The organism is Flavobacterium sp. B114r, assembly GCF_056824125.1.
In genome coordinates, this window is record NZ_CP124858.1 from 865,070 (window position 1) to 922,740 (window position 57,671).

Annotated in this window: 42 protein-coding genes (2 of these 42 running past the window's edge); 12 read left to right on the top strand and 30 right to left on the bottom strand. The window is 35.1% G+C overall.

The window, feature by feature from the left end; all coding sequences use genetic code 11:
• The 9 genes from QLQ94_RS03935 to QLQ94_RS03975 form a co-directional block, all read right to left on the bottom strand.
• On the bottom strand, window positions 1-1,549 hold the 5' portion of the coding sequence (locus QLQ94_RS03935) for a glycoside hydrolase family 3 C-terminal domain-containing protein (RefSeq protein ID WP_271334087.1). Its footprint begins 611 nt before the window's first position; the window shows 1,549 of its 2,160 coding nt (coding positions 1-1,549); the start codon lies at window positions 1,547-1,549; the stop codon falls past the left edge of the window.
• A gap of 359 nt (window positions 1,550-1,908) precedes the next feature.
• Window positions 1,909-3,915, bottom strand: a complete 2,007-nt coding sequence (locus QLQ94_RS03940) for a glycoside hydrolase family 97 protein (RefSeq protein ID WP_482499227.1) — start codon at window positions 3,913-3,915, stop codon at window positions 1,909-1,911.
• A gap of 608 nt (window positions 3,916-4,523) precedes the next feature.
• Window positions 4,524-6,923, bottom strand: coding sequence for a glycoside hydrolase family 31 protein (locus QLQ94_RS03945; protein WP_482499228.1), 2,400 nt, complete (start codon window positions 6,921-6,923; stop codon window positions 4,524-4,526).
• Between the two features lie 130 nt (window positions 6,924-7,053).
• Window positions 7,054-9,543 (bottom strand): glycoside hydrolase family 2 TIM barrel-domain containing protein, encoded by a 2,490-nt coding sequence (locus QLQ94_RS03950; protein ID WP_482499229.1) that lies wholly within the window; start codon window positions 9,541-9,543, stop codon window positions 7,054-7,056.
• Between the two features lie 124 nt (window positions 9,544-9,667).
• Window positions 9,668-11,047 (bottom strand): hypothetical protein, encoded by a 1,380-nt coding sequence (locus QLQ94_RS03955; protein WP_427401224.1) that lies wholly within the window; start codon window positions 11,045-11,047, stop codon window positions 9,668-9,670.
• Between the two features lie 22 nt (window positions 11,048-11,069).
• Window positions 11,070-12,644 carry a RagB/SusD family nutrient uptake outer membrane protein gene (locus tag QLQ94_RS03960; protein WP_271334082.1) on the bottom strand — a complete coding sequence of 525 codons (1,575 nt, stop codon included), beginning with the start codon at window positions 12,642-12,644 and terminating at the stop codon, window positions 11,070-11,072.
• A gap of 11 nt (window positions 12,645-12,655) precedes the next feature.
• Window positions 12,656-15,787, bottom strand: coding sequence for a SusC/RagA family TonB-linked outer membrane protein (locus QLQ94_RS03965; protein ID WP_482499230.1), 3,132 nt, complete (start codon window positions 15,785-15,787; stop codon window positions 12,656-12,658).
• A gap of 46 nt (window positions 15,788-15,833) precedes the next feature.
• The gene (gene xylA, locus QLQ94_RS03970) at window positions 15,834-17,156 is read right to left on the bottom strand and encodes a xylose isomerase (protein WP_271334080.1); all 1,323 of its coding nucleotides are present in this window, start codon (window positions 17,154-17,156) and stop codon (window positions 15,834-15,836) included.
• Between the two features lie 2 nt (window positions 17,157-17,158).
• On the bottom strand, window positions 17,159-18,652 hold the full coding sequence (locus tag QLQ94_RS03975; protein ID WP_271334079.1) for a xylulokinase: 1,494 nt from the start codon (window positions 18,650-18,652) through the stop codon (window positions 17,159-17,161).
• Window positions 18,653-19,043: 391 nt separating this feature from the next.
• On the opposite strand from QLQ94_RS03975, the gene QLQ94_RS03980 reads away from it, so the two are divergent.
• The 5 genes from QLQ94_RS03980 (at window position 19,044) to QLQ94_RS04000 (ending at window position 24,615) form a co-directional block, all read left to right on the top strand.
• Window positions 19,044-19,760: an NUDIX hydrolase gene (locus QLQ94_RS03980; protein ID WP_271334078.1), complete on the top strand. Its 717-nt coding sequence runs from the start codon at window positions 19,044-19,046 to the stop codon at window positions 19,758-19,760.
• Between the two features lie 21 nt (window positions 19,761-19,781).
• Window positions 19,782-20,507, top strand: a complete 726-nt coding sequence (locus QLQ94_RS03985; RefSeq protein WP_271334077.1) for an NUDIX hydrolase — start codon at window positions 19,782-19,784, stop codon at window positions 20,505-20,507.
• Between the two features lie 165 nt (window positions 20,508-20,672).
• Window positions 20,673-22,469: a translation elongation factor 4 gene (lepA, locus tag QLQ94_RS03990; RefSeq protein ID WP_271334076.1), complete on the top strand. Its 1,797-nt coding sequence runs from the start codon at window positions 20,673-20,675 to the stop codon at window positions 22,467-22,469.
• A 281-nt stretch (window positions 22,470-22,750) separates the two neighbouring features.
• Complete coding sequence (locus QLQ94_RS03995; protein ID WP_271334075.1) at window positions 22,751-23,365, top strand: outer membrane beta-barrel protein; 615 nt, start codon at window positions 22,751-22,753, stop codon at window positions 23,363-23,365.
• Between the two features lie 293 nt (window positions 23,366-23,658).
• Complete coding sequence (locus tag QLQ94_RS04000; RefSeq protein ID WP_427401223.1) at window positions 23,659-24,615, top strand: helix-turn-helix transcriptional regulator; 957 nt, start codon at window positions 23,659-23,661, stop codon at window positions 24,613-24,615.
• Window positions 24,616-24,686: 71 nt separating this feature from the next.
• Here the strand turns inward: QLQ94_RS04000 and QLQ94_RS04005 are convergent, their stop codons facing one another.
• The gene (locus tag QLQ94_RS04005; protein WP_271334073.1) at window positions 24,687-25,166 is read right to left on the bottom strand and encodes a DinB family protein; all 480 of its coding nucleotides are present in this window, start codon (window positions 25,164-25,166) and stop codon (window positions 24,687-24,689) included.
• Between the two features lie 493 nt (window positions 25,167-25,659).
• Here QLQ94_RS04005 and thiL point away from each other — a divergent pair, with 493 nt between their 5' ends.
• Window positions 25,660-26,706, top strand: coding sequence for a thiamine-phosphate kinase (gene thiL / locus QLQ94_RS04010; RefSeq protein ID WP_271334072.1), 1,047 nt, complete (start codon window positions 25,660-25,662; stop codon window positions 26,704-26,706).
• An 88-nt stretch (window positions 26,707-26,794) separates the two neighbouring features.
• Here thiL and QLQ94_RS04015 read toward each other — a convergent pair whose 3' ends face one another.
• From QLQ94_RS04015 to QLQ94_RS04035, 5 genes are all read right to left on the bottom strand, one after another.
• Entirely contained in the window at window positions 26,795-27,493 is a 699-nt protein-coding gene (locus QLQ94_RS04015; RefSeq protein ID WP_271334071.1) for a response regulator, read from the bottom strand.
• On the bottom strand, window positions 27,490-29,541 hold the full coding sequence (locus QLQ94_RS04020; RefSeq protein WP_271334070.1) for a tetratricopeptide repeat-containing sensor histidine kinase: 2,052 nt from the start codon (window positions 29,539-29,541) through the stop codon (window positions 27,490-27,492). The genes QLQ94_RS04015 and QLQ94_RS04020 overlap by 4 nt, the downstream gene beginning before the upstream one ends.
• 95 nt (window positions 29,542-29,636) lie before the next feature.
• On the bottom strand, window positions 29,637-29,882 hold the full coding sequence (locus QLQ94_RS04025) for a hypothetical protein (protein WP_271334069.1): 246 nt from the start codon (window positions 29,880-29,882) through the stop codon (window positions 29,637-29,639).
• Between the two features lie 174 nt (window positions 29,883-30,056).
• A complete protein-coding gene (locus tag QLQ94_RS04030) occupies window positions 30,057-30,866 on the bottom strand; it encodes a LytR/AlgR family response regulator transcription factor (RefSeq protein ID WP_271334068.1) in 810 nt (269 codons plus the stop codon).
• Between the two features lie 267 nt (window positions 30,867-31,133).
• Window positions 31,134-32,672 (bottom strand): glycine--tRNA ligase, encoded by a 1,539-nt coding sequence (locus tag QLQ94_RS04035; RefSeq protein ID WP_271334067.1) that lies wholly within the window; start codon window positions 32,670-32,672, stop codon window positions 31,134-31,136.
• 98 nt (window positions 32,673-32,770) lie between these two features.
• On the opposite strand from QLQ94_RS04035, the gene QLQ94_RS04040 reads away from it, so the two are divergent.
• On the top strand, window positions 32,771-33,454 hold the full coding sequence (locus QLQ94_RS04040; RefSeq protein WP_271334066.1) for a ComF family protein: 684 nt from the start codon (window positions 32,771-32,773) through the stop codon (window positions 33,452-33,454).
• Between the two features lie 63 nt (window positions 33,455-33,517).
• Here QLQ94_RS04040 and QLQ94_RS04045 read toward each other — a convergent pair whose 3' ends face one another.
• Complete coding sequence (locus QLQ94_RS04045; protein WP_482499231.1) at window positions 33,518-36,217, bottom strand: zinc-dependent metalloprotease; 2,700 nt, start codon at window positions 36,215-36,217, stop codon at window positions 33,518-33,520.
• A 195-nt stretch (window positions 36,218-36,412) separates the two neighbouring features.
• Here QLQ94_RS04045 and QLQ94_RS04050 point away from each other — a divergent pair, with 195 nt between their 5' ends.
• The 5 genes from QLQ94_RS04050 to QLQ94_RS04070 all read left to right on the top strand — a co-directional run bounded on the left by QLQ94_RS04050 (window position 36,413) and on the right by QLQ94_RS04070 (window position 40,820).
• Window positions 36,413-37,342, top strand: a complete 930-nt coding sequence (locus QLQ94_RS04050) for a bifunctional riboflavin kinase/FAD synthetase (protein ID WP_271334064.1) — start codon at window positions 36,413-36,415, stop codon at window positions 37,340-37,342.
• A 117-nt stretch (window positions 37,343-37,459) separates the two neighbouring features.
• Window positions 37,460-37,897 (top strand): hypothetical protein, encoded by a 438-nt coding sequence (locus QLQ94_RS04055; protein ID WP_230033726.1) that lies wholly within the window; start codon window positions 37,460-37,462, stop codon window positions 37,895-37,897.
• Window positions 37,898-38,068: 171 nt separating this feature from the next.
• Window positions 38,069-39,157, top strand: coding sequence for a biotin synthase BioB (gene bioB, locus QLQ94_RS04060; RefSeq protein ID WP_271334063.1), 1,089 nt, complete (start codon window positions 38,069-38,071; stop codon window positions 39,155-39,157).
• Window positions 39,158-39,237: 80 nt separating this feature from the next.
• Entirely contained in the window at window positions 39,238-40,104 is an 867-nt protein-coding gene (locus tag QLQ94_RS04065) for a cupin-like domain-containing protein (protein WP_271334062.1), read from the top strand.
• A 236-nt stretch (window positions 40,105-40,340) separates the two neighbouring features.
• Window positions 40,341-40,820, top strand: coding sequence for a regulatory protein RecX (locus QLQ94_RS04070; RefSeq protein ID WP_271334061.1), 480 nt, complete (start codon window positions 40,341-40,343; stop codon window positions 40,818-40,820).
• A 54-nt stretch (window positions 40,821-40,874) separates the two neighbouring features.
• Here QLQ94_RS04070 and QLQ94_RS04075 read toward each other — a convergent pair whose 3' ends face one another.
• From QLQ94_RS04075 to bamH, 14 genes are all read right to left on the bottom strand, one after another.
• Window positions 40,875-42,041 carry a beta-ketoacyl synthase N-terminal-like domain-containing protein gene (locus QLQ94_RS04075; protein ID WP_482499232.1) on the bottom strand — a complete coding sequence of 389 codons (1,167 nt, stop codon included), beginning with the start codon at window positions 42,039-42,041 and terminating at the stop codon, window positions 40,875-40,877.
• 142 nt (window positions 42,042-42,183) lie between these two features.
• The gene (gene bioA / locus QLQ94_RS04080; RefSeq protein WP_271334059.1) at window positions 42,184-43,455 is read right to left on the bottom strand and encodes an adenosylmethionine--8-amino-7-oxononanoate transaminase; all 1,272 of its coding nucleotides are present in this window, start codon (window positions 43,453-43,455) and stop codon (window positions 42,184-42,186) included.
• 102 nt (window positions 43,456-43,557) lie between these two features.
• Window positions 43,558-44,196 carry a dethiobiotin synthase gene (bioD, locus tag QLQ94_RS04085; RefSeq protein ID WP_271334058.1) on the bottom strand — a complete coding sequence of 213 codons (639 nt, stop codon included), beginning with the start codon at window positions 44,194-44,196 and terminating at the stop codon, window positions 43,558-43,560.
• Window positions 44,197-44,364: 168 nt separating this feature from the next.
• Window positions 44,365-44,979 (bottom strand): hypothetical protein, encoded by a 615-nt coding sequence (locus QLQ94_RS04090; RefSeq protein ID WP_271334057.1) that lies wholly within the window; start codon window positions 44,977-44,979, stop codon window positions 44,365-44,367.
• A complete protein-coding gene (locus tag QLQ94_RS04095; protein ID WP_482499233.1) occupies window positions 44,969-45,472 on the bottom strand; it encodes an RNA polymerase sigma factor in 504 nt (167 codons plus the stop codon). Before QLQ94_RS04095 ends, QLQ94_RS04090 begins: the two co-directional genes overlap by 11 nt.
• Before the next feature lie 7 nt (window positions 45,473-45,479).
• Window positions 45,480-46,337 carry a TraB/GumN family protein gene (locus QLQ94_RS04100; protein WP_271334055.1) on the bottom strand — a complete coding sequence of 286 codons (858 nt, stop codon included), beginning with the start codon at window positions 46,335-46,337 and terminating at the stop codon, window positions 45,480-45,482.
• A 515-nt stretch (window positions 46,338-46,852) separates the two neighbouring features.
• On the bottom strand, window positions 46,853-47,995 hold the full coding sequence (locus tag QLQ94_RS04105) for an aminotransferase class I/II-fold pyridoxal phosphate-dependent enzyme (RefSeq protein ID WP_271334054.1): 1,143 nt from the start codon (window positions 47,993-47,995) through the stop codon (window positions 46,853-46,855).
• A 76-nt stretch (window positions 47,996-48,071) separates the two neighbouring features.
• Complete coding sequence (locus tag QLQ94_RS04110; protein ID WP_482499234.1) at window positions 48,072-48,710, bottom strand: NAD(P)-dependent oxidoreductase; 639 nt, start codon at window positions 48,708-48,710, stop codon at window positions 48,072-48,074.
• Window positions 48,711-48,903: 193 nt separating this feature from the next.
• Entirely contained in the window at window positions 48,904-49,185 is a 282-nt protein-coding gene (locus QLQ94_RS04115; RefSeq protein WP_271334052.1) for a FoF1 ATP synthase subunit delta/epsilon, read from the bottom strand.
• A gap of 70 nt (window positions 49,186-49,255) precedes the next feature.
• Window positions 49,256-50,767, bottom strand: coding sequence for a F0F1 ATP synthase subunit beta (gene atpD / locus QLQ94_RS04120; RefSeq protein WP_072957076.1), 1,512 nt, complete (start codon window positions 50,765-50,767; stop codon window positions 49,256-49,258).
• A gap of 232 nt (window positions 50,768-50,999) precedes the next feature.
• Window positions 51,000-52,469, bottom strand: coding sequence for an SGNH/GDSL hydrolase family protein (locus QLQ94_RS04125; protein ID WP_271334051.1), 1,470 nt, complete (start codon window positions 52,467-52,469; stop codon window positions 51,000-51,002).
• A gap of 80 nt (window positions 52,470-52,549) precedes the next feature.
• Window positions 52,550-55,342, bottom strand: coding sequence for a TonB-dependent receptor (locus QLQ94_RS04130; RefSeq protein WP_271334050.1), 2,793 nt, complete (start codon window positions 55,340-55,342; stop codon window positions 52,550-52,552).
• Between the two features lie 306 nt (window positions 55,343-55,648).
• Complete coding sequence (gene glmS, locus QLQ94_RS04135) at window positions 55,649-57,499, bottom strand: glutamine--fructose-6-phosphate transaminase (isomerizing) (protein ID WP_271334049.1); 1,851 nt, start codon at window positions 57,497-57,499, stop codon at window positions 55,649-55,651.
• Window positions 57,500-57,509: 10 nt separating this feature from the next.
• On the bottom strand, window positions 57,510-57,671 hold the 3' end of the coding sequence (gene bamH, locus QLQ94_RS04140; RefSeq protein ID WP_271334048.1) for a BamH family beta-barrel-assembly machinery protein. Its footprint extends 1,452 nt past the window's final position; the window shows 162 of its 1,614 coding nt (coding positions 1,453-1,614); its start codon lies beyond the right edge, outside the window; it ends in the stop codon at window positions 57,510-57,512.

Consider the following 57,671-nt stretch of genomic DNA (forward strand, 5'->3'; position numbering starts at 1 on the left):
ACGGAAAACTGCTAATCAAGGCTACAACCGTTTTGGGATTCGCCTGATACACGAGTTTAATTAAATCTTCATGTTCTAATGTCAAGGATTGACGATCGACAGCTTCTTTGCCTTCACTCGGAACGGGACAATCTGCCCAACCTGCGTTACAAACCGGATGATTCCCAACAATCACAATGACAACATCTGCTTTTTTTGCTATTGAAACTGCTTTGCCATCAATATTGTTTTTAGCGTAAAGAATTTCAACATTGTTTCCCAGTTTATTTTTAATCCCCTGTAAAGGAGAAATGGTATAAGGTGGAGTTCCACTGTACCAATCCAACAATACTTCGTCTGCATGAAGTCCGATTACGGCAATGGTTTTTAATTTATCTTTTTGTAAAGGCAATAATTCTGAATCATTTTTAAGTAAAACGATTGATTTTTGGGTGGCTTCCAAAGCGATTTTTTTATGTGCTTCAGTTTTCCAGGGATCGATTGTATCTTTCTCTGTTCCAATTTTCGAATAAGGATTTTCATCTGAAACGTCTAACATTCCCAATTGAATCATTACGCGATAATCGCCACGAATAACGTCGTCAATATCTTTTTCTTTTAAATATCCATGCGAAAGTGCTCCGTAAATACCTTCTGTATAATCATCTAAAAATTGATTAATTCCCGCTTTTATGGCTGCCGCAGCGCCAAGATATTTGTCTGCGTAATATTTATGATCTGAAAGTAATAATTTGAATGCGCCTCCATCGGTACAAATGATTCCGTTTTGTCCCCATTCTTTTTGGGTAATATTTTTCAACATCGGATGTACCATTGCCGGGATTCCGTTTACTTTATTGTATGCCGCCATGTAAGCACGTGATCCTCCTTCGACAACGCCCATTTGAAAAGGCAACGCATAATATTCTCGCCAAAGTCTTTCATCAAAATCAGATGATGTATAGGTTCTGCCATCTTCGTTGCTGTTGGCCAAAAAGTGTTTCATTAATGAAGCCGTTTGCCAATATTTGGGATTATTTCCTTGTAATCCTTTTACAAAAGCAACGGTCATAGTTCCGTTAAAAAAAGCATCTTCTCCATAACTTTCTTCGGTACGACCCCAACGCGGATCTCTTGCAATATCGGCATTTGGAGCACGAACGACTAAACCGCCGCGATGGTATTTTTGAAATGCATAACGGGTTTCGTAACCTTCAACATTCGCGACTTTTTGTAACAAATCAACATCCCAGGTTTCTCCCAAACCATAAGCCTGAGGAAAAGTGGTGGTGGTTACGGGTTGTTTGTTTTTTCCGCCCCATTCTCCCGGTCCGCCAAGTGCTAAACCGTGCAATCCTTCTACATGACCTGTACCTAAAACGCCTAATCTTTTTACCGACGGGTTCGTGCTTAATGCCTGAACTTTTTCATCAAGCGTCATCAACGATAACAAATTATCAATACGCTTTTCAGTATCTAATTTAGGATCCTGAAAAGGATATTGCTTTTGCTGTGAAGACACCAAATTGATAGCCAAAATAAAAACAATATGTAGTATGTCGTTTTTCATTTAAAAAAATTGTGGTTATTAAACCCTACGGGTTTTACATTTTTATAAATTATATTTTTTTGAAGCTAATCGTTGTGTTAAATATATACCTAACTGGTTTTAAAAACCTGTTAGGATATTTGAAACCTAATAAATTATATTTTTTTAAATCTAATCGTTACGTTAAATATATACCTAACTGGTTTTAAAAACCTGTTAGGATATTTGAAACCTAATAAATTATATTTTTTTAAATCTAATCGTTACGTTAAATATATACCTAACAGGTTTTGGAAACCTGTTAGGATATTTAAATTCTAATCTTTACGTCAAGTAAACCCGACAGGTTTTGAAAACCTGTCGGGTTTGCCAATCTATATCTATAATTTTTTAAATCTAATTGCTGTTCCTCCTGCTCCGCCTAAATGCAATTTTAATGAATCTGATGCTTTTACTGTTTTCTTCGAAATTGCTATTGCTGATGGATTATGTGTTTCATCAGTTCCCTCAGCATCTGCATAAATTTGCGCTTCATAAGTTGCGTTTGGATCTAAAAATGATAAAGAAACATTTACGTCTCTTGCATTTTCATTGGTAATTGTTCCTAAATACCAATCAGCACTGTGTCTGTCTTTACGGGCTGTTGTAATATATTCTCCAATTTTTCCCTCCAAAACTTTAGTATCTTCCCAATCTGTTGGAACATCTTTTAAGAATTGTAATGCTGGTTTTCCTTCATAATTTTCAGGAAGATCTGCCATCATCTGGATTGGCGCATAAATCGTTACATACAATGCCAATTGTTGTGCTGCGGTTCCGTGCACTCTTTTGCCTGGATATCCTTGTTTTACCTCAACATCAAAAATTCCCGGTGTATAATCCATTGGTCCTGAAAGCAATCTGGTGAACGGAAGAATTGTCAAATGATTTGGCGGATTTCCTTCACTCCAAGCGTTGTATTCTTGTCCTCTTGCTGCTTCTCTCGAAACCATGTTTGGGAAAGTTCTTCGTTCTCCTGTATCTTTTATCGATTCATGGTACAATACGGCTAAATCATATTGCGCCGCTTTTTCTAATATATATCTGAAATAATTTACTCCAAATTGTCCAAAATGCATTTCTTTCATGTTCAGTTTTGAACCTACGTGTCCAATTTTAACCGAATGAATTCCCAGTTTTTTATATAAAGCAAAACCTGCATCAACTTCTTTTAAATAATTGATTAAGTTTGATCCTGTTTCGTGATAACCAATCAATTCTACCTCTTTTTCCTTTCCGTATTCTACTACTTTTTCTAAGTCGAAATTGTCTGCACTTTTTGTAAAACTGAACATATGCATGTGGTTTTCATACCATTGTGGTGTCCAGCCTTTGTTCCAGCCTTCGATTAACAAATGATGAAATCCTTCTTTTGCTGTAAAATCAATATATTCTTCGGCGTGTTTCGTGGTTGCACCTTGTTTGTCGCTTTCCCAAAAAGTATATTTCCCAATGTGCATTCCCCACCAAATTCCGAAGTATTTGTAGGGTTTGAAATAACTTGTAATATTTTTTAATTTGTTTGGTTCATTCAGATTTAAAATCAAATAAGAAGTAATCAAATCTGATGGATTTTCTCCTATTTGAAGTGTTCTCCATGAAGATGTAAACGTATCTTTTACTCGAACTTTTACACCATCTGACCACGGCACCAAATCAGATTTAAGTTGCGTTCCGGTTGTGTTTACCAAAGTCATACTGGCAAAATCAACTAAATTTGCTTCGTGAAAACTCAATGCTAATCCGCTTTTGCTTTCGATCGTTAATGGTGTCAAAACCGTGTCCAGCTTACTTACCGCCGCATCGTTAAAAAGATATTCGTCACGGTTTTCTCTGTTTGCCGGAATCCACCATGCTTTTCCATCTTCTTTTAAGTTAAAAGTGGTTTTTTCATCCATAATGAAAATACTGTCTTTTACACTTTGTTTTGGATATACATATCTAAAAGCGATTCCGTCATCAAACGCACGAAACTGGATTTCAAGCTTACGTTTGTTTCCCGCTTTTTGCTGTAATTGAACAGAAAGCTGATTGTAGTGGTTTCTGATGTTCTTCTTTTCTCCCCAAACTTGTTCCCAGGTTTCATCGAAAGTCGAATTCTTTACACTTTTGATTTCGAAATCTGTGCTTAAGTTTTCATTTCCTTTTAGCAAAAATCCCATATCTGATGGTGTAATCACTTCGGTTTTCCCGTGTGAAACCGCATATTTTGGAGCGTTTTTTACTAACTCAAATTTGATTTTGTTTTGCCCGTTTGGCGAGGCCAATTCATAAGCATTTTTATTTTTCTGACTGTATCCAATCGAAACTGAAAGGATTAAAGCGGGAAGAATGAGGTAATTTTTCATGATATTTTTTTCTTAATTCATTTTTAATAAATCGGGTGTTGCTTGTGCTTTCACCCGATTTAGAAACTCAACAAAAACTTATTTTTATTCTGATTGGAAATATTTTTAACACATAGAAACATAGGATTTTGTAATCTTGTAATAGGCGTTTCACTTGCATTAACACATCCCGATAGCTATGGGGACTATGTGTGAAAAGCGTGCTTTTTTGTTTACTTATTTAAAGTTTGCAAAATCCTATGTTTCTATGTGTTTATTTTTTTTCACGCATATCTGGCAGATTTTTAATTCTCAATTTTTAATCTTTTTAATCTATGTCTATTTTTTGCCACGAATTGCACGAATTATTTTTTTTGCCACTAATTACACCGATTAAAATGATTTCTTTTTCTATGTGTTTCTTTTTTCACGCAGATCTGGCAGATTCAGCAGATTTTCATTTTTTTTATCCCGTAGGGATTTAATGTTGGTATAAAAAAACAGAATACCCGTTTCAATGTCCCGTCAGGAACTATATATCTTATTTTGTGTATTCCCTAACGGGAAAAATGACTACAATGGTTGATGTTTCTACCGACATTAAATCCCTATGGGATAAAGCAACTGATTTATTTTATCCACTCCGTTTTTAGAGTCGTTTTTCCTTTTAATGGATTTGAAGTTACGTCAAAATTGTTTCCGTTTTTGGTTACTTTAATTTCTTGTACCGCATCGCCGTCAGGTAAAAATACTTTGGCTGTTGCCGAAGTTGTTTTATCGCTTGCGTATACTTTCAAGGTTAATTTGCTCCAATCCATGTCTTTTGTAGATTGTGCCAAAGCGATGTGAGGCAATGCAGTTCCGTCTTTTACTAAAACTACAATTGGCACTTCTCCGGCTTTGATTTTATGCCAGCCTGATTGGTATACTTTTTTAGTTTGGTAATCAATCCAAGTTCCTTCAGGAAGATAAACGTCTCTTTCTGTCACTTCTTCAAAAAGTGGTGCAACTAATATACTTGATCCAAATAAATATTCATTGTCAACTAACCATGCGCCCGGATCATTTGGATATTCTACAAATAAAGCGCGCATCATTGGTAATCCTTTTTGTGAACTTTCTTTTGCCTGGGCGTAGATATATGGCATTAATTCGTAACGCATATTATCTGCTTTTCTAAATCCTTCAAGGAAATCTTTGCTGTACAACCAAGGTTCGCGCGGAGGTTCTCCGTGGCTTCTTACGTGTGAGGTAAACATCCCGAAAGGCGCCCATCTTCTGTATAAATTCTCCGGTGATTTTGTTGCAAATCCTCCAACGTCATGACTCCAGAAACTAAATCCGCTTAATCCTAATGAAAGTCCGCCACGCAATTCTGCCGACATTGCTCCGTTTGTAGTTTCTGCATCTCCACCCCAATGCAATGGGTAACGCTGAGATCCTGCCCAAGTACTTCTTGCCCAGATTAAAGTATAACCTTTTTCTTTTTGGGTAATTTCGGCTACAGCCTTGTTGTATCTTAATGGATATAAATTGTGTTCGTAGAAACCGGTTCTTCCTGAATGGTAAATTCCGTCTGGCGGTGCTGCTTCTCCAAAATCAACTTTGAAAACTGAAACGCCCTGATCGAATAAATGTTTCAATTTTGCCTGATACCAGGTTACAGTTTCAGGGTTTGAGAAATCAAGAACAGCATCTTCGTAAGGAAGATTTCCTTTGCGATCTCTTACCGCTAAGTTTTTATCCATGATTTCGTTGAACAAGGTATTCTTTGGTGAGAAATACGGCAATTGCCATAAACATACATGAAAACCATCGTCTTTAAGATCTGACATCATTTTTTGAGCATCCGGAAAACGGTCTTTAGAAAACTCATAATTGTTTCTCCAGTCTACATCAAACCAACCGGTATCAAAGTGAATTACATCTGTTGGGATTTTGTATTTACGCAAATCTTTTGCTACTTGTCTTCCTTCTTTTTCAGAAAAATAAGTGATTCGGCTCATCCAGAAACCAAACGACCAAAGTGGTGGCATTGCTGCTTTTCCGGTCAAATCTGTGTATTGGTCTAAAACGTCTTTTGGTTCTCCGATGAAGAAAAATAAATCAGCTTCATCATCACCAATATACATTTCGTTGGCACTTGCGTAATATTTTCCAAAGTCAACCGTAATGGGTGTTGAATGGTGCATGAAAACTCCGTAACCACGACTACTCATATAAAACGGAACAGGTTTGTACATCGTTTCGTTCTGGATTCCGTTTGCATCATCTGTCCATAAAACTACTTTTTGTCCGCGTTTATTGAATTGTGTGAAAGATTCTCCGCAACCAAATATTTTTTCGTCCGGTTCTAGGCTGAAAGCAGCTCCCATACTTCTTGAATAGTCGCTGTTTCTGCGCACATACGAAAACGGAAGTGTTGGCGTATACGTATTTTGCAGATCTGAATCATGAAGTGTACTGGTCAATAATTTTCCTGTTTCGTCGTAAATCTTTACGTGCCATGGTTTTGTTAAAATTTCAACTGAACCATGTTTACTGGTGTATTTATGTCCGCCTTCGATTTTAGAATATTTCCATAATTCAGGATGATTTGGTGCAACACCATTTATCAACATCAAAGACTCTTTTTCAGGATGAAATTGCGGTCCTGAAGTGGTTTTGATTCTGATGGTTCTATCTGATACAAACTGAATCTGGAACGGCAATTCTGGCGAAGCCTGATATTCTGTCGTTGGAAATTCGTTTGCAGGAACTACCTCCGGTTTCATCATCATGTTGTTGAAAGCCTGACGCGTTTTGTAATTGTATCTCAGATATTTAATTGTTCCTTTTCCTGTTGCAGGATCAAAAGCGGTCAGTTCATCAGCAAAATAAAAGGTATTCATATAATTCTGAAAATCCTTGCTGATATCTATCGGAGCATTCAACACATCTGCGTTCTGAATTTGTGCAGACGCTTTTGGCGTTACCAAAAATCCAAACATGAAGATCGAAAACAATGCTTTTAGTTGTGCGTTTTTCATTGGTTTAATTTATTCTAAATGTTAATTCTCCTAACAGGTTTCCAAAACCTGTTAGGTATTTTATTTAATACTTTAATAAAAATCTATCCATACTTAACAGGTTTTGGAAACCTGTTAAGAGGGTAACTTATTATTCTGCTGTAATTACTATTGTCGCTGGTTTTAATCCATTCGCTTTAGCGGTTAATTCCAGTCTTCCTGTTTTTGTATCAGACTGGACAATGACTAAACATTTTCCGTTAAGAGCGGTATGTTTTGAACCTTTGTACGATTCATGACTTACCGGATCTCCGCTGCAAACCCCTACGATTTTTCCGTTTCCTTTTAACGAGAAATGGATTTCATTATTTGCATTTGGAGCCAAAGTTCCTTTTGCATCCAGAATATCAATTGTTACAAATGACAAATCATTTCCATCGGCTTTGATGTTGCTTCTATCTGCTGTCAGTTTTAAATTTTCAGGATTTCCGGCTGTTTTGATTTCGGTTTCTAAAACTGTTTTTCCGTTTTTACGAGAAATTGCTTTTAGCGTTCCGGGCTGGAAAGGAATTCTCCACATGACGTGCAAATCGTCTCCTTTTTTACTTCGAATCCCAACTGATTTTCCGTTAAGGAACAATTCAACCTCATCGGCTTTATTGTAATATGCCCAAACATCTACAGTTTGTCCTGCTTTCCAGTTCCAATGTGGAAAAATGTGCAGCACAGTTTTATCTGTCCACTCGCTTTGGTACATATAATAAACATCTTTTGGGAAACCGGCTAAATCTACAATTCCGAAATAGGAACTGATTGATGGCCATTCGTACGGAGTTGGTTCTCCAATATAATCGAAACCTGTCCAAATGTACATTCCCGAAAGAAATTCGTATTTTTTAATCACTTTCCAGGTGGCTTCATGTGTCGAACCCCAAGGCGTTTGTACCTGATCGTAAGCCGAAACGGTGTTACCTGGATTTCCCTCTGTAAATTTAAGATCCCATCGTACCGGCCATTTTTTAATACTATCCGAAACGGTATCATAATAACCGCGGGTTTGTAAACCCGAAGTTGTTTCGGTTGCGATGAAAGGAACTCCCGGGAAATTCTTTTGATGATACTTATAGGTTTGATGCGCATAATTATAACCGATAATATCTAAAACACCGGATTTTGCTATGGCATTAAACTGGACATTCTTTTTTTCGAACTGTAACGTTACTTCGTCAATATTCATGTTCACTGGCGGATTCATCGCTGCGGTCAACGGACGTGTTTTATCGTACTGACGTGTAATGGCGGCTAATTCTTTTGCGATTGTAACACCGGTTTCATTCCATTGTTCCGGAATTTCATTTCCTATACTCCAGATAAAAATACTTGGATGATTTCGGTCGCGAAGCAATTGATCGATTAAATCTTTCTTATGCCATTTGTCCCAGTCATTTCCGTAATCATATTTGGTTTTGGTTTGTTTCCACATGTCAAAAGCCTCATCCATGACAATGAAACCCATTTTATCACATAAATCCAAAAGTTCCGGAGCCGGAGGATTATGAGAAGTCCTGATTCCGTTTACGCCCATTTCTTTCAAAATTTCCAACTGACGTTCGATGGCTCTTGTATTAATTGCGGAACCTAACGGACCTAAATCATGATGCATACAAACACCTTTGATTTTAACTTGTTTTCCGTTAAGAATAAAACCTTTATCTACATCAAACTTAAAATCTCTGATTCCTAAGTTGGTTTTGTACTGATCTACAATTTTATTATCTACTGAAATTTCTGTTACAACTGTATACAATTCCGGTTTTTCAACTGACCATAAAATTGGATTTCCAACTTCAGTTTCTTGCTTGATGGTTTGATTGGTATTCGCACCAATCGTTATATTTTGAGTAACCGATGTTACTTTTGTATCTTCTTTAAAAATAGTAGTGGTTACTGTTGCCTTTTTTGAAGCTGGGTTTTGATTCTGAATAGTAGTTTCAAAACTAACCGAAGCTTTTTCAGCCGTAACTTTTGGTGTTGTCACATAAGTTCCCCATTGTGCAACGTGCAATTTATCTGTGGTTTCGATCCAGACATTTCTAAAAATTCCGGAACCTGAATACCAACGTGAATTGGGTTGTTTTGAATTGTCAACCTTTACAATAATTTCATTGTTTTTGTCTCCGTAATTTAAGTATTTGGAGATTTCATATTGAAAACCAATGTATCCGTTTGGACGTTTCCCTAAATAATGTCCGTTTACCCATACTTCGCTGTTTCTGTAAACGCTGTCGAAAGTAATCGAAGTTACTTTTGTGCTGTCTTCAGCGGCAACTTTAAATGTTTTTTTGTACCAGCCTAAACCTCCGTTAAGGGCTCCGCCTCCATATCCGGCAGGACTTTTTTTGTCAAATTTTCCTTCGATACTCCAATCATGAGGAACGTTTAATGTTCTCCATTTGGTTGAAGCTCCAATAGTATCTTTGTCGATTATGCTGTCATTAAGATGAAAACTCCAATCTGAATTAAAAGAAACTTTTCTGTTTGCAAAAGCATCCTCTTTTTTGCTGCAAGAGCCCAATAAGATAATTCCGATTAGCATTAATAATGGTAGTCCATTATTTAAATATTTTCTTTTATTCTTCATTTTGAAAGGATTTTAATATTTAAAAACAAATATAAACATACCGATAGGTGACTTTGTAAATCCCCTACCGGTTGTTTTATACTTTAAATAATCAGGTTTCCGGTTTATGAAAACCCGTAATTATTTAAGGGATGATGTAATGGAAAACAAACCATTCATCTTTACCGGCATCATAAGATGTCCCTAACCAAATACCTTTTTGAAGATAATCTTTATTGTATGCTTTTACTACTTTGATAATATTCGCAGTTGGACTCATCCAGCTTTCTGAATTTTGAATCAATGTATCTGTTCCTAAATTAATTTCATTGGTTGCTGCATTTATGGTAAAAATTCCTGTAGTTACAACACCATTTTGGCTACGGGTATAATTTAATTTACCTCCCCACTGGTCAAAACGTACCCATGAATTACCGGCAACAGCTGTCCAACCAGCATTCCATCCCCAATCAGAAGAACTTCCAGCGTTAACTGTCCATCCTTTTCCTGCCGCAACCCAGTCAACAGGATTACCTGCTGCATCTAATTGCCAAACTCTTCCTGCTCCGGCTCCTCCGGTTAACATTGTCAACAATTCGCCAGAAGCAAAAGTTGGATTATAACCTTCGTCAAGAACAGGTTCTGTAATTGGAGGAACGTAGCTGTCTGCATAATCTTTAGCAACAAAATTCCAAATGTACCACCAAGGTCCTTCGCTATTGGTTCTCTTTACTGCAATTCTCAACTGATTATCAGTAAGTTTCAGTACTTTAATTTCATTGTTCCAGTTACTTGCATTTGCGATATAATTGTCTGGTCTTAGAATAGTTGCTCCTGTTGTTGTTAGGGTATGCGCATTAATATCCAAGAAGTAAGATCCGTTTTGAATCGTCGTTCCATCCTTTTCATTAACCGTCATAAAAGGTCCTCCCTCAAGGCTGAATGTCATGTATCTTCCCCAATGCATATCAGCATCTGTACTTGAATTAGCATTACCTTCAGGTTCCCAGTTTGGTGTAAAATTATTCCATTCTACCGGTTTTGTAGGATCATTAGGATCCGCAAAAGACATAGCACCCGGAGCTAAACCATATTTACCATTATCAGCTACCCATGATTTCTTTTTGCCAACTCCACCTGATAATGCTGTCCAAAGAGGATCATTAACATAATTTAAGTTGTCCTGACTTACAACAATTGTTACCGGATCTAACTCTACAAGACCACCGCCGGTTACAGCAGTAATTTTGATGGTATAACTTCCTTTAAAAGCATATTGTACAGTTTGCACAGCTTTACTCGACTTTCCTGTAACATAATCCCAGTTTAATACCACTCCCGGAGTTGTATTTTTCAGTATTACCGTGTTTCCTCCCGCATCTGTTACTAAATCCTGGGTAATCTCAAAATGTATATCCGATTTGCTCATCGGGCTGTCCAGAGAATAGGTTTCCGGTGAACAAGATGATACTAGCATTAATGCTACCATCAAAAATGATGTAATTAATAATTTAATATTTTTCATTTCTTTGCTTTTTAAGTTAAAATTACCAACCCGCATTTTGCTTCAATACTCCACCTGATAATGTGATCTGAGTATTCGGGATTTGCTGCAGTCCTTTTGTCGCCTGTATTTTAGCTGCTGAAATTGTTTTTGTTCCGGCAACTCCGCCACTTAGCAATGTTGTAGTTTCTGCAATAGCTGTAGAAGCTTTTCCGATACCCTGACGTAATAAATCCCAATATCTGACTCCTTCAAGAGCAAATTCTAAATGTCTTTCGTTCATGATATTATCATAATTCACCGGTAAAGAGGTAAAGTTGTCTTTATACGCTCTTCTTCTAACGTTGTCGAAATAAGTTTGCGCGCTTCCGCTTCCTAATTCTGCCGCCATTAGCAAAACATCTGAATATCTCAAGACAACATAATCCTGAAATTGACCAATATCCCAATACTGGCTACCCATAACAAGAGGAAGATCTTTTCCGTCTTTATCCACCATTGGTGAATATTTCTTATTATAATAACCTGTATATTCTCTCTGGCTGTTTATTTTATCAAATTTTATTTTTTCCTGATCGATTCCAATTACAGTTGCTACGCGTCTTGTGTCTCCGGCAGTATAAGCATTCCATAATTTCGAATTTACCGTAACTCCCCATCCGCGTCCGTAAGGATAAGACGAGAATTCTCTCATACCAAACATTACTAACCAATGGTTACCATCTGTGTTTCCGTTATAATCACTTGTGTAAGTATATTTTATAGAAAACACAATTTCTTTATTGCTTTCTCCGGCATATTTATCAACTGATGCTGCTGGCCATAAAGTAGAGAAATCATCTACTAAACCATGTCCGCTAGAAGCAATAACATCTTCTAAATGTCCTAAAGCCTGTGTTTTGGTAACTATACCTGCTAAATCTGTTTTGCCGTAATACCCTGTATAATACAAATAAACACGTCCTAATAAAGATTTAGCAGCCCATTTTGTAATACGTCCGCTAGTTGTTGCGGCATATCCTCCACCTGGTAAATTATTTGAAGCAAATACTAAATCTTCTGCAATTACTTTATAAATTTCCTCTGGAGCTGCTTGTGGGATATTTTCAGTAGAAGGTGCCGTTAACAATGGTACGCTTCCCCATAAACGCGCCATTTCAAAATAAAGGTAAGCTCTGATGAATTTAGTTTCTGACTCGTATGTATTCTTTAAAGTAGTGTTCTCTTTCCAGTCAATCTGATCGATTTTAGACAAAAAGATATTACAACGATAAATGGCTTTGTAATAGGCAATCCAGTTGTTATTAAGCAAATCAACATCTGAAGGAGAACGGCTAATATCAAACTCGTCGATGGCGGCATAACTGTATCCGTCAGAGTTACCCGTTCCTCCAAAACAATCATCAGACATTACTTCACTTATTACAGGAACTCCCAAGCCACTGGCTCCGGTTGCCACCTGTAGACCATCATAACATCCTACTAATGCTGCATAAGCATCATCTGTTGTTTTATAAAAATTCGTATCTGTTTGTTGTACCAATGGTTCTGTTTCTAAACTACAAGAACCCAGCGACAATAAACTCAAACAGAAAATATATAGATATGTATTTTTCATCTTTTTATTTATTAAAGTTTAATATTTAATCCCAACATGAATGTTCTTGGTCTTGGGTAGTATCCTACATCAACACCTGATGAAAACTTTTGGTCATCATTTGAAGAACCAAATCCAATTTCAGGATCCATACCGTTATATTTCGTGAAAGTATAAAGATTCAACACTGAAAAATAAACTCTGAACTGGCTTGCAAAAAATGGTTTAGATTGTCTCATTTTCGCTAAATCAAATCCTAATGTAACGGTACTGATTCTTAAGAAATCACCATCCTGAACATACAAATCTGAAAATTGCGTAAAGTTTCTATTGTCTTCTGTTACTCTTGGCATTGTGTTCGAAGAACCTTCTCCGTGCCAACGGTCTAATATTGCAGTAGTATAATTTCCGTAAGCACCCGCTTGATTTCTATACGATTGCACGATTTGATTTCCTGCTACACCATTTGCCATAACAGAGAAGTCAAAAGCTTTATAACTACCTGACAAAGAGAAACCGTAAGTAAAATCCGGATTTGGATTTCCGATATTGGTTTTGTCGCTTGCATCTATTTTATCATCACCATTCTTATTTACATAAATAAGATCTCCGGGAGCTGCATTAGGCTGTAGTACTACACCGTTTGCTGATTTATAATTATCAATTTGTGCCTGATTTTGAAAAACTCCTCCTGTTTTGTATCCCCAGAAATAACCTAATGGCTGTCCGTTTTCTGCTCTGTAAAATTCGCCGGCATTATCATAAAGTTCATTGTTTAATCCGTGAATAAGACCATCGATAGTGGGAATTTTACCTACTTCATTTTTATTATAAGCTCCATTTGCACTTATGCTATAATTAAAATCGCCTATTTTGTTTTGATAATTAAGGCTTAACTCAACTCCTTTGTTTACAACATCTCCACCGTTAATAAAGGGAGCATCTGCACCTGCAGTTGCCAAAATTGGCGCCAGGACTAACCAGTTTTTATTTGTTTTTTGGTACACATCAACCGTTACGTTCAAAGCATTGTTTAGAAATCTCGCATCTAAACCAAGGTCAATCTGCTCTGAAGTTTCCCATTTTATATTTGTATTTGATATGTTTTGCGGATATGCTCCCGGTGTCTGAACTCCTTCTTCATTACCAAAATTATAGTTCGTATTATTTGATTTAATTAATGTCAAATATTGAAATGATCTAATACTTTGATTACCAACCTGTCCCCAACTCGCTCTTAATTTAAGAAAGTTGAATATTTTTGAATCTTTCAAAAACTCTTCATTTGAAGCTACCCAACCTCCTGATACTGAAGGAAAATAACCCCATTGGTTTCCCGGAGCAAATTTTGATGAACCGTCTGCTCTAAGTGTTGCGTTGAATAAGTATGTTTCTTTATAGTTGTAATTTAATCTTCCAAAATAAGACATCAGCTTATTTTCTTCTTTTTTGCCCTTAATTGCAATTTTAGATCCGTCTTTGTTGGTCGTGTTATCGATCCAGGCATGCTCTAAATCATTAAAAACAGAATCTGCATTGTTAACTTCTATAGAAGTTGCATCGTAGTTAATAAATGATGTACCCAACATGGCTTCAAAATGATGATTATCAGCAGCATTAAACTTATAAGATACCAGGTTATCCCATGTAATACTTTTATTTTTGCTCATGTTTTGATTTACTTTATCAAAAGCAGTGTTGGCATAAATTGACAATCTATAGATCGGAGTGTAGGCATGTCCTTCGGATACATAATAATCAAGCCCCAAAGTAGTCTTAAAGGTTAAGTTTTTTATAGGCTCAATTTGTAAATAAACGTTCCCTAATAATTTTTGATTATTACTTTCATTTTGATTTGTATACTCCATTAAAGCATACGGATTTGCTGTACCTGATAACCAGGGTTCTGTGCTATTTGATGTATCAAAATAATTTCCGTTTGCATCATACATTGGTAATAATGGTGAAACCTGAAAAGCACTTCTTAAAGAGTTGCTGTACTGATTACCAACACCAATACCGTTTTTGTCTACATAAGCAAAACTTAAATTCTGACCTATTGTAACAACATCTTTATATAGTTTATGTTCTGAATTGAATCTAAAATTATAACGCTGATAATTTGAAAGATCTTTTCCTCCTACAACTCCTTCTTGTCCTAAGTAGGATAATGATGTAGAATAAACTGACGTATCTGAACCTCCCGAAGCTCCAAATGAGAAATTTTTTGTAGCGGCATTATCCGTTAGCATTTTATCCATCCAGTTTGTTCCTTTTCCTAAACCGGCAATTTGGCTATTCGTAAAATAAGGAGCTTTTCCAGAATTTACTGCAGCCTCATTTAATATTGTAGCATATTGCGTTGCATCTAATAAATCGACTTTTCTCGATACTGATTGTACACCGTAGTATTGGTCAAAAGTGATTTTTCCGGGTGCACCACGTTTTCCTTTTTTAGTAGTTACCAAAACAACTCCATTTGCAGCTTGCGAACCATAAATGGCAGCAGAAGCAGCATCTTTTAAAACCGAAATAGATTCAATATCCGAGTTGCTTAAATACGAAATATCACCAGTCAATATTCCATCTACCACATAAAGCGGGCTGCTTCCTGCTACAGATCCCACACCTCTAATCACAACTTTTAAAGCTTCTCCGGGCTGACCTGAAGTAGAGGTAATCTGAAGTCCAGCTGCCTGACCCTGAAGCGCTTGCAATGCATTTGTAGTATTGGTTTTGGCAAGGTTCTCACCACTTACCTGAGTAACAGCATTGGTAACAAGTGTTTTCTTTTGTGAACCATACCCAATAACGACAACTTCTTTAAGGTCCGCCGCCTCTGTTTGTAAAGTAACCGTAATTACTTTTTGAGTTCCAACGGTGATACGTTGCGCTTTAAATCCCATAAAACTGATCACAATCACGTTGCCTGTTTTTGCTTCCAGTTTAAAGTTTCCGTCAAAATCTGTCGATGTTGCTGTTTTAGTTCCTTCGATTGCAACTGTTGCACCCGGAACTCCCATACCATCATCTGCTGATTTTACATTTCCGGTGATAACTTGGGATTGCTCCTGTGCAAAACCAGACTGCATCATAAATACACTAAGCAACAGCGCCATACAAAACGAGAGCGGTGTTGTTTTAATACAATATTTGCTTTTCATAATAGTTAAGAATTGGTTTAAATTATAGTTAGTTATTTTTACCTGCTTAATATGCATTCGAAATGATCTGTTCGAATAATTCTTGTCTTCCACTTAATGGTTGAGGTTCTCCACTTGCACGGGCAATTTTGCTAAGATCTTCAAGAGATAATTCCCCATTTTCGAACTTTGCTCCGTTTCCACCGTCAAATGAACTGTAACGCTGAGTACGTAATTTTTTATAATCTGTATTTTGTAGTATCTGATCGGCACAAATTAATCCTCGTGCAAAAACATCCATTCCTGCAATGTGTGCAATGAATTTATCTTCTAAATCGATTGAATTTCTTCTCACTTTTGCATCAAAGTTTACACCACCGCCTTTAATTCCGCCACCTTCAAGAATCACTAACATCGCTTGGGTAACTTCCTGAAGATTGATTGGGAACTGATCTGTATCCCAGCCATTTTGGTAATCTCCACGATTGGCATCAATGCTTCCTAACATTCCTGCATCAACTGCAACTTGTAATTCGTGCTCAAAAGAATGTCCGGCAAGAGTGGCGTGGTTTACTTCAAGATTTAATTTGAAATCGTTTTGAAGTCCGTATTTATTAATAAATCCTAATGAAGTCGCTGCATCATAATCATATTGATGTTTTGTAGGTTCCATTGGTTTTGGTTCGATCAGGAAGTTTCCTTTAAAACCTTCTTTACGAGCATAATCTTTACATGTATTCAGGAATCTTCCTAAATGGTCTAATTCTCTTTTCATGTCTGTGTTTAACAAACTCATATATCCTTCACGACCTCCCCAGAAAACATAATTTTCTCCGCCTAATGCGATCGTTGCATCGATTGCGATTTTTGCCTGAGCTCCGGCGTACGCCAAAACATCGAAGTTTGGATTCGTTGCAGCACCATTCATGAATCGTGGATTGCTGAATAAGTTTGAAGTTCCCCACAACAATTTAATTCCTGATTCTTGTTGTTTTTGTTTCGCATACTCTACCATAGTCTGAATACGTGTTTCAAATTCAGCCAATGTTGGCGCATCATCAACAATATCAACATCATGAAAACAGTAGTATGGCAAACCTAATTTTGTCATGAATTCAAAAGCCGCATCCATTTTATCTTTGGCTCTTAAGATTACATTTTCATTTTTATCCCAGGAGAAAGTTTCAGTCGAAGCTCCAAACGGATCTCCTCCCGTATTACACAGCGTATGCCAGTATGCCATCGAAAAGCGTAAATGTTCTTTTAGTGTTTTTCCTGCAACGACACGATTTTCATCATACCATTTAAAAGCTAACGGGTTATCACTATCTCTTCCTTCGAATTTAATCGTGTCTATATTTTTAAAGTAAGTTGGGTTGGTTGTGCTCATTATTATTGTTCTATTTTAATTTGATTTTTCCATTCCTGATATAAATCCTGATATTGAGAAGTCAGGATTTTGTTGGGTTCAATTCTATCTAAACATTGCAATCCACGAAAGGCTTCTTCCAATGAATTGTAATATCCAAAACCGTAAGCGGCGCCTCTTGCAGCACCTTCTGCACCCGATGTATTGTACAATTCTAAAGTTGTTTGTGTAGTATTGGTGAAAATCTCCCTGAAAACCGGACTTAAAAACAGATTTGAATTTCCTGCTCTAACCACCGTTCCTGAAACACCAACTTCTTTCATCACATCAAAACCGTAATTCATAGCAAACACGATTCCTTCACAGGCTGCACGCACCAAATGTGACGGTTGATGTATGTTGAAATTTAAATTCTGAATTCCTGAAGTGGCATTTTTGTTAGTGAAAATACGCTCCACACCATTCCCGAAAGGATAAAAACGAAGTCCGTTGCTTCCTGCTTCGACTTTTGCAGCTTCGGCATTTAGTTTTTCGTAGGCAATTAATTCAGTTCTGTCAACAGACATGATTTTGCGCAGCCATTGGTATAAAATTCCTGAACCATTGATGCACAACATTACTCCGTTGCGTTTTTCAGCTTCGGTATTATTGACGTGTAAAAAAGTATTGATTCTGTTTTGTTTGTCGTAAGCTTCCTGATCGCTTACAGCATATACAACTGCCGAAGTTCCGGCTGTTGTAGCGATTTCGCCAGGTTTCAAAACATTCAATGACAATGCATTGTTAGGTTGATCTCCTGCGCGGTAGGTTATTTTAGCATCAGGATTTAATCCTAATTCTTGTGCAATGTCTGAGTGAATCGTTGCCTGAATTCCAAAATTTGAAACAATCTCCGGAACGATATCTGCTGATAATCCCATTTGAGAAAGGATTTCAGTTGCCAGTTTTCCTTCGGAAAAGTTCCATAAAGCAGCTTCTGATAATCCTGAAGTGCTTATTTGTGCTACTTTCGATAATTTGGCAGCAATAAAATCTCCCGGAAGCATCATGTATTTTGCTTTTGCAAAAATTTCAGGCTGATTGTCTTTTACCCATTTTAGTTTTGAAGCGGTAAAATTTCCGGGACTTCCTAAAATTTGTTTTTGACAATTATCTGCTCCAATCTGATTATAAATTTCGTCTCCAATACTAGCAGCACGACTGTCACACCAGATGATCGACGATCGAACAGGATTCAAATTTTCATCGGTTAAAACCAAACCGTGCATTTGATAGGCAATCCCTATTCCGGCAATTTTTTTTAAATCAACATTAGATTTTGAACCCAATTGTTTGATTCCGTCTTTAACATACAACCACCAGGATTCAGGATCTTGTTCTGCCCAGCCAAATTTTGGGGCAACAATTGGCATTTCAAAATCAGGAACACTCACTGCGCCAATAGTCGTTCCGTTCTCAGGATCGAAAACTGATAATTTTATCGAAGAGCTTCCTAAATCAATTCCTAAAAAAAACATTTGGTTGTATTTAAAGTTAGTTATAGATTTGTCCTTTTTAATCTTATAGTCAAACTGAACTTATCTTATGGTTATTTTGACTACAAGTGTAAAACATTTTTTCTATATTAACAAAATATTAGGGTTATTTTTTTCCGATTCTGATTATTAGAACCAAATTATTATCGATATAATAAAATTTTAGTTGAAACACAATAAAAAAATATCAAAAAAATAACGAATTACCATTTTGACAATCAAGCGTTTAAGAATAACTATTTTAAAACATCATTTTTAATCAAATTCCAAATCACTGATTATCAGAAAATTATTATGTTAAGAAAAATATAAAGCTTTTACGAAGGCAACTATTCATTTTATTTATTTAATTTGTCAAAATATAAAATAGCGCATGGTTAAAAATACAGAGGACGATTCAGCTTTAAAAAGCGAGCAGACCGCAATGAACGCGATCACTATTGACTGTGTGATATTTGGATTTGATAAGGGAAGTTTGGAAGTGCTTCTTGTACAACATGGTGAAGGAATCAGTAAAGGAAAATGGGGTCTTCCGGGAGGATGGATTTATAAAAAAGAAAGTACTGATGATGCTGCGCACCGTTTACTGAATGAACTTACGGGCCTTGACAATATTTATCTGGAACAATTGAAGGCATTTGGGGATCCGGACCGATTTCCGCTTAGACGCGTTATCACTATTGGATATTATGCGTTGGTAAAAAGAGAAGATTATAATATTAAAGCTGGTTTTACGGCCTCTGATGCAAAATGGTATAAGATCAATAGTATCCCGAATTTGATTTATGACCATAACGAAATTTTAGGATATAGTCTAAAACATCTTCAAAACAGAGTACGTCAGGCTCCAATTGGATTTAATCTCTTACCGGAAAAATTTACACTATTGCAATTAATGCATTTATACGAAGAAATTTTAGGAATTGAAATGGACAAATCTAATTTCAGACGAAAAATTCTTCACATGAAATTACTTGTGGCATTAGACGAGAAACAACAAGATGTCTCGCACAGAGCAGCTAAATTATTCAAATTTGATCCGGAAATTTATACTAAACTGACCGAAAAAGGATTCAACTTTGAATTTTAATACTTTTGACAATTATAACAAATGACTTTTCCCTCTTCTCAACATACGCCTCAATCTGATCACAAAATTACTACTCCGGGAATTGACGGAATCACGATTGACTGCGTTATTTTTGGTTTTAACAAAGCGAGTCTTGAGGTGCTTTTAGTACAGCATGCTGAAGGAGAAAGCATAGGAAAATGGGGTCTTCTTGGTGGATATATGAAAAGGGAGGAAAGTGCTGATGATGCCGCACATCGTATTGTGTATGAACTTACAAGTCTTGACAATATTTATTTAGAGCAGTTAAAGGCGTTTACGAATCCGGATCGTGTGCCGGAAAGAAGGGTTGTAACTATTGGTTATTATACTTTGGTGAATCGGGAAGATTATAATATTAAAGCCAGTTTGTCTGTAATCGAAGCAAAATGGTATAAAATTAATACGATTCCGGATTTAATTTTTGATCATAATGAGATTCTTAAATTTAGTTTGATGCAATTGCGTAATCGCGTTCGTCAGGCTCCGATTGGTTTTAATCTTTTGCCGGAAAAATTTACTTTATTGCAATTAATGCATTTGTATGAGGAAATTTTAGGAATTGAATTGGATAAATCTAATTTTCGCCGAAAAATTCTTCACATGAAGTTATTGATTGCTCTTGACGAAAAGCAACAGGACGTTTCGCACAGAGCTGCCAAATTATACAAATTTGATGCTGAAACTTACAAAAAACTGACTGAAAAAGGGTTAAATTTTGAGTTTTAACGGTTGTTTTAAAACTGAGATTCTAACTATCGGACAACTACATTCCAGAATCCAAAACTTTGCGCTATCTTTGCGCCTTAATAAAACGCTCTACAGCAATTGCTACAGCGTAATTTATACCCTGAAAATTACTTAAAAACTCGTTTAGAGAATTGATATATTAAAATGAAAAAGATACGTAACTTTTGCATTATTGCACACATTGACCACGGTAAAAGTACATTGGCTGACCGATTATTAGGCGCTACACAAACCGTTACAGCTCGTGAAGAAAAAGCTCAATTGCTTGACAACATGGACCTGGAACGTGAACGTGGAATCACCATAAAAAGTCACGCCATTCAAATGGAATATACTTATAAAGGAGAGGAATATATTTTAAATCTTATTGACACTCCCGGTCACGTTGACTTTTCATACGAAGTTTCACGATCTATTGCTGCCTGCGAAGGGGCACTTTTGATTGTTGATGCTGCTCAAAGTATTCAGGCACAAACGATTTCAAATTTATACCTTGCTTTAGAAAATGACCTGGAAATTATTCCGGTATTGAATAAAGTAGATTTACCAAGTGCTAATCCTGAAGAGGTTAGCGATGATATTATCGATTTATTAGGATGTAAATTAGAAGATATTATTCATGCTTCAGGAAAAACAGGTTTTGGTGTTGAAAATATCTTAGCTGCCATTATCGAAAAAATCCCTCCTCCGTCAGGAAATGTTGATGAGCCGCTACAGGCTTTGATTTTCGATTCTCATTACAATCCGTTTCGTGGAATTGAAGTTATTTTCCGTGTAAAAAACGGGCAGATTAAAAAAGGGCAAAAAATTAAATTCATGGCTACCGGCAATGAATATTTTGCTGACGAAATTGGAACTTTAAAATTAAATCAGGTTCCTAAAAATGTGATTTCGGCTGGTGATGTTGGTTATTTGATTTCAGGAATTAAAGAAGCCAAAGATGTAAAAGTTGGAGATACTCTAACTGATGCTAAAACACCTACTACTAATATGATTACGGGTTTTGAGGATGTAAAGCCAATGGTTTTCGCCGGAATTTATCCTGTAGATACTGAAGATTATGAAGATTTGCGTTCTTCTATGGAGAAATTGCAATTGAATGATGCTTCGCTTGTTTTTACTCCTGAAAGTTCTGCGGCTTTAGGATTTGGTTTCCGTTGTGGATTCTTAGGAATGCTGCACATGGAAATTATCCAGGAACGTTTAGAGCGTGAGTTCGACATGACTGTAATTACTACAGTTCCTAACGTTTCGTATCTTGCCTATACTAAAAAAGAACCAGAAGTTCCATTTGTTGTTAATAATCCTTCTGACTTACCTGAACCATCTCGTTTAGACAGAGTTGAAGAACCATATATTAAAGCAACCATCATTACAAAAGCTGACTTTGTTGGAAACGTAATGAGTTTATGTATCGAAAAACGTGGTGTAATTACCAATCAAACGTATTTGACTACTGAACGTGTTGAATTGAATTTTGACATGCCTCTTGCAGAAATTGTATTCGATTTTTATGATCGTCTAAAAACAGTTTCTAAAGGTTATGCTTCTTTTGATTACTCTCCGATAGGAATGAGAACTTCGAAACTGGTAAAACTGGATGTTCTTTTGAATGCTCAAACAGTTGATGCGCTTTCTGCATTGATTCACGAAGACAACGCGTATAACATTGGTAAAAAAATGACCGAAAAATTACGCGAATTAATCCCAAGACAACAATTCGACATTCCGATTCAGGCTGCAATTGGGGCTAAGATTATTGCTCGTGAAACGATTAAAGCACTTCGTAAAGACGTTACCGCAAAATGTTATGGTGGTGATATTTCGCGTAAGCGTAAATTACTTGAAAAACAGAAGAAAGGTAAAAAACGTATGAGACAAGTAGGAAACGTTGAGATTCCTCAGGAAGCTTTTATGGCTGTTTTGAAACTTAACGATTAATTTTTTTAGAAGAAAGAATAAAGAGAATAGAATATAGATTGAACCCGATGACTTGCGTTATCGGGTTTTTTATTTTAATGAAAACCCATTTTTCACTTCATTAAAACCCCATTTAACACACACAAAACGTTAATTAACCCATTAAAATAAACACGTAAATACCTACTAAAATGTAAGATTATTAACTCAATAACTTCATTTTTAATCCTATTGATTGCTTTCATCAAATTTTTAAGACTAAAAACATAATTTTAATCTTACAACATTTAAAAGCAATTATTATGAAAACTAAATTTTTTATTATTTTATCGATGCTAACTTTTTCATTTGCCAATGCGCAACAGGGTGAGGTCGACTCTGAAATGAATTCAGCAAAAGGTGTTACTTTCCAAAACGGCGATATGTTTCTTGAAGGTTCTATTAAAATTAGCACAGGTGGTGACACGGATTATTATGGGTTTAGTCCAAAATTTGGTTATCTATTGAGTGATAAATTTGCGGTTGGAGCAAAACTGAATTACTCCAGTGAAGAAGTAGAAGCCACAAGGGTTAAAACAAATGTATTTGGAGTTGGTGCTTTTGCTCGTTACTACTTTTTAGAATTAGATAAAAAACGTTTTAAAGCCTTTGCTGAAGCTGGTTTAGGTTACGGACGTAATAAAATCGAAACTCCTCCAAACAGCGACACAAGCAACAGCGTTACAGCAGACATTACTGTTGGTCTTAATTATTTTGTTACCAAAAATATTGCGGTAACTTTTACATTAGCAAATGTACTGGCATACAACAGCGTTGCACCAGAAAATGGAAAATCATCAGATACTTTTAATTTAAACATTAATTTATTTGAAAACATTTTCGACCAACCACAATTTGGACTTTTATACAGATTCTAGAAACTTAATTTTGTTTCAGGTTTAATGTTTCAAGTTATCATACTCTGAAATTTAACTGCAAAATTTACAAACTAATTTATAACCCGATGACTTTCGTTATCGGGTTTTGTTTTTGATAAATAGATTACCAAGATGCACAGCAGTGCGTCTATAGAAATGCAAACTGTGTATCATTCTTTAACCACAAAATCTGTCCTAATATGGAACAGCTTTTTTATTTCTTTAAACGCTGAACCTTTGTATCTTTGAACCTTTGTAACTTTTCAAAAAACCTCTGCACCTATAAAAATAAAATGGACGAAACCCCAAAACGATTTGATCGCATTATCGCTATTCTTATTCAGTTACAATCTAAAAAAATTGTAAAAGCTCAGGAATTAGCCAATCGTTTTGAAGTTAGTTTAAGGACTATTTACAGGGATATTCGAACTCTTGAAGCTTCTGGAGTTCCTATTTATAGCGAAGCCGGTGTTGGTTATGCTTTGATGGACGGTTATCGTTTACCTCCCGTTATGTTTACACGCGAAGAAGTAGGCAGTTTTATTGCTGCCGAAAAACTAATGCAAAAGTTTACGGATCCCTCTCTGGGATCTCATTACGCATCGGCAATGTATAAACTAAAATCAGTGCTAAAAACTACTGACAAAGATTGGGTATCTAATATTGAGTCCAGAATTTTGATGCAAACCCAAGAACCTTTATTTCATGACAGCTCACCTAATACGTTAGCTATTTTGTTTGACAGTATCGCAGAAAAGAAGCAAATCATTTTATGTTATAAAACTGCAGAAGCGGAACAAGCAACAAACAGAAACATTGAGCCTGTTGGGGTTTTTCATGATCATAATAATTGGTATTTTTTGGGATATTGCCATTTACGTCAAGATTACCGCCAGTTTAGAACAGACAGAATTCTGGGAATACAAAAAACGGAATGTAATTTTACGATAGAACACGATTCTCTGGAAACGTATTTAACTAAAATAGAAACAATTCCTACGACAAAAGTTAGGATTTTAATAGATAAAAAAATCATCAATTATATTCGATACGAGCAAAAATATCACGGTTACATTTCTGAAAAAGAAATTGGCAATCAAATCGAAATGACTTTTATGTCACGTGATATTCAGGAAAGTTTTCCGCGTTGGTTTCTGATGTTTGGAGATTATGCGACCATTGTGGAGCCCGAAAAACTAAAAATCAGAACACTGGAACTTGTTGAAAGTTATATAAAGAGATTATCATAAAAAAACTCCTAAAAGAAGAATTTCAAGTTCATCTCTCAGGAGTTTTTTTATTTAGCCAATCTTCAAGAATACTATCTTTCCCAGAAAAAAGGAGGTTCAATTCCTAAAGCTCTCAGATATACATATCCTTGTCCTCGATGGTGTACTTCATTATCAATAAAGTATAAAATATTCTGATATATCGGAAATTCATATTGACCAAAAAGATTAAAGTTTGCACTAAAATCTTCAATAGATAATTTCTCCCAGTATTGATTAATTTCCGCAGTCGCTTCATCCCATTTTTCAAGATATTGCGCTTTAAAAATCAGTTTTTCTGATCCTTCAGTAAAAGGTTTTACTTCTTTATTTACAATTCCTTTTAATCCGGGAACTGCAATCGCCAAAAGTTCATCAGCCATTTTAGAAAAAGTTCTCATTCCTCCTATCGAGAATTCAAAAAAATCTTTCTCCGGAAACGCCTCGATAACATTACGTGTAAGGGCGCGATGACCTTGCCAGTGTTTCAATAAATCTTCTGGAGTAATTACTTGTGCAGCTAATGTTTTCATAGTTTTAAAGTTTTATATTTTTAATACTTCAAAAGTATCGAGGGTCGGTGACAACAGTTTGTCAGCAGGAAAAAAAAATAAATGTTTTTTTCCTGCTGACAAACGTAGAGACGCACAGCAGTGCGTCTCACACAACGTAACCCCATTTTATTGACACAACATAATCCCATTTATTTACATTAAATAAAGAGATAAATGATAATTAATAATGGAATAAATGGTGGTTACTGGACGGGAGACGCACTGCTGTGCGCCTCTACGATATAGATTATGAGGAATATTTGTTTGCAGAAATATTTTTTTTCGGTTATCGCACACGTAGCGCAATTCAAACCCGACAGGTTTTGAAAACCTGTCGGGTTTAGTACACGCATTAAGAAGCTACAAATCAGCACCTCTTTACACATAAATAATACGTTCAGATATAACATGTCATTAAGTTCGATAAAACCTTTGTACCTTTGCACCCTAATAAAATTGGAACTTAGAAAAAATGATCGAAGATAAAAATCCGCAACGTACCAGTATAGCCCAATTAGGTGAATTTGGCTTAATTGAACATCTAACAAAAAATTTTGATGTTACTCAGGAATCTACTTTAAAAAGTATTGGTGATGATGCTGCTGTTCTTGATTTTAAGGATAAAAAAGTAGTTGTTTCAACTGATTTATTGATAGAAGGAGTACATTTTGATTTAGCTTATATGCCATTAAAACATTTAGGATATAAAGCTGTTGTTGTAAATATATCTGATATCTGTGCAATGAATGCCAGACCAACGCAAATAACGGTTTCTGTAGCTGTTTCTAACCGTTTTCCGCTAGAAGCATTAGAAGAATTGTTTGAAGGGATTACACACGCTGCAAAAGAATATAAAGTGGATGTTATTGGTGGAGACACTACCTCATCGCAAAAAGGATTAATTATTAGCATTACTGCAATTGGTGAAGCTGATGAAGATGAACTTGTATATAGAAATGGTGCCAAACAAACAGATTTACTTGTTGTAACCGGAGATATTGGTGCTGCTTATATGGGATTACAAGTTTTAGAACGCGAAAAGCAGGTTTTTCAGGTAAACCCAAACAGTCAGCCTGATCTTGATATGTACAGTTATTTAATCGAACGTCAGTTAAAACCTGAAGCGCGAAAAGATGTTCGTACTTTATTGCATGCACTTGAAATTAAACCAACTTCGATGATCGATATATCAGACGGTTTATCCTCTGAAATTATCCATTTATGCAAACAATCAAAAGTAGGCTGTAATTTATACGAAGAGAAACTTCCGTTAGATCCTCAATTTATTTCAACTTGCGAAGAGTTTAATATTGACAGTACAACTGTGGCGATTAATGGTGGCGAAGATTATGAATTATTATTTACGATCGACATTAATGATTTTGACAAGATAAAAGGGAATCCAAATTTCTCTGTTATTGGCCATATGGCAGACGAAAGCGAAGGGATAAATTTAGTGACTCGTGCCAACACTCAAATTCCTTTAAAAGCGCGTGGCTGGGATGCTTTGACTGAATAGCAGATTTAAAATTTCAATAAAAAAAATTCCAAATCCCAATGATCTTGTATTATTGGAATTTGGAATTTTTTTATTTAGAGTTTCATTTTTAAAAAAGTCCTTTACTCTTGGCTTCTTTCAGCAATTCTTCATCAGAGCCAGATTTCACTTTGAGTAATTCCTTAAGGCTCACTTTACGTTTTTCAATCGCATTTAAAGAAATCGGAATGTATTGCGGCATGTCTTCAAGTGATGTTCCTTTTGACAAATGAAATAAAATTTGCTTATCAAACTCATCGATTTCAATTGAATTATGAGGCGATTGATTGAGTATCTTCTGAACTGACTGACTGTAATATTTATCATTTTTCATCACTTTGTCCAGTGCAAAAAGCAATTCATCAAAAGTAAGATCATTTTTTATGACTAAACCATTGGGCTGAATGGTTCTGATAATGGTTTTAATTTTTAGTAATTCGGTATACATTGTCAACAAAATCACTTTACAACTTGGCATTTTCTTTAAAATTAGTTTTGCCAAATCTTCGCCTGAAAAAATATCTTTCTCTTCATAGGATGGCATACTAATATCTAAAAAAGCGATATCGAAATTTGGGCTTTTTTCGTCTTCGATTAAATCATATCCTGATTTACAATCGTGAGCCTGCGAAATTATAAATTCGTATTGATCAGGATTATAACGTGTTATTGCATTTTTATATCCCTCAATAATAAAGGGATGATCGTCAACAATTAAAATATTCATTTTAATTAATTCAGGATCTGTGGCATTTTGGTCAACTATCATGTATTCTGTAGGTTTATTTTCTGATCTATAGGGATTTTAATTTCAAGAAGCGTTCCTTCTCCCTGGGTTGATTTTAAGGTCGCAGTACCTTTACATTCTGTCGCTCTGTATTGGATATTATGCAATCCTATACCATTTTTTATTCTTTTCACATTAAATCCAATTCCATCATCAGAAATAGACAATACCAAATGATCTATTTCACTTTTAAATTCAACAGTAATCGTGTTTGCATTTGCATACTTATTACAATTCTGAAGTGCTTCCTGCACGATTCTGTATAAATTAATCTTAACAGTATTACTTACCAGTTCCCATTTAATATTAGAGTCGAACGAGGTAATTAATTTTGAATCGTATGTGTTTTGCTGGTCTTCGAATAATTTTTTTAAAATCGCGATAAAATTATTAATTAATTCGGATTTCTCTCTATTTAAGTCATGCGAAATTTCACGTATATCTTCTTCAATATGTTTTAATTCCGTCAGATACTTTTTTCTTTTGGGAGCAGCTTCTACTTCATCAATTTTATCAAGACTGTCTAAACTTATCCTTACACCAAACATTCTCCCTAAAACTCCATCATGCAGATCCTGAGCCACTTTTTTCTTTTCTTTTATTCGGGTTTGCTCAATATCATTTTGTTGCGAAATCATAAGATTATAGATATCTTCGTTCGCTATTTGCTGCTGTTGTTTAAAAAGTAATTCTCTATTTTTGGCCTGTTGTGTTTTGTAAACATAAAAAAACAATCCTATTAATGTACAGATACTAAAAACGTAAATTAGGGTTTTGTTCTTTTCTTGCAGACTTGAGTTTTGATCTTTAATTTCGGAGGTTTCATAACCAATTCGAGAGAATTTCTCACCCATTTTGCGCTCAGCTTTTAGCATTTTATCATTCAGCTTAATATATTCCTGCGAATAATTTGAAGCATTTTTAGCATCAACAATCGCTAATTGTTTAAGCGCTTCTAATGTACTGACTAATTTAGCTGCACCCCGTGATGAATTAAGTGCTTGTTTTGCAAATTGAATCGCTCTGAGTGAATCATTTTTTGAAGCATAATATTCCGATAAATGAATTTTACTCGCAACTGTTGCGCCATCTAAACCTAAACTATCTCTAATTTTTAACGATTTGTAAAATAAGTCGGGTAACTGATCTGATTCATTTAACTTAAATTTAGAATATGCTAAATTGTCCATTAATATGGCATATAAAGTTGTCTTGTCAACAAACAGATTTTTTTCGTCCAGACCTTTTTTGAAATAAACCTTCGCTTGTTTATAATCATGTTTATTTAAATAAACATATCCAATATTGTTTAATGAAGTTGCTCTATACTGAAATTGTGACGGAATTGATTTATCATCTAAAACATTTAAAGCTTTATTTTGAAATTCCAGGGCTTTTGAATATTCCTCTCTTTCATTATAAAGGATTCCTAAAAGATTATAACTTTCATAAAAAAGATCATTTACCTTTTTTTGTTTCTTTAAGCTATTCAATGCTTTGAAAACAGTTATTTCGCTCTCAAAAAAATCACCTTCATTATACTGAAGGCTTGCCTTATTTAAAAAAGTTCTTGCAATATTGTATTGATCATTTAATCTCAAATAATACTTTTCGGCTTTAAAATAGCTCATAAAAGCACTATCAGCAATGGACTTAACGATATAATAATCTCCTAAATAAGAATACGCTTTGGCAATACTAACAGAATCATTTGATTTTTTTGACCTCTCTAGTATTAGTTTTGCTGTCTCCCGATAGGATTTCCAATCGTTCATATTATAATATCGATTGGCAACTTTAAAAAGATTTACCTTATTCATTGAATCATTTTTTTGATCCAGAATTATATCAAGTGCTTTTTGATTGTATTTTTTCTTAAATTCTAAAGGTAATTTATCGTCATTGGCTAAAGAAAGATAGCTGGGAAGACTGTCTACAGGAGAATGTAAACCATCTAACGAAGATGCTTTTTTGGTACAAGCCCCAAAAACAATGAATAAAAGGACAATTATTTGGTGGTGTTTTTTCAATTGCAGCCTGAATTTTACCAAAAATAGTAAAACTATAGATACAAAAAAAAGCTGCCATGAAATGGCAGCTTAAATATATTTTTTATTGTAAGGTTTTAGTCTAATTTCTTGTTTCCACCTACAGATTGATTGATTGTTCCAAGACTGGAATCATTACTTGTGTCAAAAGTAATTCTATTTGAATCTACTTTCTTTGTAGGTCCTCCTGTTGCACCAGTTCCGTCTGTTTCAAGAGTTGTGTTAATATCACCTTTATATACATCATTAATTTGTGGAGTTGCAAATGAAGTTGCTACCATTACTAAAGAAAATAATCCGAATGTTAAAGCTGCTTTTTTCATGATTTGAGGTATTTATTTGTTTGATTTATTGTTTTAGGAAATCATCGCTTTGTGCGAATCATGGTGTAAAACTAACTCCGGATTCAAAGAAAATATATACGAAAAAATAGGTTTATGGTAGAACATACCCAATTGATAGTCAATGGGCACCAAATAGATGTAAACGTCTAGTTTTTAGACTTCTAAGTAATTTCCTATAGAAAAATCAGCAATAATTAGATCTACATTTGGTTTGTAGGTTTTAGAAAAAGGAATCTTTTTTAGTGAGTTTTTTATGTAACAAACTGAGCTTCCGCTATGAATTCTCGAAATGTAATTTTTATTGATAATATAACTATTGTGAATTCGGATAAAAGGATGTGACAAAACACCCTCGAAATGCTTTAAAGTTTTAAAAGCAGTGATCATTTCTCCGGAGTTCAGATAAATATCCGTTGAATTATTATCTGCCTGAAAATAACAAATATCCTGGGCGCTGATATAGCGATAATCCCCATATGATTTAATACAGATAATAAGTGGCTTTTCGACAACTTCGGGTGTTTGGGCAAATGGAAGTATTGCCGAAGCTGTTTCGTTCCTTATTTCAGCTGAATTAGCTTCTAAAACACTTTTTTCAAGTTTTAAAAGCATCTTCAATAAATCTATTGACTGAACCGGTTTTAATATATAATCAAAAACGCTGTATTGAATGGCTTCAAATGCCAGCTTTCTTTTTGGTGTGGTAATAATGATCTTCGGAAGATGAGAAAAAAATCTGTAAAGCTCATTTATAAATGCCAGCGACAGATTACTGGATAAGTCCCGCGGATCAATTTCTAAAAAAATAATCGAAGGCCGGTGTTCTAAAACCAAATGCAAACCATCATGATAATTTGCAGCCGAAGCCAAAAAAGCTAACTCAGGGAAACCTTCTGCAACTGTTTTTGTTTTTAGAATACTTTCTGCATCATCGTCAATGATAATATACGAATACTTTTTCAATATTAGTTTTTGTTGAATTTTCATGGATCACAGACAACTATTCCTTTAGCCTCATCAATACTTTGAAAAAATTTGTTTTAGTGGTTCGCAATTAAAAATACAAATTTCAACTATTTTACTATTTCATTGTTAATACATTCCACACAAATGTTAACACATAAGGATGAAATGCAAAAAAATCCGACGAAATGCATTAATAAAACTAAAAAAATCCCAAATTCCGATATGGAATTTGGGATTTTTTATAAATATTGTTTTTAAAAAAAATTACATTTTCATTAACCAATTTTTCATTGAAACTTCGTTTTCTATTATATCCTTTAATTCAGATATTTTTACACGATCTTGTTTCATTGTATCTCTATGACGAATTGTTACTGTCTGATCTTCGATTGTCTGATGATCTACTGTTATACAAAACGGAGTTCCAAGAGCATCTTGTCTTCTGTAACGACGTCCTACAGCATCTTTTTCATCATACGCTACCGTGAAATCCCATTTTAAATCATCTATGATTTTTTTAGAAATTTCAGGTAATCCATCTCTTTTAATTAATGGCAGTACCGCAGCTTTTGTTGGCGCTAAAACTGATGGTAATTTTAGAACTGTTCTTGTCGAACCATCCTCAAGAGTTTCTTCCTGCAATGATGTTGCAAAAACAGCCAAAAACATACGATCTAAACCTACTGAAGTTTCTACTACGTATGGCACGTAGTTCTCATTTAGTTCAGGATCAAAATATTGTAATTTTCTACCAGAATATTGTTCGTGCGCTTTTAAATCAAAATCCGTACGAGAGTGAATTCCTTCTAATTCTTTGAAACCAAAAGGGAAATTAAACTCAATATCAGCAGCGGCATTTGCGTAATGTGCTAATTTTTCGTGATCATGAAAACGGTAATTCTCTTTTCCTAATCCTAAAGATAAGTGCCAGTTTAAACGTGTTTCTTTCCAATGGTGGTACCATTTCATTTCTTCACCCGGGCGAACGAAAAATTGCATTTCCATTTGTTCGAATTCACGCATACGGAAAATGAATTGTCTTGCAACAATTTCGTTTCTGAAAGCTTTACCCGTTTGAGCAATTCCAAAAGGAACCTTCATACGACCAGATTTCTGAACATTTAAAAAGTTCACAAAAATACCTTGCGCCGTTTCCGGACGTAAATATAAATCCATTGCAGAATCTGCAGAAGCTCCTAACTTAGTTCCAAACATTAAGTTGAATTGCTTTACGTCTGTCCAGTTTCTAGAACCGGTTTCAGGATCAGCAATTTCCAATTCTTCAATTAATGCTTTTACATCCTGAAGATCATCAGTCATTCCTTTTGCAAGCCTTGATAAAATTTCTTTGTATTTTGAAAGATATTCTACGACGCGGGCATTTGTTGCAACAAATTCTTCCTCATTAAATGCATCTCCAAAACGAGCTCTCGCTTTTTCAATTTCTTTTTGAGCTTTTTGATTAATCTTTTCAGCATGATCTTCAACTAAAACATCAGCTCTATATCTCTTTTTTGAATCTTTATTATCAATCAACGGATCGTTGAATGCATCAACGTGGCCTGAAGCTTTCCAGGTAGTTGGATGCATTAATATTGCGGCATCAAGGCCTACAATATTCTCATTCATCTGAACCATTGATTTCCACCAATATTCACGGATATTCTTTTTTAACTCGACACCATTTTGTGCATAATCATACACTGCACTCAATCCATCGTATACTTCGCTTGACGGAAAAATAAATCCGTACTCTTTTGCGTGCGAAACCACATTCTTAAATATATCTTCTTGTTTTGCCATAGTGATGCAAAAATATAAAAAGTACGTTGAAAAAAAAGAAAAATTATAAAGATTGAAGCATTCATTTCGTTATTTTTGTAACTAAATTCTTTCTATTTGTGTTTAATTACCTTATTAACCTGTTTTTCCCTAAAGTTTGTGCCGGATGTCATACTATTTTGATCACAAACGAAACCGTTTTATGTACCAGTTGTCGTCACGAAATGCCCCTGACGCAATATCATTTAGATCCTAAAAACGAAGCGGTCAAAAAATTCTATGGAAAGATTGCTATCGAACATGCATCGGCTCTTTTATATTTTAATAAGAAAGGAATTGTCCAGGAACTCATTCACAACCTAAAATACAAGGGTCATGAAGAAATTGGAACCGTTTTAGGAAATTGGTCTGTTGAAGATTTAAAGGAAATAGTTCTGGAAATTCCTTTTGACATCGTAATTCCTGTTCCTTTACATCCCAAAAAATTTCGGGAACGAGGCTATAATCAGGTTACTACTTTTGGAAAAGCACTCGCCAAAGGTTTAAATATTGATTATAATGCAGCTGTTTTATATCGAAAAAAATATTCTAAAACACAATCAAAAAAGAATCTCGCAGGAAGATCTGATAATATCGAAAATATTTTTGATGTTATTTCTACTGAAGAAAATCGAAACAAACATTTTCTAATTGTAGATGATGTTTTGACTACCGGCGCCACTCTTGAAGCATGTTCACGTGCTTTATTAAAAATTCCGGGAGCCAAAATCAGTATTGTCTGTATGGCAATTGCGAACTCGTAACCTTTTATAATAAAAATCCAAAAAATAAATTCCAAATTCCAATTGTTATGGAATTTTGTTTCTTTATTTATTTACGATTATTTTCTTAACCGTTCTTTTATTTCCTTCAAGAACTGTAACAAAATAAACTCCTGATGAGATATTTGATAATTGAATGTTTTGATTAAAATAAGCTGTTTTCTCAAAAAAATCATAATATACTTTTTTACCTAAAATATCATATATAAAAACCTGAATGGTATTTATAGCATCACTTTTGAACTGGATGGTAAAATTACCTTTATTAGGATTTGGATATAGTGTAAAATCAGCATTTTGAACATCAGGTGTTCCCGGGATAAACGTTTTATTACAGATATTTATCGATGCTGAATTTATTTTCCCCAAATTACCCGTAACTGCATCGCGAACTCTTAAAGTCCAGTTTCCTTTAGGGTCCTGACCATTAAAAGCACTTAACAAATCAACCGGAACCACAATCTGACTTATTGTTTTAGAACAATCTAACGCAACTCCATCATCGTCATATTGAAGTGACAAAGTAGACTGTATTCCTCCACAGCTTTTATTATTGTAAAGATTTACAATTGTCCCTTGCGGACTTACCATTTGAATTTCGACATCAGAAAGTTTTTCATGTGTAAAATTCACCAGAACATTCACATCAGAAACCGTTCCTGTCGAAGCAGGTACATTTACCGTTCTGGTTGTAAAATTGGTTGCAAAAGGAATATCAAAAGCATTGCCAAAATTATACGAATCGCAAGTTGTTCTCGATGTATAACCAACCGCAAATGGTTTGCTGTTTATGGCATAATAAATATTAGCTGTAGGCTGGATCAAAATTCTGCAATTTGTCGAATTTTCTATACTTTCAGGAATTTGAATTACTTCTGTTCCATCATTTGGAGTATTTGACGCCAGAACTATTGGAAATGTAATGCCGCCATCTGTAGATAATTTAATATTTACAGTTGAAGAACCAGGCAATATACTGGTATTATTTATACTCCAGGTTATAGTCTGAAACGATCCTATCTGCCAACTCACATCATTAGTATTTTGAGACGTAACCGCAAATGGCCCTGCATTCGCCAGCACATTCACAATCATATCATCTGTACTTGTCTGCGCAGATCCCTGAGCTGCATTATCGCGTCCTGTTAAGGTAAAATGCAACGTTCTTGCAATAGACGAAACAGACTCCCATGTTGTGGTTAATTTATTTTGAAGAACGGTATTAAAATCCGGCATATATCGCACCGGAGAACTTTCCGGAACTACAGACCTGAACAATGGTCCGTCTGGTTTTGTTGAATATGCAATACTATTACTATTTGCCGTTGATGATGATAATGCACTATCATTTTGCTCCCAGGTATACGTAATAGTATCACCTTCAGGATCTGAACCTGTACCGGTTAAAACAAATGCTGTACTAATAGGGATCGAATAATCTAAACCTGCATCAATCATGGGAGGGTTGTTTATTATTGGCGCATCTGTCGGGCAACTTTTTGTAGCAAGATTATTTTGAATTTGCGCAATGCTGGCGTATGCAAAATAATCATCTGAATTATCCTGAACATCATATTTTGTTATTCCTGCATATCCCATTATCGTAGAACCACTTCCAGGTTCGACATTCACACCTGTTCTTTCGGCTCCATCAAAAGAAAAAGTATGATTTGCACCTAACTGATGTCCCATTTCGTGAGCCACAAAATCAATATCAAACGAATCTCCCTGAGGTTTTCCATTAGATGGCGAGGTATAACCACTACCTTTACCAATAACATTTGTAGCTGTTGGGCTATCACAAACACACCCTATACAGGCCGCATTACCTCCGCCTCCCGTAGCTCCAAATAAATGTCCAATATCATAATTTGCTTCACCAATGACAGTTGTTAATGTTTTTTGAACTTCTTTACTCCAATAATCATTACCATCTGACTTATCTTCTGACGTTCCTTTGCTCGCATCAGAATAAGGATCTGTCGCCGCATTTGTGTAAATAACAGCATCTGTATTTGCAATCAAGACTAATTTTACAGCAAGATCTTTATTAAAAATACCATTTACCCTGCTTAGAGAAGCATTCATACCAGCCAATGCGCCAGCTTTTGTACCGCCAAAATAAGCTGTATATTCTCCTGTACAGGAAAGCGCCAATCGCAAGGTTTTAAAAACTTTACTGCTGGCTGATTTAGATGTTAATGATGAATTATTGGTATTCAGGATTGCATTTGTAGTCTTACAATCTAATCTGCTTTTTGATGTTCCATTATTTTTAGTAAACAAAACATACTCAGACTTATCATCTTGATTTTGCTCCATAAATTCAGATGATTTATCAGCACGAAACACCATTGTCTGCACTCCTATCGGGGCAACACTAAAATGTATCTTAGCAGTCTTATCGTCTACGCCACTTCCTTCATAAGCTCTTATCTCAGGATATTTTGCCTGTAATTCCGGTTCGAAATTTGACGATTCCCAAACTGTAAATCTCTCTAAAACACCATTTGAATTTGGAATTGTAATTTGTATCGTATTTCTTTTTGACGTTTTATTTGTTACCCCTGAAAGTTTTGATTTCAAAAAATCGGTATTAAGCTTATAATAGCTTCGTTGCGAATCAGATAAATTTACTCTTTTACCCGAGGTACCGGCGGTTACTTTTTGCCACAAATCATCACTTTGAGCGTAAATATTTGCGCAACAAAAAATAAAAAACAAGAAAAGTAGCTTTTTTTTCATACTCAGGTGGGAATTGAAAAATCAAAATTAAGCGAATTAAATTAAATTCTTACAGATATATTACAATTAATGCTTTTTAGCAGACGAGTTAGTTCATTTTTGAAAAAAGAAATAGATTGTCATCAAAAATCAATTGAGCTTAGCATAAAATTTAAAATAGATAGTATAAATTTGCAACATCTTAAATTATTTGTTTTGAAGCTCTTTCATTCTATAAACGATTTTCAGTCAACCAAGAAAACGATTTTAACTCTTGGTACCTTTGACGGCGTACATATTGGTCACAAAAAAATTCTGGAACGAATTACTCAAAATACTGAAAACGGAAAATACGAGAGTTTAGTTCTTACATTTTTTCCTCATCCGAGAATGGTTTTACAGGAAAAATCAGAGATAAAACTTTTGAATACAATCTCTGAAAAAACAAAACTTCTTGAAGCGACAGGAATTGAAAATCTTGTTATTCATCCGTTTAACGAAAGTTTCTCAAGATTGACTGCCGAAGAATTTGTACGTTCTATTTTAGTCGAGCAATTTCATATTCAAAAAATAATTATAGGTCACGATCACCGTTTTGGAAGAAACAGAACGGCGAATATTGATGATTTAATCGCTTTTGGAGCAGAATATGGATTTGAAGTTGAGCAAATTTCGGCGCAGGAAATTCAGGATGTATCTGTAAGCTCGACCAAGATCAGAAAAGCTTTAAACGAAGGAAATATGACTTTGGCCAATGATTATTTAGGCTACGCCTATTTTTTATCTGGCGAGGTTGTAAAAGGAAAACAATTAGGAAGAACAATTGGTTTTCCAACAGCAAATATCAAAATTGAAGAAGAATACAAGCTAATTCCAAAAATTGGTGTTTATGTAGTTAAAGCTTTAATTGCCGATCAGGAATTTTTTGGGATGATGAATATCGGTTTTAATCCTACTGTAAATGGGCAAAACCAAACTATCGAAGTAAATCTATTTGATTTTGATGCTACTATTTATGGTCAAAAAATCGAAGTTTCTTTACTACATTATCTTCGTGATGAGCAAAAATTTGGTTCATTAGACTTGCTTAAAGCTCAATTAAATCAGGACGAAAAAGATGCTTTGGCTTTTATTAGTAAGCTCTAAAAAGCAACTAAAATACTTTTTACCTTTTTTAAATCATCGTAGTTATTTTTTTAGTAAATTTGATATAGAACTCTGTTTATCAAATATTTACTATTAACTTATTTAAAAATAACCACTATGAAATTACCTAAAGAAATTACCAATGGTTTCTTGATTTTCCTTGGTATAGGAATTTATTTTCTATTGATGAACGTATTAGGTTTAGCTCATTTATTCTATTTACGGACGCTGAATGTATTTTTTATATTTTATGGCGTAAATAAAACGATGAAGATGAATCTTCAGGAAGGAGAAACCAATTTTGTATCGAATGCGGTTTCTGCTATGGCAACTTCTGTAGTTGGTGTAGCGATGAGTGTTTTTGGATTATTAGTATATAGTTATGCAAGAGGCGGAGATGCTTATGTAAAAACCTTATCAGAAGCTTTTATGTTTGGAGGAAATCCGTCCGTACCAACCTACTGTATTTGTTTGTTATTTGAAGGAGTCGCATCGTCAGTAATTGTCACTTTAATGATGATGCTATACTGGAACAATAAGTATGTCGCCGATTAACATTTCAAAATAAAACTATCATTTAAGCATTCTAAAATCATAAATTTTTACAATTATATGATTTTAGAATGCTTCTTTTTTGAAATTTCATGCAAAATATTCATTTAAAGCGATGAGCATCATTGATTAGAACAATTTAATTACTTTTGAAGCTCCAAAAACAATGAACTAATGAACACTACCAAACACAACTGGACAAAAGACGAGATAATCGCCATATACAATAAACCTATGATGGACTTGCTGTATGAAGCAGCAACAATACACAGGCAAAAACACGATCCGAACGTCGTACAGGTATCTACTTTATTATCTATCAAAACCGGAGGCTGTCCTGAAGATTGCGGTTATTGCCCGCAAGCTGCCCGCTATAACACAGGTGTTGAAGGAAATGATTTAATGAGCGTAAGTCAGGTAAAAGCCCAGGCTTTGCGTGCCAAATCCAGCGGATCATCTCGTGTCTGCATGGGAGCCGCCTGGAGAAACGTAAAAGATGGTGAAGAATTTGACCAGGTTTTAGAAATGGTACGTACCATCAATAAACTAGACATGGAGGTTTGTTGTACTTTGGGCATGATTACTGAAAACCAGGCGCAACGTTTGGCTGAAGCCGGTTTATATGCTTACAACCATAATTTAGATACTTCTGAAGAATATTATAAGGATGTGATTTCTACCCGTGGTTTCGAAGACCGTTTGCAAACGATCGAAAACGTCCGTAAAACGAATGTTACGGTTTGCAGCGGAGGAATTATCGGGATGGGAGAAAGCATCGAAGACAGAGCCGGAATGCTCGTGGCGCTTTCAACTTTGAACCCACAACCTGAATCTGTGCCTATCAATGCTTTGGTTGCTGTTGAAGGAACACCGATGGAAGAAGAAAAACCGGTTGAAATTTGGGAAATGATCCGTATGGTTGCAACAACCAGAATCATAATGCCGGATACTCAGGTACGTCTTTCTGCAGGAAGAACAAATATGAGCCGCGAAGGACAGGCAATGTGCTTTTTTGCCGGTGCAAATTCTATTTTTGCAGGTGATAAATTATTGACAACGCCAAATCCTGACGTACAGGAAGACATGAAAATGTTTGACTTACTGGGATTAATTCCGCAAAAACCATTTGTTAAGGTTTCTCAACCACAAACAGTAGAAGCAACTGATTCGCAGTTTACTACATTGGGCGAAAAACCTAAATGGTCAAGACCGGGGCATACGATTGAAAGAAACCTTGAAGCTTCGATCAAATCAAAAAATTAATTAAATGAGTTAATAAATCTCGCGAAATATTTTTAAATTGCTTATGACACAGAGTTATAAGCAATTTTTTTATTTAAGAGATGAAGTTAAAGCAAATCGAAAGGGTAAAAAAGATCTCAAAAGCTGATTTTATTTCCCAATATGTAAAATATCAAATTCCAGTTGTTATTGAAGAGCTAACTGAAGATTGGCCTGCTTATCAAAAATGGAAATTGTCCTATATCAAAGAAATCGCCGGCGAGACTATTGTCCCTTTATACGACAATAGGCCTGTAAATCATGAAGATGGCTTTAACGAAGCGCATACTAAAATGAAGATGAGCGATTATGTCGATCTATTAGAGTCAAAGCCTACTAATTATCGCATATTTCTTTACAATCTAATGAAAGAAGTCCCAATACTAAAAGAAGATTTTTTATGGCCAGATATTGGCTTAAAATTAGTCAAACAAATGCCAATGTTATTTTTTGGCGGAGAAAACTCAAAAGTTTTTATGCATTATGATATCGATTACTCGAATATCCTGCATTTTCATTTTCATGGCGAAAAACAATGTATGCTTTTTGCTCCGGATCAGTCTAAATACATGTACAAAGTACCTCATGCATTAATTTCAAGAGAGGACATTGATTTTGATAATCCCGATTACGAAAAATTCCCTGCCCTTAAAAATACAGAAGGCTATATTACTAATTTAAAACACGGCGAAGTTTTGTACATGCCTGAAGGTTATTGGCATTATATGAAATATCTGACTCCCGGTTTTTCTATGAGTTTACGTGCTTTTCCTAAAAGTATTACCAATTTATCAAAAGCAGTTTATAATATTTTCGTTATGCGCCATTTTGATATTTTGATGAGAAAATTTAAAGGTCAAAAATGGATTGATTATAAAAACGAGAAGGCGATTGAAAACACAAATGAGAACTTAAGAAAGAGTGCCTAAAATAAACCTGAATAAAAAAACAGCTGAAGTTTTATAGAACTTCAGCTGTTTTTTTATTTTACCTTCGTACTATTTATATTTAAATTTGCTTTTTGCATTAAACAAAACAAGGAAGTTCCGATTATAGCAATTAAGACCGTTAAAAATTTATTATAACAGTTACAATTCTAACTCAAAGCCGTGTTCAATACGCTAAATTAAAATGATTCTTTTTTTAGCAATAACCATTAAAAAACATGAATTCAATTTTCACAATAAAAGACGCAATTCTAAAATTAGAGCACTTTTGTGCCTATCAGGAACGCTGTCATAGTGAGGTAATTTCGAAATTATACAGTTTAAAAATGTTTCCTGATGAAATTGATGTTGTGGTTGTTCAGCTAATTGAAAACAATTTCTTAAATGAAACCCGTTTTGCGTGCAGTTTTGCCAGAGGCAAACATAGAATTAAGCATTGGGGCAGAATCAGGATTACGAATGAGCTTAAAATGAAACAGGTTTCATCGACTAATATTACGCTCGCCTTAAAAGAAATCACTGCCGAAGAATATGAAACCACGTTCGAACAACTTTCTGAAAGATGCTGGAATAATCTCAACGAAAAAAACACTCTGAAAAAACGAAAAAAATTCTGTGATTACATGTTGCGACGAGGATACGAAAGTTTTTTAGTTTATGACAAAGTAACCCAATTAGAAAAGAATTTAGAAAACTAAGTAACAAAGCATTATTTTTCTATAGAATCAGAATATTTACATACTTAAAATGAATTACGCTTTTTCTATTAAAATACTCACCGCATTACCACCAAAACCAACAGCATTGATTAAAACTCTTTTTATCGATTTTGTCTGGATTTGTTTTGTCCCAAACGGAACTCCAATAAAAGTATCATGTTGAAACATTAAAAGTGCCAATTCCAGACTTAGTACGCCGGAAGCTCCAAATGTGTGACCAATCTTCCATTTATTAGTCGTTAACAGCGGCAATTGAGATCCGAAAACTTTTTCTATAGCTCGTAATTCCGTTATGTCACCTTTTATCGTTCCCGGAGCATGCATTACAATCGCATCAATGGTTTCTAAAGCAACATCTTTCAAAGCCATTTTCATTGATTTCTGAAAACAGGTTGCTTCGGCAGAAATAGAGATATTATGCTCTAAGATTTCCGTTGCATAACCTACACCAGTTACATATGCAATTGCATTTTGTTTCTCTCCGGCTTCCAAACAGCAAACTGCGGCTCCTTCGCCTAAAATCATAGTGTTCTGACTCTTGTCAAAATCAAAAGCTAAATTGGGCCAGGGATTTTCATCCTGACCGATTCGGGAATATATTTTAAGAGCGCGCATTTGAGCAATTGTGAAATCAGTTAAAGGAGCTTCACTTCCTCCAACCAAAAACTTATCTGCCATTCCTGATCTTAGCCATGCAACACCATTTAACAATGCATGAAGCGCTGTGGAACAGGTTATAGAATGCGAAATTTCAGGCCCCACACTTTGCAGATCATGTGCAATCCAGGACGATATATTTCCTAAAGTTGTTGTTGGCGAGGCCAAAGTCTGTGCCTTGCCCGTATCAAGATATTCTTTGTAATGTTTTTCGAATAAATCTGTCGCACCACGCGAAGATCCAATATTGATTCCAAAAACAGCATCAGAATTCCATCCTGCCAGTTCAACCGCTTTTCGGGAAGCTGCAATGGCAAATAAAACCGAATCATCTAAAAACTTATATTTAATATCTGATTCTCTTATTTCTGCAATTATTTGCTTTGATGCAGGATCAAGAGTAGCAACTGAAGTTTCTTGCTGATCTAAAAACTGTTTAGAAAAACAATGTTGATTCTCGAGATACTTCTCCCAAACTCCTGCAGAAGTATTTCCTAAAGGAGAAATGGATGAAAAAGATGTTATAGCTATTTTGGTATTCAATGGTGGTATTTTTTTATCGCAAAGTTCGCGAAGTTTTATTGAAAGATGGCACGCGGATCATACCGATTAAACAGATCGACACAGATTATTATATTTAAAACAGCGAAAAATCCGTTTAACCCGTTTAAATCTGTGGGCAAATTTATACCATTTCTATAGCTTCTTCAATAATAGAATACACTTTTTGAAGCTGGTCGTCTGTCATAATATACGGAGGAAGAATGTAAACAATATTCCCAACCGGACGTAAAATAGCCCCTTTTTCTATAAAGAAATTATAAAGTTTGTTTCGCATAGAACCGTAATAACTTTCTGCTGAATCGGATTTAATTTCGACCGCAAAAATAACGCCCAATGTCCTGGCTGTTATTACTTTTGAATGCTTTTCAATTTTCTTCTGAAATACTAAATGGCTTTTATTTATCCTTTGAATATTGGCTTGCATTTCATCGGTCTGCAATAAATCCATACTTGCCAGAGCTGCTGCACAACCTGTTGGATTCGCCGTAAAAGTATGTCCATGAAACAGTGCTTTATTAATATCATCATCATAAAAAGCATCAAAAACTTCTTGTGTAAAAGTCGTAATCGCCATTGGGATTGTTCCTCCGGTTAATGCTTTAGAAAGACAAATCATATCCGGCTCTTCAGAAACGTAATCCATTGCAAAGGTCTTTCCTGTTTTTCCAAAACCCGTCATTACTTCATCTGCAATCGTCAAAACTTTACTGGTTTTACAAATCTGAATTAATTTTGCTAATGCTTCAGGTTCATACATTACCATTCCGGCAGCTCCCTGTACTAACGGCTCAAAAATAAAACCGGCACAATTATGTTTTTCAATCACGTTTTTCAACGCGTCAAAACTTTCCTGTTCTTTTCCTTTTACCGGAACCGGAATTCTCACAACATCAATAAACATTCCCTGAAAGGCTTGTGTGTAAAAAGATATTCCACTTGCTGCCATTGCTGCAAAAGTATCTCCGTGAAAAGCATTTTCGAAAGCAATAATAGTAGTACGTTTTTCATTTTTATTAAAAAAATACTGCAATGCTACTTTTATCGCAACTTCAACGGCTGTTGACCCATTATCAGAAAAGAAGATTTTTTGTTGATTTTTTGGCAAGATCTCCATTAACCTTTCCGCTACTTTTATTGCTGGTTCGTGTGTAAAACCTCCAAATAAAACATGCTCCAAAGTCGTTAATTGCTTGTAAATCGCATCTGCAATAAATTTATTACTGTGCCCAAACGGGTTTACCCACCATGAAGCAATTGCATCAATATATTCCTTGCCGTTTTCATCCCAAAGCAAAACTCCTTCTCCTCTGGAAATTGCAATTGGAGTTTGTGCTGTTTTGTGTTGTGTATAAGGATGCCAAAGGTATTGGCTGTCTTTTTCTGTTAGAGTCATCTTATTTAGAATATAGAAAATAGAGTAAAAAACAAAGATTTAATATCTCTTAATAGAGGCAAAGATAGGAAAGTCTATTTTCTTTATTTTATATTCTTTTCTTTATAAACTAAGAAGGTTTTCCCGGAACAAATCAGCGTATTCACGAATTACATTTTGGTCAAAGTAAGGCTCTTCCTCAATTCTACCGATGCATTTTATTCCGGTTTTATTCAGGATTAGACTTTCGGTAGATTTGTTTTCGCTTCCGCTAAAGATAATTCCAGCAACTTCAAAACCACGATTTCTGATTGCTTCTATCGTTAATAAAGTATGATTGATGCTTCCTAAATAATGTCTTGAAACTACAATTATTTTATAATCAGGTTGTATTAAATCAATAATTGTGTCGCTTTCATTTAGTGGAACAAAAATCCCTCCGGCTCCTTCGATAACCAGATGGTTATCTGTAACTGGTTCTTTGATTTCTTCCAGATTAATTGTAATTCCGTCTATCTCAGCTGCCAAGTGCGGACTTGCAGGTGTGTTTAATTTGTAGGCATTTGGATAGAATTGAGATTTTGTACTTCGACTTCGCTCAGTATGACAACTCAATAGGCTTTTAACTTTATGACTATCCGAATTATCCAGATCTCCAGCCTGAACAGGCTTCCAATAATCCGCTTCTAAAGCTTCAACAACGATTGCAGCACTAATTGTTTTACCAACATCTGTAGAAATTCCTGTTATAAATATTTTCATAAGTTTTTTGTTTCGCAGAGATACAGAAAGAAAAAAAACAAAGATTCACTAAAATGACTTTTGCTTTGTGTCACTTTGTATTTTTCTTTGTGTATCTCTGTGCAATAGCTTTCGCAAAAATACCACTAAAAACAAAACCCATCATTACGATAGGTTTATTGTTTTCGGCTACTCTTCTTTTAGTTCGTCGATAACTTTTCTTATTTCCCTGGCATATTTTCCATAAAAATAATGCACCCACCATTCTAAAAAGACCCCCATAACTAAGATAGAGAAAATAATCATTAAGAGAACACTAATCAGCTCAGAATCGCTGACATCAACTATCTGTATAGCAGGAGTTTTAGAAAACTTTGTATAGAAAAATCCAATTAAAAACAAAATTGAAAAAGGCGTTACAGCGAATCCAAAAGTCTTATATAACTCCATATTCAATCTCACATCAAAATACGTTTCGTACAAACTATCTTTTGTTTTTAATGTAATATTATTAAGTCGTTTATAAAACAAATACAGCTTTGCAAAATAATAAATACAAACGGCAATAAATATGCTAAAGAACAAATAGTAAATCTTTGCTATTTTTGGTTCGAAAGCGTAAATAAAAGGTATAAAAGCGAAAAAAATTATAAAGACCATTTGCCATAGAAATTCATGCCTGAGATTTCTTCTAATTTTATCCAACGGCATATTTGCTGATTGTATTTTTGCTAAATTATCCGGAAGCACAACATTCTCTGTCTTTTCATTATTCCATGCGTTTTGTATATCGTTAAAATCCATATCCTTGATTTTTTATTATTTCTTTTAATTTTTCTTTTGCCCTATTTAATTTCACGCGTGCATTTCCTTCTGAGATTCCCAGATTGTCTCCAATTTCTTTATGAGAGAAACCTTCTAACTGATAGAAAATAATCGCTTTATCAATTTTCTCCAGTTTCTGGACTGCTTTATAAAAATGATCGATTTGACTTTCTTTAATATGCGAATCGCCTTCATCATCTTTGATGTTTTCTGAAGCAATCTCATATTTATCTACTTTTCGTTTTTCTTTTTTTAAGAAAATAATAGCTGTATTTACTGCAACCCGATACATCCAGGTCGAAAACTGACTTTCGTTTCTAAAAGAATCATATGATTTCCAAAGCTGACAAACAATCTCCTGAAACAGATCTTGCTGATCATTATGATTGTCCATGTACATTTTAGAAACTTTATAGAGTATTCCTTGATGACTTTGAATCCGATCTAAAAATTCTTGTTCTTTCTCTTTCAAAACGATTTTATTTCGTTACCGGTTTTACCTTGTATCCTGCTTTTTTCAATAAATTAATCACGCCGTCTTTACCTGGCAAATGCCCTACTCCAACTGCCACAAACAAACTTTCCTCTTTCATCATCTCAGGCATTCTGTGTGCCCAATCTTTATTTCTGTCGTCAATTATCAATTTTCTAACTTTGTCACTCATTGCCTTTTCATTCTCCCCATGAAGATTCATCAGGTTTTCGGCTTTATAATCTTCAACCATTTTTTTGGTCTCGGTCTTACTAAAATCACCAACAGTTTCTATCAATTCTGAATCTGTGTAAGCATTTGACAATATGCTGCTTTGTCCTTTTACAGTTTCGAAACCTCCAATCGTTTTATTTTCTTTTTTAGCCAAATCTATAAAATCTGATTCATATGATTTTAATGTTTCACAATCAAATGTCTTTATAGAAATAAAACCCATAATTGCCGCTAAAGTAAAACCATCTAATTGTTTTACTTTCAAACCTGTATTTTTTTGTAAAATCGAATCTAATTTTGACAATTGTTCTTGTGTCAGCTTCTTACTTAACGGCTCTGACGAAATACTGCTTTTTTGGGCTTCTGCTATTTCATTAGGATCAGATAAATTAATCTCCAGAATTAGTTTATCTGATTTTTGAAATGCTTTTTTCGTTTTTTCTGCCATAAAATAATCATTCGGGCAAATACCATGAATGGTTCCGTAAACATATGATGGCTTTGAAAGTCCGTTTCCTGACACCTCCCATAAAAGAGAGTTTTCTAATTTTGGCGTTTTTGTTTGCGCCTGAACTGATACACTAAAAACTAAAGTGATTATAACGATTGCTGATGTAAATAAATTTTTCATTTTGATTGATTGTATTTGATTGATTGATTGAAACTCCTTTTTAATATTTATTGTCCTTATTTCTATTCCACCAAGTAACGACTACTAAAACTATTGAGATCGTTAAAATGATGCTTAGGATTTTTATTAAAAAGTAGCTTACTAAGCCTACAAGGAATCCTATTGAAGCAAAAAGGATAACATTAAAAACACTTTGTTTTGAAGAATTTGATTTTGATTTCATAATGGTTTTGTTATTTTGATTACGACTCGTAAGTAATCAAATATTCAAAACGTTACAAAAGAAACTAAAACTTTTTTAAGAAGTGAGGAAAGACAAGGAATTGCAGAGATTTTTTACGGAGTAACATTCTATAATTGGCCCGCTGATTAAACGAATCAAACAGATTGTCACAGATTTTTTTTACTTTTAGAACTCAATAAAAAGGATAATCTCACAAGTCGCAGTGTCATCCTAAGCGGAGTCGAAGGCTTGCTTATTGGAATGGGCTTCGACTCCGCTCAGCCTGACAATACTAAATCTTAAAAAATAAAGTCTCTAACAATTTCAGAATTTGATTAATTTCTTCTTCAGAATTAAAACTATGAATGCAAAAGCGCAAACGTTCCTGTCCTTCAGGAACTGTTGGCGAAAGAATTGGTTTTACATCAAAACCTTTATCCTGCAATTGTTGCGCTAATCGTTTTACGTTTTCATTTCCGGGTACTATTGCGGATTGTATTGCTGATTTGCTTCGAACAAACATTGGCTTTAAACCCAACAGATTCTTCTGCTGATTGAATAACACAATATTGTGACGTAATTTTTCGATGTTTTGTTTTTCAATTTCTAATTGCTGGTATGCTACCAGAATTGTAGCAACAGAATGTGGAGATAATCCTGTTGTATAAATAAAACTTCTGGCAAAGTTTACCAGATATTCTTTAAGATCTTTGCTTCCAAGAATCACTGAGCCATGACAACCTAAACCTTTTCCGAAGGTCATGATTCTGGCAAAAATTCTGTGATGCAAATTAAGATACTGAATAAATCCTTCTCCTTTTTCGCCAAAGACACCTAAAGTATGTGCTTCGTCTATGACTAAATAACAATTGTATTTTTCAGATAAGCCTACTAATTCTTCTAAGTTTGGACTATCACCATCCATAGAGAAAACAGATTCAGTCACAATGTAAATATTTGTATCGGGAAATTTTTGAATAAGTCGTTCTAAATCCTCAAAATCATTGTGATTGAATTTGTACGATTTAGCATTCGACATAATAATTCCGTCCCGAATAGAAGCATGACTTAGTTCATCATACAAAATAACATCATTTCGTTGCGGTACAGCACTAAAAAAGCCAACATTGGCATCGTAACCCGAATTAAAGATTAAAGCCGATTGAGCGTCATGAAAGTCTGCAATAAATGCTTCTGCGATTTGATACAACGAATGATTTCCGGAAATTAAGCGCGAACCTGTTGCACCATTTTCAAAAATTTCGTTTTCCAGCAAATAAGCATGAGTTGACTTAAATATCGATTCTGATTTTGCGAATCCAATATAGTCATTTGAAGAAAAATCGACTAGATTATTGAACACAGGCAGTTTTCTAAGCGAATTATTCTGCTTTCGATTTTCGAGCTTCTGAATTAGATTTTCCGGTAATTTCATAAAAGCAAAGTTATGAAATTGAAATTATATTAAATAAACAGCGGGCTTGACATGCCCGCTGTTTGTAACTTACTATTTAAATTGCACTTATAAAAGGCGATTGTCTGTTGAATTTGGATGCTGTCATTTCCTGAGTCATGAATTTTGCAATATCAATTGCACTAATCTTATCGCCCAGACAATCTTCTGTACTTATTGAAATCTCAGCACTTATATCATTAAATTCTATAAACGGAACCCGAACCTGGGTCCATTGTACATTACTTTCAACTAAAAATTCATAGGCCTTTTGCCTGTCTTCCTGAATTATTGGAAAATTGGTTTTCATCCATTCCGTGGCCATTTCTGTTTTAGCACTTTTTTTATCAAATGGAGTTTCTATATTCAATCCCGCCAATAACAAATAGCGATCTATTCCGTAATTATTCATTACTTTCAGAATATTCCTGATTGCTGCACTGGCAACAAGAGGCTCGTCTTTGCGTTGCCCAATTGTACTCACAACTGCCTGACAATCTTTTAGGAATAATTGTATGGATTCTAAATCAAGGGCATCCCCTTTAATTATTTCGATGTCTGGATTCTGAATGGTAAAATTTTCAGGATTTCGCAACAAAAGTTTTACGCTAAATCCTTTTTTCAATAACTGGTTTACAAGATAATTTCCAGTTCTTCCGCCACCGCCTAAAACAGCAACTTTATTTATATTTTTCATATATTCTTTATAAAATTTGACATAGTTATTTGGCTGCATCAAATTGATGAAGCTTAATTACAAAAGCTTACTGAGCTTTTATAAAACAATCAATATTTTATAAAGAGATTCTAATACTTCAAAAGTATATGATTTATGGCAATAAAAAAAGCCAAACATTTCTGTTTGGCTTTTTATTTATTCTAAAATTGCCTTAGTCAACTAAAACAATAATTTTATTGTCTTTCATTTCGATAGTACCTGACTCGATCTCTAATGTATAAGTCTGGTCATTTACTTTCGTGAATTTACTCGCTACATCTTTAGAAAAATTGAAACTTGACGCTGCAATTTTAATAGTTCCTTTCTCTAGAATAGAAACAATAGGAGCGTGATGGTTCAATATTTGAAAGCTTCCGTCAACTCCAGGTAATGTAACTGCTGTTACTTCTCCTGAAAATATTTTAGCTTCTGGTGATACTATTTCTAAAATCATCTTTTTTTAGTTTACAGCCTCAGTTAAAAGTCTCAGTACTGAATACTGCGACTGAATACTGAAAACTAGATTATGCTTCAGCTAACATTTTTTCTCCAGCTTCGATAGCATCCTGAATAGAACCTTTCAAGTTGAAAGCTGCTTCAGGAAGATGATCTAACTCACCGTCGATAATCATGTTGAATCCTTTGATAGTATCTTTAATATCAACCAAAACTCCAGGAATACCTGTAAATTGCTCCGCTACGTGGAATGGTTGAGATAAGAAACGTTGAACACGACGTGCTCTTGATACTGATAATTTATCTTCTTCAGATAATTCTTCCATACCTAAGATCGCAATAATATCTTGCAATTGTTTGTATTTTTGAAGAATTTCTTTTACTCTTTGTGCACAGTCATAATGCTCATTTCCTAAGATTTGAGGAGTCAAAATTCTTGAAGTAGAATCTAACGGGTCAACCGCTGGATAAATACCTAATTCAGCAATTTTACGAGACAATACAGTTGTAGCATCTAAGTGAGCAAACGTTGTTGCCGGCGCCGGGTCAGTTAAATCATCCGCAGGAACGTAAACCGCTTGTACAGATGTAATAGATCCTTTGTTTGTAGATGTAATACGCTCTTGCATCGCTCCCATCTCTGTTGCCAAAGTTGGTTGGTATCCTACTGCAGAAGGCATACGTCCTAAAAGTGCTGATACCTCAGAACCTGCTTGTGTAAAACGGAAGATGTTATCAACGAAAAACAATACATCTTTACCTTGATCAGTTCCTGCTCCATCACGGAAATACTCAGCGATAGATAATCCTGAAAGTGCTACACGCGCACGAGCTCCAGGAGGCTCATTCATTTGTCCGAAAACGAAAGTAGCTTTAGACTCTCTCATTCCTGGCATATCTACTTTTGATAAATCCCATCCTCCATTTTCCATAGAGTGCATGAAATCATCACCATATTTTATAATTCCTGACTCTAACATCTCACGAAGTAAGTCATTTCCTTCACGTGTTCTTTCTCCTACTCCTGCGAATACTGAAAGTCCACCGTGACCTTTTGCGATATTGTTGATCAACTCCTGAATCAATACTGTTTTACCAACTCCAGCACCACCAAACAATCCAATTTTCCCCCCTTTTGAGTAAGGCTCGATCAAATCGATTACTTTGATACCTGTAAATAAAACTTCTGATGAAGTAGACAGATCTTCAAATCTAGGAGCTTGTCTGTGAATAGACAAACCGTTTTCTCCTGTTTTTGGCAAGTTTCCTAAACCATCAATTGCATCTCCAATTACATTAAATAATCTTCCATATACATCTGGACCGATTGGCATTTGGATTGGATTTCCTGTTCCAACTACTTCATATCCTCTAGACAAACCGTCTGTAGAGTCCATAGAAATGGTACGAACTGTGTTTTCTCCAATGTGAGATTGTACTTCTAGAACTAATAATGTTCCGTCTTTTTTAGTGATTTCTAGTGAATCATAAATTTTTGGAAGTTCAACATCCTTACCGTTGAAAACTACGTCAACTACTGGTCCAATGATTTGAGCAACTTTTCCTATTACTTTTGACATTACTTATGTATTTATTAAATAGCTATTTAGGTTTATCGAAAATACCTCTTTTTTCAGAGCGCAAAGATAATTTTTTAAAATATAAAATCAATATTTTTTTTATAAAAAATACTACGATTTTGTTTGATTCCTAAAACTCAGGCTTCAAATACAGAAAATAGCATTTTTTAAGAAAAGAAAAAAAGCCACTACATTTTAGAAATGAGTGACTTTCGTACTAAAAAAATTGGCATTATTGAATTGTTGCGGGATATTGAATTGGATATATACCCAAATCGACATGACGTAACGTTGAACCATATTTTGCATTTATTGCATCTATAAAAATATTAGCGATCAAACCATACCCTCTTGCACTAGGATGTACACCATCTAAAGAAAAAGCTCCTCCGGTAACATAAGTCGACGACATGGTAAAATTCCCAAAACGAACTCCTCCGCTGGACAACTGCGTCATTACAGCGCCTGTATCTACAAAAGCCAAACCTTTTTCATCTGCAATTCTTTTTATTGTTACATTATAAGCATCTGTGGCTTTTTTTACTTCTGCAATTTCGTCTTTTGTCAACACCCAATTATCAGCCAATGGCACCGAAAGTCCGTTTACTTTTGCTGCATCTCCCCCAACTGTAGTACCAATAAATGTTCTGGCGGACAAAATTATCAAATCTTCTTTAGTTGCCTGTCTGTACGAAGGAAGTCCGTAAGCCATAAGATTCGTTAAATAACTATCCACAACCACCACCGCATTATTTCCCGCTATAAAATTGACTGTTCTTCTTGTTGCTTCTTCCTGGGTTAATAATTTATTGGCAACCATTTGTTTTAAACCTCCATTATAAACTGCATAACCTGCATTTAGTTGAGTTGCAAGAGCAGCTGTAAGCGGAGCCGGATTAAAAGGAACTGTAGTAAAATAAGGCAAAGTTGTGATGTAAGGCAAGTTAGCCACTACTCCTTTTGCTCCTTTTGCCGTCAAACTCGTAACCAAACCGGAGTAAACACTTGCAAAAACAGCTGGATCAGTAATATCATTACTTCCATAAGTAGCAGGATTCATATTTCCGGTCTGATCTTTTCCAATTCCTCCCGAAGTTGCATAAGCCAAAACATCATTTCCTCCTATAAACAAAGAGAAGAAAGTTGGATCCTGAACTACTGCATCTGCCAAAATCGTAGTTGAAGGCGAACTGGCAAAACGAGCAAAATATGGATTAGCAGCGCCACTTGCCACTCCTGCAACATTTCCATATCCAGATGCTATTAAATGAAAACTTTTGGCACCCGGAACTCCTAAGTTACCAAAAGTTCCCGTAAGATGTGTTGTAACTTCTGTCGTGGGTTTTCCGGCAACATTCACAGGAGCCTGTCCGTTAAAATACAAACGAGTAGCCGCCACAACATTCCCGCCTAATAATAACCCTCCCAGATTATCATTCATAAATGGTGTTGTAAAAGCACCTCCACCTGCCGCGACAAATTGCTGCGCCATTATGTTTGTATAAGACCCTTCCTGACCCTTTTTAAAAAGAGCATTATCGCTGTAACCTGCAGCAAAAGAATCTCCAAGCGCTATGTATTTAGTAAACACTGCAGACCCCGGAACAACCGGAACTTCTGCCGGATTATCGCTGCTATCATCATTATTACACGCCACAAAGGTTAATGAAACCAACAATAGCAATTTTATATTTTTTCTCATGTTATTTAAGTTTAAAATTATTACTTCTTTCTCATTTTTCATCTAAGAAAGAAACCCGCTTCATCTTACTACTGTTATAATTACGGATTAATTGTCCAGGAAACAAACCATTGCTGACCAATAGATCCGGCTCCAATTACCTGAATATAGTCTGAACCAAAAAGATTCGTTGCACCCACTTTAATAACTGATTTTAATTTTGTAAAAGCATAATTAATCTGAGCATCCAGAACTGTATTTTCCGGAACGATTCCGTCTCCAAAAGAAGATTGCCATAAATACTCAGTATTCCATCTTACATTCACATTAAACCCAAGGTTTTTAATCACTTTAGCATTACCAAGTGAAGCTTTAATTCTGTGCTTTGGAGTATTAAAACCTGCTATGAAGCTTGGATCATCTGCCTGGTTAAAATCAAACTGAGCATAGTTATAATTCACACCCAATTCAAAATCCTTATATACCTTTTTAGACAAACCAACTCCAAAACCTAATGAAGAAACCTGAGCCGTAGTATTGGTATAAACCTGATACACCCTTCTGTCACCAAATGCCAAAGCCTGATAACTTTGTTGCACTGCAGGATTTGAAGAATCTGTCCCTACCGTTCCATAATACGGAGATATTACTCTTGCAGTATTCATAAAATCATTATAAATATTATAATAAACATTTAAATCTACTGACAAATCATTCTGAACTACCGAACGATATCCAACCTCAAAAGCATGAACTTGTTCCGGTTTCACCAACCCGATGTTGGCTACCTGAAGATCTCCCGGATTTGCAGAAGCAGCAAACGCCTGAACCGAGGCTACTGTATAAGCATTGTGATAGGCATTTTGACCAGACATTCCTATTGTTGCCGGCTGACCCGCTATTGCTTGTCCTGCAGCACTCACATTTACAGTTTCCTGAAAACGATCTAAGTTATCAGCAGCAGATCCTATTAAAGCAAATGGCCCTAAATCTAAACCTATATACTGATCTTGCGTTGTTGGGTTACGAAAACCCGTTTGATAGGACAATCTGAAATTATGTCTTTTAGATTCTCCCGCAGAATACACAAACGAAACTCTTGGCGAAACATTTCCATCAAAATTCTGGCTTTTATCATAACGTAAAGATCCTGTGAACTTCAATCTGTCGTCCATGAATTTTTTAGTCAACTGACCATAAGCACCATATTCTCTATAACTAATTGGACCATCATAATCAGTAAAAATAGTTCCTTCAGAATCCATAATATATTGCCTCCATGAACCACCTACCTGAATTTCTGCCCATTTTATCATATCCCTGAAATTATAATTCACATCTGAATGGTACAATTTTGAATGATCAATGAATTTAGCCCCTTGTGTCAAATCTGGATTTGAAGTAACTGTGGCAAGTGCATTATTAAACTGTACTGAACCCGGCTCAAATCTGGCTGAACCTTTTGGCGCAGGAATAAAAGAAATTGGCGCAGGTAGTATATTATAATCCGCAAAATTTCTTGCAATTGTTGCAGATTCATTTGCATTAGTTCCCATTACAGCACCTGATAATTGATAAGCTGTAGCATAATTGGTAAACCATTCCTGATCAGATTTTGCAGCCCTGTTTACATTCCAACCTGCAAATCTCATATCATATGAATTTCCGGCATCCTCATCAGTAGCATATACTCTGGCAAAAAAGTTCTTTCCTTTTACCTCAATTTTTCCTTGCTGCATCATGAAATCCTTCAAAGAATACCTATTAGCTCCCTGATAAATAGTACTACCTAAACCTATTTTATATTGCAGGATAACTTCTGTCTCATCTTTAAAAGGTTTAATATGAGCAGAAAAATCTGCTTTCACATTTTTAACTTTGTTATCTGTCAAATCCTGCTCACGATATCCCGTTCTGCTCACCTGACCAACATTTGGAATAAAAGTAGTTATCTCATCTCCATAAATATTCAAACCATCATAATTTTGATTATTCGCATGACCAACAGAACCTCCGGTCATACTTCTAGTATCGGCAGCAATCCATTCCGTTGCTTCCATATAAGTAAAGTTCGCTTTTAAGGCAAAACTTTTTGTAAAAGCTTTTGCAGCTCTTATTCCAAAATCATTATAATCATTAGTTCCAGCCGCTTTTTGAGTGGTTTGTCCGTATTTATAATAAACACTAATCCCTTCATCAACAAAAGGGCTTTTACTATTCATAAACAAGATACCATTAAAAGCATTTGCTCCATATAATGCAGATGATGCTCCCGGCAAAAGCTCTACACTAGCCACATCTAAATCTGAAATTCCAATTAAGTTCCCTAACACAAAGTTCAATGCCGGCGAAGAATTATCCATCCCGTCAACCAATTGCATAAAACGCGTATTGGCCACAGAAGCAAAACCACGAGTATTAATCGACTTGAACGAAATACTGCTGGTATTAAAATTCACCTCTTTTAAATTCTCTAAACCATCATAAAAAGTGGGTGCCGTGGTATTTTTAATTTCCTGAATTCCCATTCTTTCTATAGTAACAGGCGATTCAATTACTCTCTCCGGAGTTCTTGAAGCCGAAACAACGATTTCATTCAACTTGGTTTCTTCATCCTTTAATACCGCACTTACTTTTTGGCTGGCCGATGTGATATTAAAAGTCTTAGCTTCAAATCCCACTGCCGATACCTTAATTGTAAACGGTAATTTTACTGAAGTTGTCAATTTAAATGTACCATCGAAGTCGGTTGAAGTACCGCTTCGATCTCCTACAACACTAATGTTAGCACCAGGAATAGATTGTTTGTTACCATCAGTAACAGAACCAGTAATTGTATTCTGAGCGAAGGTTATTCCGCTGAAAAACAACATAATTAGTAGACATACTCTCATTTAGGTTTGTTTTTGGTTAGTTAATGTAGCCAAAATACAAATATTTTTGATATTAATAAAAAAATGTTAAAAAAAATAAATATTCTATATAAAATTCATTACAATTTTAACTATTTGATAATTAGTTTTCTTAAATTAAAATCAAAGAACAAAGTCCCAGAAACAAAAATACTATGCATACATATATTTTTTTGCAAAAAAAATGAGGATTTAATAAAAATACAACAGGAAGAAAAAAAATTTGACAATAAAAAAAAGCGAGACCTAAATCTCGCTTTTTTAACATTTATATACTTTAATAAAATATTATTCTACAGTAACTGATTTTGCCAAGTTACGCGGTTGATCAACATTACAACCTCTCATTACAGCTATATAATAAGAAAGCAACTGTAAAGGTATTGTTGTAATTAACGGTGATAATGCATCTGAAGTTTCAGGAATCTCAATAACATAATCAGCCAACTCACGAACCTGAGTATCCCCTTTAGTTACTACAGCGATAATTTTACCGCTTCTTGATTTTATTTCCTGAATATTACTTACGATTTTATCATAATGACCTTGTTTAGGTGCAATTACGATAACAGGCATGTGCTCATCAATCAAAGCGATTGGTCCGTGTTTCATTTCTGCAGCAGGATAACCTTCAGCATGAATATAAGAGATCTCTTTAAGTTTTAAAGCTCCTTCAAGTGCTACAGGAAAATTATAACCACGACCTAAATACAAACAGTTTGGCGCATCTTTAAAAGCTGCAGCAATTTCTTTTGCTCTGTCGTTAGTTTCTAATGCCTCAGCTACTTTTTCCGGAATCAATTCTAATTCCTGCAAGTAAGCATGAAAATCAGGATTTGACAATGTACCTTTTGCTTTACCTAATCGCAATGCGATCATGGTCAAAACAGTAATTTGCGTTGTAAATGCTTTAGTCGAAGCTACTCCAATTTCCGGTCCTGCGTGTGTATAAGCACCTGCATGACTTTCTCTTGAAATAGAAGAACCTACTACGTTACAAACTCCAAAAACAAAAGCTCCATTTTCTTTAGCCAATTTAATAGCCGCCATTGTATCTGCAGTTTCTCCTGATTGAGAAATTGCAATAACAACATCGTCTTTGTTTATAATTGGATTTCTGTATCTAAATTCAGAAGCATATTCTACTTCAACCGGAATACGGGTAAATTCTTCAAAAATATACTCTGCTACTAAACCTGCATGCCATGATGTACCACAAGCAACGATCAAAATACGCTTTGCGTTTAAGAATTTTTCTAAATTATCCTCAACACCTGCCATTTGAACGATTCCTTCATTTGCGTGAAGTCTTCCTCTGTAAGTATCTTTTATAACATTTGGCTGCTCATAGATTTCTTTAAGCATGAAATGATCATAACCTCCTTTTTCGATTTGCTCCAAATTCATTTGAAGCTCCTGAATATAAGGATTCACTAAAGAGTCATCTTGAATTTTTCTAACTTTAAGAGGTTTGTGCAATCTAATATTTGCCATTTCACCATCTTCAAGATAAATTGCATTCGAAGTATATTCGATAAAAGGCGAAGCATCAGAAGCAATAAAATATTCTCCTTCTCCAACACCAATTGCTAATGGACTACCTAATCTTGCAGCCACGATTTCGTTTGGATTTTTTTTATCAAAAACAGCAATTGCATATGCACCCACTACTTGATTTAAAGCAATCTGAACCGCTTTACCTAATTTTATTCCTTCTTTCTTTTGAACTTCTTCAATAAGATTTACTAAAACCTCAGTATCTGTATCTGACTTAAAAGTATATCCTCTTTTGATTAATTCTTCTTTAAGCGGTGCATAATTCTCAATGATTCCATTATGAATAATTACCAACTCACCTGAATTAGAAAGATGCGGGTGTGAGTTTACATCATTTGGCACCCCGTGAGTCGCCCAACGTGTATGCCCAATTCCAATCTTTCCGCTTGTATTAAAAACATCTTTAGCCTTAGCTTCAAGATCCAAAACTTTACCTTTTGTTTTACAAACCTTTACACCAGTTTCATCATCATATAACATGACTCCGGCACTATCATAACCTCTGTATTCGAGTCGTTTTAGCCCCTTGATAACAATAGGATAAGCCTCTCGATGGCCGATATATCCAACAATTCCACACATATATTATTTATTAATTTGGTTTCGTGTAGTAGACCTCAAGTTGTAGTTTTTTCCCGGCAGGAACATTAGAACTTGATGTTCCACCGTATAATATTGTTCCTAACGGACTCATAACCGAGGCTCTTGGCACATTTGAGAAAATGTCATTTTTAAGTTTCAACTGGCCAAAAGT

What these genes read in the sequence shown, in the direction of transcription:
- QLQ94_RS03940 (WP_482499227.1), bottom strand. Translation starts at nt 3,915, where the DNA reads ATGAAAAATTACCTCATTCTTCCCGCTTTAATCCTTTCAGTTTCGATT.
- QLQ94_RS03945 (WP_482499228.1), bottom strand. Translation starts at nt 6,923, where the DNA reads ATGAAAAACGCACAACTAAAAGCATTGTTTTCGATCTTCATGTTTGGA.
- QLQ94_RS03950 (WP_482499229.1), bottom strand. Translation starts at nt 9,543, where the DNA reads ATGAAGAATAAAAGAAAATATTTAAATAATGGACTACCATTATTAATG.
- QLQ94_RS03955 (WP_427401224.1), bottom strand. Translation starts at nt 11,047, where the DNA reads ATGAAAAATATTAAATTATTAATTACATCATTTTTGATGGTAGCATTA.
- QLQ94_RS03960 (WP_271334082.1), bottom strand. Translation starts at nt 12,644, where the DNA reads ATGAAAAATACATATCTATATATTTTCTGTTTGAGTTTATTGTCGCTG.
- QLQ94_RS03965 (WP_482499230.1), bottom strand. Translation starts at nt 15,787, where the DNA reads ATGAAAAGCAAATATTGTATTAAAACAACACCGCTCTCGTTTTGTATG.
- xylA (WP_271334080.1), bottom strand. Translation starts at nt 17,156, where the DNA reads ATGAGCACAACCAACCCAACTTACTTTAAAAATATAGACACGATTAAA.
- QLQ94_RS03975 (WP_271334079.1), bottom strand. Translation starts at nt 18,652, where the DNA reads ATGTTTTTTTTAGGAATTGATTTAGGAAGCTCTTCGATAAAATTATCA.
- QLQ94_RS03980 (WP_271334078.1), top strand. Translation starts at nt 19,044, where the DNA reads ATGGTTAAAAATACAGAGGACGATTCAGCTTTAAAAAGCGAGCAGACC.
- QLQ94_RS03985 (WP_271334077.1), top strand. Translation starts at nt 19,782, where the DNA reads ATGACTTTTCCCTCTTCTCAACATACGCCTCAATCTGATCACAAAATT.
- lepA (WP_271334076.1), top strand. Translation starts at nt 20,673, where the DNA reads ATGAAAAAGATACGTAACTTTTGCATTATTGCACACATTGACCACGGT.
- QLQ94_RS03995 (WP_271334075.1), top strand. Translation starts at nt 22,751, where the DNA reads ATGAAAACTAAATTTTTTATTATTTTATCGATGCTAACTTTTTCATTT.
- QLQ94_RS04000 (WP_427401223.1), top strand. Translation starts at nt 23,659, where the DNA reads ATGGACGAAACCCCAAAACGATTTGATCGCATTATCGCTATTCTTATT.
- QLQ94_RS04005 (WP_271334073.1), bottom strand. Translation starts at nt 25,166, where the DNA reads ATGAAAACATTAGCTGCACAAGTAATTACTCCAGAAGATTTATTGAAA.
- thiL (WP_271334072.1), top strand. Translation starts at nt 25,660, where the DNA reads ATGATCGAAGATAAAAATCCGCAACGTACCAGTATAGCCCAATTAGGT.
- QLQ94_RS04015 (WP_271334071.1), bottom strand. Translation starts at nt 27,493, where the DNA reads ATGATAGTTGACCAAAATGCCACAGATCCTGAATTAATTAAAATGAAT.
- QLQ94_RS04025 (WP_271334069.1), bottom strand. Translation starts at nt 29,882, where the DNA reads ATGAAAAAAGCAGCTTTAACATTCGGATTATTTTCTTTAGTAATGGTA.
- QLQ94_RS04035 (WP_271334067.1), bottom strand. Translation starts at nt 32,672, where the DNA reads ATGGCAAAACAAGAAGATATATTTAAGAATGTGGTTTCGCACGCAAAA.
- QLQ94_RS04045 (WP_482499231.1), bottom strand. Translation starts at nt 36,217, where the DNA reads ATGAAAAAAAAGCTACTTTTCTTGTTTTTTATTTTTTGTTGCGCAAAT.
- QLQ94_RS04055 (WP_230033726.1), top strand. Translation starts at nt 37,460, where the DNA reads ATGAAATTACCTAAAGAAATTACCAATGGTTTCTTGATTTTCCTTGGT.
- bioB (WP_271334063.1), top strand. Translation starts at nt 38,069, where the DNA reads ATGAACACTACCAAACACAACTGGACAAAAGACGAGATAATCGCCATA.
- QLQ94_RS04065 (WP_271334062.1), top strand. Translation starts at nt 39,238, where the DNA reads ATGAAGTTAAAGCAAATCGAAAGGGTAAAAAAGATCTCAAAAGCTGAT.
- QLQ94_RS04070 (WP_271334061.1), top strand. Translation starts at nt 40,341, where the DNA reads ATGAATTCAATTTTCACAATAAAAGACGCAATTCTAAAATTAGAGCAC.
- bioA (WP_271334059.1), bottom strand. Translation starts at nt 43,455, where the DNA reads ATGACTCTAACAGAAAAAGACAGCCAATACCTTTGGCATCCTTATACA.
- bioD (WP_271334058.1), bottom strand. Translation starts at nt 44,196, where the DNA reads ATGAAAATATTTATAACAGGAATTTCTACAGATGTTGGTAAAACAATT.
- QLQ94_RS04090 (WP_271334057.1), bottom strand. Translation starts at nt 44,979, where the DNA reads ATGGATTTTAACGATATACAAAACGCATGGAATAATGAAAAGACAGAG.
- QLQ94_RS04100 (WP_271334055.1), bottom strand. Translation starts at nt 46,337, where the DNA reads ATGAAAAATTTATTTACATCAGCAATCGTTATAATCACTTTAGTTTTT.
- QLQ94_RS04105 (WP_271334054.1), bottom strand. Translation starts at nt 47,995, where the DNA reads ATGAAATTACCGGAAAATCTAATTCAGAAGCTCGAAAATCGAAAGCAG.
- QLQ94_RS04110 (WP_482499234.1), bottom strand. Translation starts at nt 48,710, where the DNA reads ATGAAAAATATAAATAAAGTTGCTGTTTTAGGCGGTGGCGGAAGAACT.
- QLQ94_RS04115 (WP_271334052.1), bottom strand. Translation starts at nt 49,185, where the DNA reads ATGATTTTAGAAATAGTATCACCAGAAGCTAAAATATTTTCAGGAGAA.
- atpD (WP_072957076.1), bottom strand. Translation starts at nt 50,767, where the DNA reads ATGTCAAAAGTAATAGGAAAAGTTGCTCAAATCATTGGACCAGTAGTT.
- QLQ94_RS04125 (WP_271334051.1), bottom strand. Translation starts at nt 52,469, where the DNA reads ATGAGAAAAAATATAAAATTGCTATTGTTGGTTTCATTAACCTTTGTG.
- QLQ94_RS04130 (WP_271334050.1), bottom strand. Translation starts at nt 55,342, where the DNA reads ATGAGAGTATGTCTACTAATTATGTTGTTTTTCAGCGGAATAACCTTC.
- glmS (WP_271334049.1), bottom strand. Translation starts at nt 57,499, where the DNA reads ATGTGTGGAATTGTTGGATATATCGGCCATCGAGAGGCTTATCCTATT.